45 protein-coding genes, 1 tRNA gene and 5 pseudogenes (1 of these 51 running past the window's edge) are annotated in these 57,671 nt (G+C 49.3%); 37 read left to right on the top strand and 14 right to left on the bottom strand.

What is annotated here, in order from left to right:
- A protein-coding gene (locus DYC63_RS07025; RefSeq protein WP_115218572.1) for an NADH:flavin oxidoreductase/NADH oxidase crosses the window boundary here: on the bottom strand, positions 1-525 show its beginning. 537 nt of this gene lie to the left of the window's left edge; 525 of the gene's 1,062 nt are visible here — the first part of the coding sequence; the start codon lies at positions 523-525; its stop codon lies beyond the left edge, outside the window.
- A gap of 145 nt (positions 526-670) precedes the next feature.
- Between DYC63_RS07025 and DYC63_RS07020 the strand changes: the two genes are divergently transcribed.
- The 7 genes and pseudogenes from DYC63_RS07020 (at position 671) to DYC63_RS06990 (ending at position 9,814) form a co-directional block, all read left to right on the top strand.
- On the top strand, positions 671-2,218 hold the full coding sequence (locus tag DYC63_RS07020) for a type I restriction-modification system subunit M (RefSeq protein WP_115218571.1): 1,548 nt from the start codon (positions 671-673) through the stop codon (positions 2,216-2,218).
- Between the two features lies 1 nt (position 2,219).
- Positions 2,220-3,233 (top strand): DNA-binding protein, encoded by a 1,014-nt coding sequence (locus tag DYC63_RS07015; protein WP_115218570.1) that lies wholly within the window; start codon positions 2,220-2,222, stop codon positions 3,231-3,233.
- The gene (locus tag DYC63_RS07010) at positions 3,233-3,688 is read left to right on the top strand and encodes a type II toxin-antitoxin system death-on-curing family toxin (protein ID WP_064625275.1); all 456 of its coding nucleotides are present in this window, start codon (positions 3,233-3,235) and stop codon (positions 3,686-3,688) included. Before DYC63_RS07015 ends, DYC63_RS07010 begins: the two co-directional genes overlap by 1 nt.
- A gap of 3 nt (positions 3,689-3,691) precedes the next feature.
- A pseudogene (locus DYC63_RS07005) lies at positions 3,692-4,908 on the top strand (restriction endonuclease subunit S).
- Positions 4,909-5,025: 117 nt separating this feature from the next.
- The gene (locus tag DYC63_RS07000) at positions 5,026-5,778 is read left to right on the top strand and encodes a hypothetical protein (RefSeq protein WP_115218569.1); all 753 of its coding nucleotides are present in this window, start codon (positions 5,026-5,028) and stop codon (positions 5,776-5,778) included.
- Positions 5,779-5,805: 27 nt separating this feature from the next.
- Complete coding sequence (locus tag DYC63_RS06995) at positions 5,806-8,907, top strand: type I restriction endonuclease subunit R (protein WP_115218568.1); 3,102 nt, start codon at positions 5,806-5,808, stop codon at positions 8,905-8,907.
- A 13-nt stretch (positions 8,908-8,920) separates the two neighbouring features.
- A complete protein-coding gene (locus DYC63_RS06990) occupies positions 8,921-9,814 on the top strand; it encodes a LysR family transcriptional regulator (protein WP_115218567.1) in 894 nt (297 codons plus the stop codon).
- 2 nt (positions 9,815-9,816) lie between these two features.
- Here the strand turns inward: DYC63_RS06990 and DYC63_RS06985 are convergent, their stop codons facing one another.
- On the bottom strand, positions 9,817-10,113 hold the full coding sequence (locus DYC63_RS06985) for an AzlC family ABC transporter permease (RefSeq protein WP_115218566.1): 297 nt from the start codon (positions 10,111-10,113) through the stop codon (positions 9,817-9,819).
- A 59-nt stretch (positions 10,114-10,172) separates the two neighbouring features.
- Between DYC63_RS06985 and lepA the strand changes: the two genes are divergently transcribed.
- From lepA to era, 4 genes are read left to right on the top strand one after another with little or no spacing between them, the layout of a single operon-like run.
- Positions 10,173-11,981: a translation elongation factor 4 gene (gene lepA, locus DYC63_RS06980; RefSeq protein ID WP_115218565.1), complete on the top strand. Its 1,809-nt coding sequence runs from the start codon at positions 10,173-10,175 to the stop codon at positions 11,979-11,981.
- A gap of 8 nt (positions 11,982-11,989) precedes the next feature.
- On the top strand, positions 11,990-13,003 hold the full coding sequence (lepB, locus tag DYC63_RS06975) for a signal peptidase I (protein ID WP_115218564.1): 1,014 nt from the start codon (positions 11,990-11,992) through the stop codon (positions 13,001-13,003).
- Positions 13,003-13,680, top strand: coding sequence for a ribonuclease III (gene rnc, locus DYC63_RS06970; protein ID WP_115218563.1), 678 nt, complete (start codon positions 13,003-13,005; stop codon positions 13,678-13,680). Before lepB ends, rnc begins: the two co-directional genes overlap by 1 nt.
- Positions 13,677-14,576, top strand: a complete 900-nt coding sequence (era, locus tag DYC63_RS06965) for a GTPase Era (protein WP_115218562.1) — start codon at positions 13,677-13,679, stop codon at positions 14,574-14,576. Before rnc ends, era begins: the two co-directional genes overlap by 4 nt.
- Positions 14,577-14,666: 90 nt before the next feature.
- Here the strand turns inward: era and rpiA are convergent, their stop codons facing one another.
- Positions 14,667-15,326: a ribose-5-phosphate isomerase RpiA gene (gene rpiA / locus DYC63_RS06960; protein ID WP_115218561.1), complete on the bottom strand. Its 660-nt coding sequence runs from the start codon at positions 15,324-15,326 to the stop codon at positions 14,667-14,669.
- A 90-nt stretch (positions 15,327-15,416) separates the two neighbouring features.
- Here rpiA and ilvA point away from each other — a divergent pair, with 90 nt between their 5' ends.
- A complete protein-coding gene (ilvA, locus tag DYC63_RS06955) occupies positions 15,417-16,934 on the top strand; it encodes a threonine ammonia-lyase, biosynthetic (protein ID WP_115218560.1) in 1,518 nt (505 codons plus the stop codon).
- Positions 16,935-16,946: 12 nt separating this feature from the next.
- Positions 16,947-18,176 (top strand): DUF819 family protein, encoded by a 1,230-nt coding sequence (locus tag DYC63_RS06950; RefSeq protein WP_115218559.1) that lies wholly within the window; start codon positions 16,947-16,949, stop codon positions 18,174-18,176.
- A 31-nt stretch (positions 18,177-18,207) separates the two neighbouring features.
- Here the strand turns inward: DYC63_RS06950 and DYC63_RS06945 are convergent, their stop codons facing one another.
- The 6 genes from DYC63_RS06945 to DYC63_RS06920 form a co-directional block, all read right to left on the bottom strand.
- Positions 18,208-18,747 (bottom strand): shikimate kinase, encoded by a 540-nt coding sequence (locus tag DYC63_RS06945; protein ID WP_245888074.1) that lies wholly within the window; start codon positions 18,745-18,747, stop codon positions 18,208-18,210.
- 40 nt (positions 18,748-18,787) lie between these two features.
- Positions 18,788-20,572 (bottom strand): choline/carnitine O-acyltransferase, encoded by a 1,785-nt coding sequence (locus DYC63_RS06940; RefSeq protein WP_115218558.1) that lies wholly within the window; start codon positions 20,570-20,572, stop codon positions 18,788-18,790.
- Between the two features lies 1 nt (position 20,573).
- Complete coding sequence (gene parC / locus DYC63_RS06935) at positions 20,574-22,826, bottom strand: DNA topoisomerase IV subunit A (protein ID WP_115218557.1); 2,253 nt, start codon at positions 22,824-22,826, stop codon at positions 20,574-20,576.
- Positions 22,826-24,721 (bottom strand): DNA topoisomerase IV subunit B, encoded by a 1,896-nt coding sequence (parE, locus tag DYC63_RS06930; protein WP_115218556.1) that lies wholly within the window; start codon positions 24,719-24,721, stop codon positions 22,826-22,828. The genes parC and parE overlap by 1 nt, the downstream gene beginning before the upstream one ends.
- Positions 24,722-24,723: 2 nt before the next feature.
- Complete coding sequence (locus tag DYC63_RS06925) at positions 24,724-25,950, bottom strand: PilT/PilU family type 4a pilus ATPase (protein ID WP_115218555.1); 1,227 nt, start codon at positions 25,948-25,950, stop codon at positions 24,724-24,726.
- 69 nt (positions 25,951-26,019) lie between these two features.
- A complete protein-coding gene (locus tag DYC63_RS06920) occupies positions 26,020-27,057 on the bottom strand; it encodes a type IV pilus twitching motility protein PilT (protein WP_172459513.1) in 1,038 nt (345 codons plus the stop codon).
- A gap of 128 nt (positions 27,058-27,185) precedes the next feature.
- Here DYC63_RS06920 and DYC63_RS06915 point away from each other — a divergent pair, with 128 nt between their 5' ends.
- The 14 genes from DYC63_RS06915 (at position 27,186) to DYC63_RS06845 (ending at position 47,300) form a co-directional block, all read left to right on the top strand.
- The gene (locus DYC63_RS06915) at positions 27,186-28,040 is read left to right on the top strand and encodes a pyrroline-5-carboxylate reductase family protein (protein WP_245888071.1); all 855 of its coding nucleotides are present in this window, start codon (positions 27,186-27,188) and stop codon (positions 28,038-28,040) included.
- A 1-nt stretch (position 28,041) separates the two neighbouring features.
- Entirely contained in the window at positions 28,042-28,596 is a 555-nt protein-coding gene (locus DYC63_RS06910; protein WP_115218552.1) for a YggT family protein, read from the top strand.
- Complete coding sequence (mnmG, locus tag DYC63_RS06905; protein WP_115218551.1) at positions 28,596-30,458, top strand: tRNA uridine-5-carboxymethylaminomethyl(34) synthesis enzyme MnmG; 1,863 nt, start codon at positions 28,596-28,598, stop codon at positions 30,456-30,458. The genes DYC63_RS06910 and mnmG overlap by 1 nt, the downstream gene beginning before the upstream one ends.
- Entirely contained in the window at positions 30,458-30,661 is a 204-nt protein-coding gene (locus DYC63_RS06900; protein WP_115218550.1) for a hypothetical protein, read from the top strand. The genes mnmG and DYC63_RS06900 overlap by 1 nt, the downstream gene beginning before the upstream one ends.
- A 9-nt stretch (positions 30,662-30,670) precedes the next feature.
- Positions 30,671-31,744 (top strand): 3-phosphoserine/phosphohydroxythreonine transaminase, encoded by a 1,074-nt coding sequence (serC, locus tag DYC63_RS06895; RefSeq protein WP_115218549.1) that lies wholly within the window; start codon positions 30,671-30,673, stop codon positions 31,742-31,744.
- A 9-nt stretch (positions 31,745-31,753) separates the two neighbouring features.
- Positions 31,754-32,761 carry a quinone-dependent dihydroorotate dehydrogenase gene (locus tag DYC63_RS06890; RefSeq protein ID WP_115218548.1) on the top strand — a complete coding sequence of 336 codons (1,008 nt, stop codon included), beginning with the start codon at positions 31,754-31,756 and terminating at the stop codon, positions 32,759-32,761.
- Positions 32,758-33,282 (top strand): phosphatidylglycerophosphatase A family protein, encoded by a 525-nt coding sequence (locus DYC63_RS06885; RefSeq protein ID WP_115218547.1) that lies wholly within the window; start codon positions 32,758-32,760, stop codon positions 33,280-33,282. Before DYC63_RS06890 ends, DYC63_RS06885 begins: the two co-directional genes overlap by 4 nt.
- 16 nt (positions 33,283-33,298) lie before the next feature.
- On the top strand, positions 33,299-34,684 hold the full coding sequence (gene purB / locus DYC63_RS06880; protein WP_115218546.1) for an adenylosuccinate lyase: 1,386 nt from the start codon (positions 33,299-33,301) through the stop codon (positions 34,682-34,684).
- Positions 34,681-35,091, top strand: coding sequence for a protein tyrosine phosphatase family protein (locus DYC63_RS06875; protein WP_115218545.1), 411 nt, complete (start codon positions 34,681-34,683; stop codon positions 35,089-35,091). The genes purB and DYC63_RS06875 overlap by 4 nt, the downstream gene beginning before the upstream one ends.
- 458 nt (positions 35,092-35,549) lie before the next feature.
- Entirely contained in the window at positions 35,550-39,788 is a 4,239-nt protein-coding gene (gene glgB / locus DYC63_RS13535) for a 1,4-alpha-glucan branching protein GlgB (protein ID WP_115218544.1), read from the top strand.
- The gene (gene glgX / locus DYC63_RS06865; protein WP_115218543.1) at positions 39,788-41,764 is read left to right on the top strand and encodes a glycogen debranching protein GlgX; all 1,977 of its coding nucleotides are present in this window, start codon (positions 39,788-39,790) and stop codon (positions 41,762-41,764) included. The genes glgB and glgX overlap by 1 nt, the downstream gene beginning before the upstream one ends.
- 27 nt (positions 41,765-41,791) lie before the next feature.
- Complete coding sequence (glgC, locus tag DYC63_RS06860; RefSeq protein WP_115218542.1) at positions 41,792-43,117, top strand: glucose-1-phosphate adenylyltransferase; 1,326 nt, start codon at positions 41,792-41,794, stop codon at positions 43,115-43,117.
- Positions 43,118-43,165: 48 nt separating this feature from the next.
- A complete protein-coding gene (gene glgA, locus DYC63_RS06855) occupies positions 43,166-44,596 on the top strand; it encodes a glycogen synthase GlgA (protein ID WP_115218541.1) in 1,431 nt (476 codons plus the stop codon).
- Positions 44,597-44,801: 205 nt separating this feature from the next.
- The gene (locus DYC63_RS06845; protein ID WP_115218540.1) at positions 44,802-47,300 is read left to right on the top strand and encodes a glycogen/starch/alpha-glucan phosphorylase; all 2,499 of its coding nucleotides are present in this window, start codon (positions 44,802-44,804) and stop codon (positions 47,298-47,300) included.
- A gap of 262 nt (positions 47,301-47,562) precedes the next feature.
- On the opposite strand, the pseudogene DYC63_RS06840 reads toward DYC63_RS06845, so the two are convergent.
- Positions 47,563-48,309: pseudogene (locus DYC63_RS06840) on the bottom strand (alpha-hydroxy acid oxidase); the annotation flags it as partial.
- Positions 48,310-48,413: 104 nt separating this feature from the next.
- Here DYC63_RS06840 and DYC63_RS06835 point away from each other — a divergent pair.
- From DYC63_RS06835 to DYC63_RS12385, 9 genes and pseudogenes are all read left to right on the top strand, one after another.
- Positions 48,414-48,498 (top strand) — tRNA-Leu (locus DYC63_RS06835).
- 60 nt (positions 48,499-48,558) lie between these two features.
- Positions 48,559-49,881, top strand: a complete 1,323-nt coding sequence (gene tig / locus DYC63_RS06830; RefSeq protein ID WP_115218539.1) for a trigger factor — start codon at positions 48,559-48,561, stop codon at positions 49,879-49,881.
- A gap of 198 nt (positions 49,882-50,079) precedes the next feature.
- Positions 50,080-50,697 (top strand): ATP-dependent Clp endopeptidase proteolytic subunit ClpP, encoded by a 618-nt coding sequence (gene clpP, locus DYC63_RS06825; RefSeq protein WP_115218538.1) that lies wholly within the window; start codon positions 50,080-50,082, stop codon positions 50,695-50,697.
- A 1-nt stretch (position 50,698) separates the two neighbouring features.
- Entirely contained in the window at positions 50,699-51,961 is a 1,263-nt protein-coding gene (gene clpX, locus DYC63_RS06820) for an ATP-dependent Clp protease ATP-binding subunit ClpX (protein ID WP_115218537.1), read from the top strand.
- 7 nt (positions 51,962-51,968) lie between these two features.
- Positions 51,969-52,235 (top strand): annotated as a pseudogene (locus tag DYC63_RS13160) (LON peptidase substrate-binding domain-containing protein); the annotation flags it as partial.
- Between the two features lie 74 nt (positions 52,236-52,309).
- Positions 52,310-54,286: an endopeptidase La gene (lon, locus tag DYC63_RS06815; RefSeq protein ID WP_245888068.1), complete on the top strand. Its 1,977-nt coding sequence runs from the start codon at positions 52,310-52,312 to the stop codon at positions 54,284-54,286.
- Between the two features lie 202 nt (positions 54,287-54,488).
- Positions 54,489-54,815, top strand: coding sequence for an HU family DNA-binding protein (locus DYC63_RS06810; protein ID WP_115218536.1), 327 nt, complete (start codon positions 54,489-54,491; stop codon positions 54,813-54,815).
- Between the two features lie 259 nt (positions 54,816-55,074).
- A pseudogene (locus DYC63_RS13785) lies at positions 55,075-55,149 on the top strand (IS1/IS1595 family N-terminal zinc-binding domain-containing protein); the annotation flags it as partial.
- A gap of 69 nt (positions 55,150-55,218) precedes the next feature.
- Positions 55,219-55,482, top strand: coding sequence for a hypothetical protein (locus DYC63_RS12385; RefSeq protein ID WP_147284941.1), 264 nt, complete (start codon positions 55,219-55,221; stop codon positions 55,480-55,482).
- A gap of 9 nt (positions 55,483-55,491) precedes the next feature.
- Here the strand turns inward: DYC63_RS12385 and DYC63_RS13780 are convergent, their stop codons facing one another.
- Together DYC63_RS13780 and DYC63_RS13775 are read right to left on the bottom strand one after the other, a co-directional pair.
- Positions 55,492-55,587, bottom strand: coding sequence for a hypothetical protein (locus DYC63_RS13780; RefSeq protein WP_425452132.1), 96 nt, complete (start codon positions 55,585-55,587; stop codon positions 55,492-55,494).
- Positions 55,588-55,840: 253 nt separating this feature from the next.
- Positions 55,841-56,116, bottom strand: coding sequence for a transposase (locus DYC63_RS13775; RefSeq protein WP_425452131.1), 276 nt, complete (start codon positions 56,114-56,116; stop codon positions 55,841-55,843).
- On the opposite strand from DYC63_RS13775, the pseudogene DYC63_RS13770 reads away from it, so the two are divergent.
- Positions 56,087-56,194: pseudogene (locus tag DYC63_RS13770) on the top strand (IS30 family transposase); the annotation flags it as partial. The gene DYC63_RS13775 and the pseudogene DYC63_RS13770 overlap by 30 nt on opposite strands.
- Positions 56,195-56,268: 74 nt before the next feature.
- On the opposite strand, the gene DYC63_RS06795 reads toward DYC63_RS13770, so the two are convergent.
- Positions 56,269-56,529, bottom strand: coding sequence for an IS630 transposase-related protein (locus tag DYC63_RS06795; RefSeq protein WP_218564573.1), 261 nt, complete (start codon positions 56,527-56,529; stop codon positions 56,269-56,271).
- A 93-nt stretch (positions 56,530-56,622) separates the two neighbouring features.
- Positions 56,623-57,498 (bottom strand): IS982 family transposase, encoded by an 876-nt coding sequence (locus DYC63_RS06790; RefSeq protein WP_115218534.1) that lies wholly within the window; start codon positions 57,496-57,498, stop codon positions 56,623-56,625.
- Between the last annotated feature and the right edge of the window lie 173 nt (positions 57,499-57,671).

Genomic DNA, 57,671 nt, shown 5'->3' with positions numbered 1-57,671 from the left:
ATAGCCGTGGGCGGCGTGAAGCTCAATTGCATCAAAGCCTGCATTCACCGCTCTTTTGACAGAGTCGGCAAATGCTTGTACCAATGCTTTTATCTCGTCAATGCTCAGCTGCCTTGGGGTGATGAGATTTTGCCCAGCATAGTCAAGCTCACCATAGTGAATGGCAGACGGGGCAACGGCATTTGGCTCATCTTGGGCTTTCCTACCTGCGTGGGCGATTTGAATGCCAATTTTCGCCCCTTGTGCATGCACGCTGTCCACCAATTTTTTAAACGCTTGTTCTTGCTCATCATTCCAAAGCCCCAAACAGTTCGCCGTAATGCGACCATTGGCAGCTACATTGGTCATCTCAACAATAATCAAGCCCACACCGCCCACCGCTCGGCTGGTGTAATGGAGCAAATGCCAGTCATTTGGCACACCGTCCGTGGCAGAATATTGGCACATTGGGGGCATGACAATGCGGTTTTTTAGTTCAAGGTTTTTTAGGCTGATGGGGTTTAAGATTTTGCGAAATATTGCCATGAGTTTTCTCGGTGTTTAAGATGATGATATTCTGGGGAATTTGTTTTATTATTTCAAATTGATTATTATGATATACCGATATTATATTTGACGATACCTGCGACCCATTTATCGCCCTGCCATACACCATTGACAAGGATACCCTATGACCAGCACTCAACAACGTGCCACCCTCCAACGCCAAATCTGGCAAATCGCCAACGAAGTCCGAGGCACTATTGATGGTTGGGACTTTAAACAATATGTTTTAGGCACGCTATTTTACCGCTTTATCAGCGAAAATTTCTCCGCTTATATTGAAGCAGGCGATGACAGCGTGGATTATGCCAGCTTTCCTGATGACAGCCCCATTTTAGAACAAATCAAAGAAGACACCATTAAGACCAAAGGCTATTTTATTTATCCTAGCCAATTATTTGAAAATGTCGCCAAAAATGCCAACGACAATCCCAATCTCAACACCGACCTAAAAGCCATTTTTAACGCCATTGAATCGTCCGCCAACGGCTATGATTCTGAACAAGACATCAAAGGCTTATTTGCTGATTTTGATACCACGTCCAGCCGACTGGGCAACACCGTTGCTGACAAAAACAAACGCCTAACAGACGTCCTAAAAGGCGTATCAGAGCTTGATTTTGGCAATTTTGAACACAATCAAATCGACCTGTTTGGCGATGCCTATGAATTTTTGATTTCAAAATATGCCGCCAACGCAGGCAAATCAGGCGGTGAGTTTTTCACCCCACAAAGCGTCTCCAAGCTAATCGCACAGCTTGCCATGCACGGACAAGACAGCATTAATAAAATCTACGACCCTGCCTGTGGCTCGGGCAGTTTGCTATTACAAGCCAAAAAGCATTTTGACGAACACATCATAGAAGACGGCTTTTTTGGGCAAGAGATTAACCACACCACCTACAACCTTGCCCGTATGAACATGTTTTTGCACAACATCAATTACGACAAATTTGAGATTGCACTGGGCGACACCTTGCTTGCCCCACAGTTTGGCGACAGCAAACCCTTTGATGCCATCGTCTCAAATCCGCCTTACTCCATCAAATGGATAGGCTCTGATGACCCTACTTTGATTAATGATGACCGCTTTGCCCCAGCTGGCGTGCTTGCCCCAAAATCCAAAGCCGATTTTGCTTTTATTTTGCACGCATTGAGCTACCTGTCCGCCAAAGGGCGTGCGGCGATTGTTACCTTTCCGGGGATTTTTTACCGTGCTGGGGCAGAAGCCAAAATACGCCAATATCTGATAGATAATAACTTTGTGGAATCTGTCATCGCTCTTGCCCCCAATTTATTTTTTGGGACATCAATTGCGGTCAATATTTTGGTACTTAGTAAAAGCAAACACGATAACAAAACCCAGTTTATTGATGCCAGTGATATTTTTAAAAAAGAAACCAACAACAACACACTGACCGATGAGCATATCAGCCAGATTTTAACGCTGTTCGCCAACAAGACCGATGTCCCCCATCAAGTGGCGATGGTGGATTATGACACCATCAAAGCGAGCGATTATAATTTGGCGGTCAGCAGCCATGTGGAGGCAAAAGACACCCGTGAGGTGATTGATATTGGCGTGCTAAATGATGAGATTAAAAGCACCGTTGCCAAGATTGATGAGCTGCGTGGTCAGATTGATGAGATAGTCGGGCAGATTGAGAGGGCGTAAGATGAGTGAATTAACGACTTCTTTGGTTGCTAGAAATAATATTTTAAACAATCAATATGCCATTAATGAACTTGAAACACATTTGCAATTGGGTGGGTTGTCATTTGAGGGTGAAACCGTTTTTACCAAAGCTCAAGTTGCTCAGATTTTGGAGATTGATGAGCGGACAGTTGACCGTTACATTGCATCAAATGGTGAAGAATTGACTAAAAATGGGTATCGTATTCTAAGAGGAAATGCCTTAAAAAATATGAAGTTACTATATGTCGACGACATCAATGTCGTCGACATCAGCAAGGCACCATCCTTAGGAGTTTTTAGCTTTCGGGCGGTGCTAAATCTTGCGATGCTGGTTACAGAGGGCGAGCGAGCTAAGTTTATCCGCTCAAAAATGCTAGATATCGTGATTGATGTCATCAATCAAAAAGCAGGCGGTTCAACCAAATACATTAACCAAAGAGATGAGAATTATTTATTATCCGCTTATACTGAAGAAAGTTATCGTAAATTATTTACTGATGCTCTAAGAGATTATCTAGATATGGGTAATCAGAAGTATGGCATTTATACAGATAAGATTTATCAAGCGGTATTTTGTGAAAAAGCAAAAGAATACAAAAAAGTACTTAATCTAAAAGAAAAAGACAAAGCTAGGGATACCATGTATACTGAAGTGTTGCAAATTATCGGTAGTTTTGAAAATGGCTTGGCAACCCAAATGAAAGAATTATCTGAAAAATTAGGTAGGAAATTGTATCCAAAAGAACTGGATGAATTGATTAAAAAAGCCGAGAACAGTCCTTTTATAAAACCTTATATTTTGGATGCTAGAATAAAAATGTCTAGCCGTGATTTATGTTTTAGAGATGCTTTACATTATAAATTAGAACAATATGTTCAAGTAGTGCCACAAGGTGATTTTGAGAAATTTTTGGGTGAAAAAAGTCGCTCGCTCCAAGAACAGCTATCCGACCCTGAAACTTTGGCGGTATTAAAACGCTTAAAGGATAGATGATGGAGCTTACGATATTTTATTTTGATGTAAATTACGCAATAGCTACTCATGACTGGATTATTGAGCAATCAGGCGGATTGTCAGGTGTATACCCTGATGGCTATGGTAAGATTGAAAGTGTGCTAGAACATATCCAAAACGATTTTTATTATCCCAGTTTTGAAGATAAATTAACGCATTTGGTGTATTCTATCAATAAACTTCATGCTTTTTGTGATGGTAATAAGCGTTCAAGTTTGGTTTTAGGTGCGTATTTTTTGGAATTAAATGGCTATGATTATTGTGTCAAAAAATTTACTTTGGAGATGGAAAATATTGTCGTTTGGCTGGCTGAAAGTAAAATATCCAAAGAATTATTATGTAAATTGATAGGCTCTATTATTAATTATGAAGATGAGTACTCTGAAGAATTAAAATACGAACTTATCTGCTCAATGCAAGGTTGGGAGAATTAAATCATGCACCCATTTTTACAACAATTATTACAAGGGCAAGCGGTAGAGTGGCGAGCGTTGGGGGAGATTGCTTTTTTCTATGGTGGATTAACAGGCAAAAGTAAGCATGATTTTGAGAATGGTAATGCCAAATATATCACTTACAAAAATATTTTTAGTAATCTTGAAATTCAACCAGATAATCTTGAAATGGTAAAAATTTCTGACAATGAAAGACAACACCAAGTAAAATATGGTGATATTTTATTTACAGGTTCGTCAGAAATCCCCGAAGAAGTGGCTATGTCATCAGCTGTAACAACCAAATTTGATGAACCTATTTATTTAAATAGCTTGTCATTTGGCATACGCTTTAATGATGATATTCAAATAACGCCAGAGTTTGCAAAATATTTATTTCGTTCAAATATAATCAGGCGTGAAATTATAAGAACGGCTAATGGCGTTACTCGTTTTAATGTATCAAAAGAACGCTTTAAAAAAATCCAAATCCCAATCCCGCCCCTATCCGTTCAAAGTCAAATCGTGCAGATTTTAGACACATTTACCGAGCTGACCGCCGAGCTTAGCATGAGACGAAAGCAATACCAGTATTATCGGGATTTTTTATTATCAGAACATGAATTGGCAAAGGTGGGGTTTGAGTGGAAGAGTTTAGGGGAGGTTGCCGCAAAGATTTCATCAGGCGGTACGCCAAAAACAGGAATGGATGAATATTATAATGGCGATATTCCTTGGCTTAGAACGCAAGAAGTGAACTTTGGAGAGATTTGGATACGGGTATTAAAATCACTGAAGCAGGCGTTAAAAATTCTAGTGCAAAATGGATACCTAAAAATTGTGTGATTTTAGCGATGTATGGAGCAACGGTTGGTAAAGTAGCAATCAATAAAATTCCAATGACGACAAATCAAGCTTGTGCAAATATTCAGGTAGATGAATCAATTTTAAGTTATCGTTACTTATTCCATTATTTAAGTAGCGAGTATGAATATATTAAATCACTAGGCACAGGTTCGCAAACCAATATTAATGCTCAGATTGTTAAAGGGTTGCAAATCCCAATCCCACCCCTTGATACCCAAGCTAAAATCGTTGCCATTTTGGATAAATTTGACCATTTGACGAGCTCTATCACGGACGGCTTACCAAAGGAAATTGAGCTAAGACGCAAGCAATATGAGCATTATCGGGAGCTGCTTTTGGGGTTTGATAACTAAAGATAGTGAATAAAAATATCTACACACTACAGCTTTGAGTGATTAATGAATTTAGTGTGAGTGTGATGTTGTGAAAGTATTGTTGAGTATATCAATTAAATCTAAGGTAAATAAGATATGAATAAGACACCAAAAACTTTTGAGGAATGTTATTTTTTGACATCAAGATCTAACATTTCTGTTAAGAAAATAGAGTATGATATCTCTGAAAACAGAGAAAATATCTCAAAATATCAAGAAAATATTTTTTGCCCTGAATGCCAGCACGCAAGATTGAGTTTTGTTTCTAAAACATCAAAAAGAAAGGCTCATTTAAGGGCAATTAATAAATATGAGCATCAAAACTGTTCTTATTTTTATGAATATGCCACAAGAGAACAAATAATTAAATATCTTAATGAGCTTACTGATGAGCAAATTAAAGATAAAATGAATGCTATAATGAATATGCTATGTAAAAGAGATATGGTATCTTCATTGGATAAGCCACAAGAAATTAGCAATGACACAAATCCAATGCTTATAAAATCTGCCGATAATAATAGTAATTATTTATACAAAGCAATAAGAAGAAAAAGTCTACAAGGCTGGCTAGAAGTTGATAGCGACCAGTTATATATTTTTTATGGAAAGGTAAAATTAAATACCAAAAAAATAATGGGTAAAAATGGTGAATTTTATGTAATGAATATTTGTGTGGAGAATAGACATGGTTCTTGGAATAAAAAAGTGAGCATCTCAAGTAATGAGGATTTTTCTAACATTGATGAAAGTAAAATCTATCGAATGGTTGTTATTGGAAAATTAGATACCCAGTATATGAAAATCAACCTTTACAGAAAAAATTCATTTAAGTATGAGATGATTTAAATATAGCCATACTAAACGGAAAAAACCATGCCAACCCAAACCACCCCCATCGCCGAAACCAATCACTTTATCGTTTTAGACAAATACGAAAAAATCATTCAAAACGGTGCAAGCTACCAAACCGAAGCCGATTTGGAAAAAGAGCTGATTGAAGATTTAATCCGCCAAGGCTACGAACATCGCCCCGATTTAAACAGCCAAGCCAAACTCATGGCAAATGTGCGTGAGCAATTACAAAAGCTCAATCATATGGCATTTTCGGATAAAGAGTGGGAGCGGTTTTTGGTGGAATATTTGGACGTGCCGTCTGACAACATCACCGAAAAAACCCGCAAAATTCATGATAATCATATTTATGATTTTGTGTTTGATGACGGGCATATCCAGAACATTTATTTGCTGGACAAAAAGAACATCTCACGCAATCATCTACAAATCATCAGCCAGTTTGAACAAACAGGCACGCACGCCAACCGCTATGATGTTACGATTTTGGTCAATGGTTTGCCACTCATTCACATTGAGCTAAAAAAGCGTGGTATTGCCATTCGTGAAGCCTTCAACCAAGTACATCGTTATAGCAAAGAAAGCTTTAACGCTGAGCATTCTTTATTTAAATATTTGCAGATTTTTGTGATTAGCAACGGCACAGATACCCGCTATTTTGCCAATACCACCAAACGTGATAAAAACAGCTTTGATTTTACGATGAATTGGGCAAGGTCTGACAATAACCCCATTAAGGATTTAAAGGATTTTACCGCCACATTTTTCCAAAAAGATACTGTGCTTCGTGTACTGCTTCATTATTCGGTTTTTGATGTCAGCAACACACTACTGATTATGCGACCTTATCAGATTGCGGCGGCGGAGCGGATTTTGTGGAAAATCAAAAGCTCAGCACAAAACAAAAATTGGAGCAATACCGAGAGCGGTGGATTTATTTGGCACACCACAGGTAGTGGCAAAACCTTAACCAGTTTTAAGGCTGCACGCCTTGCCACCGAACTTGACTTCATTGATAAAGTCTTTTTTGTGGTGGATAGAAAAGACTTGGACTATCAAACGATGAAAGAATATCAGCGTTTTTCGCCTGATAGTGTCAATGGTTCAGAAAGCACCGCAGGGCTAAAACGCAATTTAGAAAAAGACGACAACAAAATCATCGTAACCACCATTCAAAAACTCAATAATTTGATGAAAGCAGAAGACAATCTGCCGATTTATCAAAAACAAGTGGTGTTTATTTTTGATGAATGCCACCGCTCGCAATTTGGCGAAGCCCAAAAGAATTTAAACAAAAAATTCAAAAAATTCTGCCAATTTGGTTTTACTGGGACACCGATTTTTAGCCAAAACGCACTTGGAGCAGAAACGACCGCTTCGGTGTTTGGGCGAGAATTGCATTCTTATGTCATTACCGATGCGATTCGTGATGAAAAGGTGCTTAAATTCAAAGTGGATTATAACGATGTCCGCCCACAATTTAAAACCCTAGAAAAAGAGCAGGATTTGGACAAATTATCCGCTTTTGAGACCAAACAAGCCCTTTTGCACCCTGAGCGAATCCGTGAAATCACACAGTATATTTTGGATAATTTCAAACACAAAACCCACCGCCTAAGTGCAGGCGGTAAGGGCTTTAATGCCATGTTTGCGGTCAGTAGCGTGGACGCTGCCAAAGCTTATTATGAAGCGTTTAAAGAATTGCAAAAAGGGCGTGAAAAACCGCTCAAAGTGGCGACCATTTTCTCATTTAGTACCAATGAAGCACAAGATGCCATTGGTGAGATTGAAGATGAGAGCTTTGAGCCGACAGCCATGCAAAGCAGTGCCAAAGAGTTTTTGGACATGGCGATGGCTGATTACAATAAGCTTTTTGAAAGCAATTACAGCACCGACAGCCGAGAATTTCAAAATTATTATCGGGATTTAGCCAAACGGGTCAAAAATCAGGAAGTGGATTTATTGATTGTGGTCGGTATGTTTTTGACGGGGTTTGACGCTCCCAGATTGAACACCTTATTCGTGGATAAAAACTTGCGTTATCATGGCTTGATGCAAGCATTTTCACGCACCAATCGCATTTATGATGCCACCAAATCCTTTGGCAACATTGTAACTTTCCGTGATTTGGAGCAGGCAACCATCGATGCCATTACCCTATTTGGCGACAAAAACACCAAAAATGTGGTGCTAGAAAAAAGCTATGATGAGTACATGGACGGCTACACCGACCAGCAGACAGGCGAGGCACAGCGTGGTTATGTGGAAGTGGTGCAAGAGTTAAACAAGCGTTTCCCTGTCCCTGATAACGTCGTTACCGAAACGGATAAAAAAGAATTTGCCAAGCTGTTTGGCGAATATCTGCGTGTGGAGAACATCTTACAAAACTACGATGAATTTACCGCATTAAAACAACTACAAACGGTCAATCTTGATGATGAAACGGCAGTAGCCGAGTTTAAAGAAAAGTTTCATTTGAGCGATGAGGATTTTGTCGCCATACAAAACACACCAATACTGCCTGAAAGAATGGTGCAGGATTACCGTTCTACTTACAACGACATTCGTGATTGGCGACGTCAGCAAAAAGAGTCTGAGCAACAAAACCAAAGCCAAATTGATTGGGACGATGTGGTTTTTGAAGTGGATTTATTAAAATCACAAGAGATTAATTTGGATTATATTTTGGAGCTGATTTTTGAACACAACAAAAAAATCAAAGACAAAAACGCACTGGTAGAAGAGATTCGCCGTACCATTCGGGCGAGCATCAGCAACCGTGCCAAAGAAGGCTTGGTGGTTGATTTTATCAACAAAACCGATTTGGACACCATTCATGATAAGCCCAGTATTTTAGAAGAATTTTATCAATTCGCCCAAAAAGAGCAATTACAGGAAGCTAAAAGCCTAATCGCCGAAAACAAGTTAAATGCCGATGCTACCAAACGCTATCTCATGACATCACTAAAACGTGAATACGCCAGCGAAAACGGCACTGATTTGAATGCAATATTGCCAAAAATGAGTCCGCTCAACCCCAATTATCTGACCGCCAAACAAAACATCTTCCAAAAAATCGCCGATTTTGTGGAAAAATTTAAGGGCATTGGCGGAAAATTATAATTGAGCAATAAAAATGACCGATATCCGAACCCTAGACCTAAACCTATTAAAAGCCTTTGTTATCTTGCTGGACGAATGCAACGTCAGCCGTTCAGCACAGCGACTGTCCATCACCCAACCTGCAATGAGCGGTATTTTAAATCGCCTGCGAGAGAGTTTTAATGACCCGTTATTTGTGCGGGTTCAGCACGGCATGCAGCCCACAGATAGGGCGATTGAGCTTGGGCATGTCGCTCGGCGTGTCTTAGAAGAGATAAGCGGCATGCTTGCCCCGCCCAAACTAGAACCTGCCAATTTGTCCATGACCTTACGCATTGGGGCGATGGATTATGTGCAGCAAATCATCGCTTTGCCCTTGATTTTAAGGCTAAGACGGCTTGCTCCGAATGTCAAAGTTGCCTTATTGCCTGTGCAAGGGCAAAATATCAAGACTTTGTTTGATAAAAACGCCATTGATTTGGCACTGGTTGGGCAGCATCACATCAGTGATGACATGCCTCAAATGCGATTATATGAAGAGCATTATGTTTGTGTGATGAGCAAAATGCACCCCATGGCAAACACCGCTTTAACGCTTGATGAGTTTTGCAAATTGCCCTTTGCCATGCTCTCTTATAATGGTGGTGAGTTTCGTGGAGCTACTGATATTGCCTTACAAAAGTTGGGGCGAAAACGCAAAGTGATGGTGTCGGTAGACCATATCTCGCTACTGCCACAGCTGTTGAATGATTCAGATTTGGTGGCGGTATTGCCCAAGCACCTTGCCCAAAGATTGCCAAATGTACGCCTACAAAATCCACCCATCGCCATTGATGGTTTTACCATCATGATGACATGGCACGAACGCACCGAACACGACATGGCTCATCGCTGGCTGAGAAATATTGTGTTGGAAGTGCTGAAATAAATTCAAGTTTGGGAATAAATATGAGAAATCTGCATGACGATGAAATATAGTCGGAGAAGTGAAAAAGTAGTACAAGGCGGCGAGCCGCAGACAGTACAGATAGTACGACAAGGCGAGCCAGGTCCGTAATACTTTTTCAATTCTTCGACTATATGCCGCAAATTCACCGCCACCGTCACCAGTAGCACAGCGCCCAAATCCACGCCCGCCGCCAGCAGCCCGACCAATAAAAACTGCATAGAACCCGCGTATAAAAAAACACCGACAGGCACAGACATCCGCCGACGGAAAATTGGCATGGCTTTTCAGAGCCGGATTAGTATAATGCGCGTCTTTTAGCATTGATTTTCGGACACCTATGCAGAGCCATATTCGCAATTTCTCTATCATTGCCCATATTGACCACGGCAAATCGACTTTATCAGATCGTTTCATCCAACATTGCGGCGGACTTTCCGATCGTGAAATGGCAGCACAAGTACTTGATTCAATGGATATTGAACGTGAGCGCGGCATCACGATTAAAGCCCAGTCGGTATCTTTGAACTACACCGCGCAAAACGGCGAAACCTATCAACTCAATTTCATCGACACCCCCGGACATGTGGACTTTTCCTATGAAGTCTCGCGTTCTTTATATGCCTGCGAAGGCGCTTTATTGGTAGTGGATGCCGCACAGGGCGTGGAAGCGCAGTCGGTAGCGAACTGCTATACCGCCATTGAGCAAAATTTGGAAGTCTTGCCGGTGCTGAACAAAATCGACCTGCCTTCCGCCGACCCTGAACGCGTCAAGCAGGAAATCGAAGACATCATCGGCTTGGATACCAGCGAAACCCTGAACGTTTCCGCCAAAACCGGCGTCGGCGTACCGGAATTATTAGAGCAAATCGTGGCGCAAATCCCTGCCCCCACAGGCGACCCGAATGCCCCGACCAAAGCCTTGATTATCGATTCTTGGTTTGATGCCTATGTGGGCGTGGTTACGCTGGTGCGCGTATTTGACGGCGAATTGCGCGTCAAACAGAAAATGCGCGTGATGAGCACCGGCGACGACCATCTGATTACCAAACTCGGCATTTTCACGCCCAAACCGGTAGATAGAGAAGTGCTGCGCGCAGGCGAAGTCGGCTTTGTGATTTCCTCGATTAAAGATATTAACGGCGCGCCGGTCGGCGATACCCTCACCGATGCGGGCAATCCCACCGCCGAACCGCTTTCCGGCTTTAAACAGGTGCAGCCGCGCGTATTTGCCGGACTATTCCCGATTGAATCCGATGATTACGAAGACCTGCGTGACGCCCTCGCCAAACTCTCGCTCAATGATGCCTCTTTGTTTTACGAACCTGAAACCTCGCAAGCCTTAGGCTTCGGTTTCCGCTGCGGATTCTTGGGCATGCTGCACATGGAAATCATCCAAGAGCGGTTGGAACGCGAATATGATTTGGATTTGATTACCACCGCCCCGACGGTAATTTACGAAGTGCAAACCACCGACGGCAACACCCTGCACATCGACAATCCGAGCAAACTGCCGCCCACCAATATGATTGAAGAAATCCGCGAACCGATTATTCTCGCCAATATTTTATTGCCGCAGGAATATGTGGGCGCGGTCATGGGGCTGTGCATCGAAAAACGCGGCGTGCAGCGCGATATGCACTATGCCGGCACGCAGGTGCAATTGCGCTTTGAACTGCCGATGAGCGAAGTGGTGCTGGATTTCTTCGACCGCCTCAAATCGGTCTCGCGCGGATTTGCCTCTTTTGACTATGAATTTCTGCGTTTTGACGCTGCCAATCTTGTCCGCCTCGACGTCTTGATTAACGGCGACAAAGTCGATTCCCTATCTATCATCGTGCATCGCGAACAAGCGCAATATCGCGGACGCGAACTGGTCGAACGCATGAAAGACCTTATTCCGCGCCAAATGTTTGAAGTCGCCATTCAAGCGGCAATCGGCTCCAGCATCATCGCACGCTCCACCGTCAAAGCCCTGCGCAAAAACGTATTGGCAAAATGCTATGGCGGCGACGTATCGCGCAAACGCAAACTATTGGAAAAACAAAAAGCCGGTAAAAAACGCATGAAGCAAGTCGGCAGCGTGGAAATTCCGCAGGAAGCCTTCCTTGCCGTACTCAAAAGCGATGCCGGCAGTAATAAGGACTAGGATTGATTATGCAGAAAATCATGGAAAATTTCGAACTGCTGCTTACCTTAGCAGTTCTCATCTGTTTTATCTTTTACCTTATTGACAGCAAAGGCTATTTAAAAGAACGCCGCTATCTGCTCAAAACCTTCAAAGGCGGCGCGGAAACCGATGCCGACCGCAACCGCTATGCCATGCGCCTCACTCAAGCCATGCAAAACGGCGGTATCAGCAGAAAACTGCGCCCCGCCTATGATGCCGCACAGGCGCACATCAATAATCGTCAGCCGCTAAGCGGACAAGAGCTGCATTGGGCGACCCACCCCGTTTATCCCAAAGAAAAATTCATCGAATTTTTCAGCGGCATGTTTTGGATATTATTCATTATTTGGCTGGTGCGTTCATTTTTATGGGAACCCTTCCAAATCCCCTCCGCCTCTATGGAACCCACCCTGCAAAACGGCGATTTTATCCTGACCAGCAAATACAGCTACGGACTGCGCCTGCCGGTAACGCACCATAAAATCCTGCCTATCGGTGACGTCAAACGCGGCGACGTGGTCGTCTTCCGCTATCCGCCGAATCCGAAAATCAATTACATCAAGCGTATCGTTGCCGTAGGCGGCGATAAAATCGTCTTCAGCAACGGACAAATTGCCGTTAACGGCGAATTAGTACCGCTTGCCGATGCCGATATCAGCCGCTTCGGGCATGACAACGGGCAGCGTTATATCGTCGCCAATGAAACGCTCAACGGCAAAAGCCATCAAATCCAATTCAACCAAAACCCGATGTTTCGCATGAATGCCGCCCGCCAAGCGCATTCCAGCCAGCCCTTTATGTTCCAAGACAGCAGCGAAATCACCGTGCCCGAAGGACATTATTTCGCCATGGGCGATAACCGCGACGATTCCGTTGACAGCCGTTTTTGGGGCTTTGTTCCCGAAGCCAATATCGTCGGCAAAGCCCTCTTTATTTGGCTGAACAGCGACTGCATCATGGGCAAAGGACATTGCAACCGCATCGGCAAGAGCATTCCCTGATGAGAAAAACCGATTGGGCGGCGCTGGAGCGCAAAATTGGCTACCGCTTTACCCGTCCCGCCCTGCTCAAGCAAGCCCTAACCCACCGCAGCCATAGCGCGCAGCACAACGAACGCCTAGAATTTCTAGGCGACGCCCTGCTGGAAACCATTATCAGCAACTACCTCTACCACAAACACCCCAAAGCGCCGGAAGGCGACCTGACGCGCATGCGCGCCGCCTTAGTCAAAGGCAGCAAACTGGCAAGCATCGCCAAATCATTGCACTTCGGCGACTATTTGCAACTGGGCAGCGGAGAATTAAAAAGCGGCGGCACAAGACGCGAAGGCATCCTAGCCGATGCCGTCGAAGCCCTGATTGCCGCCGTCTATTTAGACAGCGACTTCAGCCGCTGCGAAAGCTTCACCCTCGCCCTCTTTAGCGAAGCCCTCGCCTCTTTGCCCGACATCGACGCCCTCAAAGACCCTAAAACCCGTCTGCAAGAATATTTGCAAGGGCATAATTTTCCGCTGCCCATTTACCGCCCAATCAGCGAAAGCGGCCCCGACCATGCGCGCATCTTTACCATTGAAGCGCAAACGCATGACCGCCACACGACCGCCAGCGCCTCTAGCCTTAAAAAAGCCGAACAAGCCGCCGCGGAAATTCTTCTCTCTCATTATTTGGATAAAGCATGAGCAAATCAGGATACATCGCCATAGTGGGGCGCCCTAACGTCGGCAAATCCACCCTTATCAACCACATTCTCGGGCAAAAAATCGCCATCACCAGCCGCAAACCGCAGACCACGCGCCACGCGCTGATGGGCATATACACCGAAGGGGCAAACCAAATCGTCTTTATCGACACCCCCGGCATTCACAGCGACGGCAAAAAAGCCATCAACCGCCATATGAACCGCGCCGCATGGCAGGCAATGGACTTCGTCAATGCCGTAGTACAAGTATCGGAAGTCGGACAATGGACAGCGGACGACCAAAAAGTCGCCGAAGGCATCGCCAAACTCCCGCTACCGAAAATCCATGTGCTAAATAAAATCGACCGCCTCAAAGACAAAAGCGCCCTGTTTGCCGAACTCGAGCAACGCCAGCAATTGGCAGAATGGACGGCAATCGTGCCGGTTTCTGCCAGCCGCGCACAGAATTTAGACGAACTCGTCAAAGTGCTGTGCGCACAACTTCCCGAACAAGAATGGATCTTCCCCGAAGAGCAAATCACCACCGCCGGCATGCGCTTTATGGCGGCAGAAACCATTCGTGAAAAACTCTTTCGCTATCTGCACCAAGAAATTCCCTACGAACTCGGCGTGATTATCGAACGCTACCAAGAAGAGAAAGGCGTAGTGCATATCGATGCCACCATTATGGTCGAACGCGACAGCCAAAAAGGCATCGTCATCGGCAAAGGCGGACAAACCCTAAAAGCGGTGGGCAAAGCCGCGCGCGAAGACTTGGAACGTATGCTGGAACAAAAAGTCATGCTGCGCAACTTCGTAAAAGTCAAAGAAAACTGGCGCGACAACAACGCCATCATCGACAGCATGGGCTTAGGCAACGGCACGGATATCGGCTAAATCCCACAGCAATATAAAACTGTAGATAAGTTCTACAAGAAAAACAAAGGACGCTATGCCTTAACATAGCGTCCTTTATCACAAGACAGATTAATCAAAAACCGCGATTTTGCCGTCGGCTTGGCTAGTCAGCACGATATGGGCTTTTTCTTTGGCAAAGATGCCGTTAGTTACCACGCCGGCGATATTGTTGATTTTTTGCTCCAAGACGGCAGGTTCGCGGATATCCAGATAATGCACGTCTAAAATCCAATTGCCGTTATCGGTTACCACGCCTTCGCGCCAGCGCGGTTCGCCGCCTAATTTAACCAATTCTCTCGCCACATAGCTGCGCGCCATCGGAATAACTTCCACAGGCAGAGGGAATTTACCTAATACGGGCACCATTTTCGAGACATCGACAATACAGATAAACTGTTTCGCGCAAGCCGCGACGATTTTTTCGCGCGTCAGCGCCGCACCGCCGCCTTTAATAAGGCATTTGTTCGGATCGACCTCATCCGCGCCGTCAATATACACGTCGATAGGGTCGCAGGCATTCAAATCGCTGACATAATAACCGGCGGCTTTTAAGGCGGCGGCGGAAGATTCGGATGCGGCGGCAATTTGCTTGAATTGCATGCCCGAACGTGCCAATGCCTCGATAAAGCATAAGACGGTCGAGCCGCTGCCGACGCCTAAAACGATACCTTCTTCGATATATTCTAATGCCTTAGCGGCAACTTGCTGTTTGAGCGCTTGCTGATTCATTCTTTTATCCGTCTAAAATTAATTTTATGACTTGACCACACCTGTGAGGTATCGCAAAATTGCGGCAAATCTTACATCAATATGAAAAATATGTCAGCTTACCTCGAAAAAATCCTCACCGCTCCGGTTTATGACGTGGCTATCGAATCGCCTTTGGACAATATGCCGCGTCTTTCGGCGCGTTTAGGGCATCAAATTCATTGCAAACGCGAAGATTTGCAGCCGGTTTTTTCTTTCAAATGCCGTGGCGCCTATAACAAAATGTATCATCTCACGCCGGCGGAAAAGCAAAACGGCGTAATTTGCTCTTCGGCGGGCAATCATGCGCAAGGCGTGGCTTTGGCGGCGCAGCGTTTAGAGATTAAAGCGGTGATTGTGATGCCGCAAACTACGCCGGCGATTAAGGTCGATGCGGTGCGCCGCTTGGGCAGCACATGGGTGGAAATCGTTCTGCACGGCGATTTTTACGACGAGGCTTCGCAAAAAGCGCATGAATTGATGCACCGACACGGCTACACCTATATCCATCCTTTTGATGATGAATACACCATTGCCGGTCAGGGCACCATCGGTTTGGAAATTCTGCGCCAATATCCACGCAAAATCGATGCGGTATTTGCGCCGATCGGCGGCGGCGGTTTGTTCGCCGGTATTGCCGTTTTGATTAAATCCCTGCGTCCCGACATCAAATTAATCGGCGTCGAGCCTGAAGACGCGGCTTCGATGACCAATGCCATCCGCCGCGGCGAACGGCAAATATTAGAGCATGTCGGTATTTTTGCCGACGGTGTGGCGGTCAAACAACCGGGCGAGCTGACCTATTCCCTCATCCGCCAATATGCCGATGATTTCATTACGGTCAGCACCGACGAAATCTGCGCGGCAATGAAAGATATTTTTGACGACACGCGCGCGGTGGCAGAGCCCAGCGGCGCGGTGGCAACTGCGGGACTAAAAAAATGGGCGACGCAGCAGCAGGTACAGGGACTGACGCTTATCAGCATCATCAGCGGCGCGAATATGAATTTCGACCGCCTGCGCTTTGTGGCGGAACGCGCGGAAATCGGCGAACGTCGCGAAGGACTGCTTGCCATTACCATTCCCGAACGCCCCGGCGCTTACCGCGCCTTTTGCGCCTTATTGGGTCGCGACGCCATGATTACCGAGTTCAACTACCGCTACCAAGACCACAACCTTGCCAAACTTTTTGTCGGCTTACAACTGCACAGCGGTGCCAAACAATTGGCGCAATTTGTCAGCACCTTGCAAGAGGCGGGCTATACCACCGAAGACCTCAGCGACAACGAGCTTGCCAAAGAACATTTGCGCTATATGATTGGCGGCAGCGCCAATATCGACAACGAATACCTCTTCGCCTTCGGCTTCCCTGAGCGTCCGGGCGCATTGATGCACTTTCTCGACACCTTGGGCGCGGATTTCAACATCAGCCTCTTCCATTACCGCAACCACGGCTCGGATTACGGACGCGTGCTATGCGGCATACAGGCACGAGACTATGCTTCGTTGATTCAGCATCTTGACCGCATCGGCTTCGACTACCACGAAGAAACCCACAACCCCGCCTACCGTCATTTTCTCGCCCCTTAAGGAATAATTTACATGATCATCTCTAGCCTACCGAGTGCATTCGGACTGATTATGGGCATCGTCGCCCTGATTTTTTACACCGCTAAACTCGAGCATCCTTTTTGGCGGCGTTTTTACGCCATCTTCCCCGCCATCGTGCTCTGCTGCTTTATTCCTGCGACTTTCAACACCTTAGGCACATTCGGCGAAGGCGTCGGCAGACAAATCTACGGCTTTGCCGCCACCTATCTCTTGCCGGCGGCATTATTCCTCATGACGCTGTCCATGGACGTACCCAAACTCTTGGGACTGGGCTGGAAAGTGCTTGCCATGTTTTTTGCCGCCACGCTGGCGATTATGCTCTGCGGGCCTTTGAGTCTGTGGCTCTACTCCCTCGTCAATCCCGAAGCCTTTCAAGACGATACCCTATGGCGCAGCTTTTCCGCCGTTGCCGCCAGCTGGATCGGCGGCGCAGCAAACCAAGCCGCCATGAAAGAAGTCTTTGCCGTTGACGACACCATGTTCGGCATCATGATTTTAGTCGATACCAGCAATGCCTCATTATGGCTGCTCGCCATTTTCATTCTCGCCAAACATCAGGCTAAAATCGACCGCTGGCTGAATGCCGACACTACCGCCATCAACCGTCTGATTAGCGCCGTCGAATCCTATGAAAAAGAGCATGCCCGCATCACCAGCCTCAATGATTTGCTGATAATCATTGGGCTGACCTTTGCCGCCGTCGGCATCTCGCATCCCTTGGGCAAAAGCATCGCCCAATACTTCGGGCAATTCGCGTGGACAAAAGACTACAGCCTCGATAATACTTTCTTCTGGTCGGTCATCAGTATTACCGTCATGGGCATCAGCCTCTCCTTTACCCCTGCCCGCACGCTCGACCATGCCGGCGCGGGCAAAATCGGCACCGCCTTTATCTTCATCCTCATCGCCGCCATCGGCATGCAGATTGATTTACGCGGCGTGATTGCCCATTGGCAACTGCTGTTAGTCGGCACCTTATGGATTAGCCTGCACGTCGGCATTATCTTCCTGATTGCCAAATGGATACGCGCACCGCTGTTTTATCTCTGCGTGGCATCCAATGCCAATACGGGCGGCGCTTCTTCCGCACCCATAGTCGCCACCGCCTTCCACCCCGCCCTTGCCCCTGTCGGCGTCTTGCTCGGTATTTTAGGCTATGTGGTCGGCACCGTCGGCGGCTACCTTTCTACTCTGATGATGCGCTTTGTGGTCGGCAATTAGCTTAAAAAAGCCGGCTTTACGCCGGCTCTGTTCACTGAGCAAGACTGTCCTGCTGCAGAAAATCTTTTACGCCGCAATAAAGGCGGTTAAAAGAAAGATTGAAATTATTACTGTCGGTATCGATGCGCATATCGGCAATGCCTTCGTATAAACCTAGGCGCTCATCGCGCAAATGCTGCAAACGCTCGCGTTTATCCGGTGCATGAATCAGGGGTCGGTTTTTATCCAAGCCGATGCGTTCCAATTGCCGTTCCACCGAAACGTCCAAGAAAACCACCAAAGGCTGAGTCATAATCAGGCTGCGGTTCTCAGGCGTGATCACAATGCCGCCGCCGCAGGCAATCACTGCATCCATCGGCGCTTCCAAGACCTCTTTCAAAGCCGCATGTTCGCGGCGGCGAAAACCCGCCTCGCCTTCGCGCTCGAAAATCAGCGGAATATCGGCGCCCGAATTTTTAATCACCACATGATCGGTATCAAAAAACTGCCATTTCAAGCGGCTTGCCAAGCGCTTGCCCAATGAGGTCTTCCCTGCCCCCATCGGTCCAACCAATACAATTTTGCGAAACACGGTTTTTCCCAGAAAATCAAAGCGCCTATTATAGCGGCAATTATTGCTGCTCGCGTAAAAGCAGGAGAATCTGTTTCAATCCGCTGCCGATGGCACGGGTAAATTTTTCCACCTCATTGATTTTGCTTCTTTTATGTGTAATCACGAAATCACAATAATTACGACTGGCATTGTAGCTGACCGCCAAACCGTTTTCCTGCGGCGGCGCAAAGACCAATTTGCCTTCGCTGTGATGATTGCTGGATTCAATCGTCGCCACAAAAGGATTGAGCAAAGTCAGCAAACCTTCGTCTTGCAACAAATCAATCTGCACGCCCTGCACTTCGCCCATATAACGCATCGCCAACCAGAAGCCGTTAATACCGCCGCCGTTTTGGCTCAATTTGACGCGTTTTTCATGAATCTGCACTGCTTGCTGCAATTGTTTGACGCTAAGGCGGTGCTCCGCCAAAGCATATACGGCTTCTAAAGAATCTTTGGTCACGGTAGCAATGGTGTCGCTGCGTCCGTGGTAAAAATGACGCATATCCAAAGACTGACTGGTATGGCGCACCTCGCCGTAGGTAATAAATTGGGCATATTGCAGCAGCAATTGAATCACGCCCGATAAGGAATAATTCCTTAATAAGCGTTTTTCCTCATCGGTCATGAAAACGTCATACATGCTGACCATCAAAGTTTCGCTTTGGCGGCGAAATAGCGTTAAGGCTTCATAAAGCATCCCGTAAGTGCCGTCGCTGCCCTCGCCCTTGCTGCCGTTTTCCGCGCTGTTGCGGCGTCCGTCAATCATCCAATTCAAGGGCGTCAGCGATAAATTATCCGCCAATTTATTTTTGCGCGGATATTGCGCGCTTTTATCCAATAAACGCTGCCCTAATGCCAGCATATCCACCGCCGCCGCCGCATCGAGAAAACTATGGTCGAAATGCAGGAAAAAACGGTCGTCTTTCAAATAACAGACATAATTGAGCGGTTTATGCGCCCAATAATCGTCGCCCTGTCCGAAGGCGGCATTAAAAAAGGCTTCGCTTTCGTCCAGATAATGCACATTGTCTAAGGTCAGCACAAACCAAGCGCGACTCAAAGCCTGCATGATTTTGGCATTTTCATCGCGACACAGCAGCTGAGCGCGCACTTCAAGAGCAATCTCGGCAGGCAGAAGCGAAGGCGTGGTAAAGGGCACGGTTTTCTCCACCTGCGTTTCCTGCAAGATTTCATATAAGACGTTTTCCAATTGCGCCGCATTCGCCAAATCGCCCTTGCCGTCCATTATTTGCACTTTCCAAGCATGTCCCTGATATATCAGCACGATATGGGCAGGCTCATCTGCTTTCGGCTCGTACACCACCACCTCGTCTTTCTGGGCATTGGGACGACGCACCGCGCCTTTAAGCACTTCCCATTGCGCCAAGCAATATTGCTCGCTACCCAATCCCAATTCCGCCAATTCCTCCTGCAATTTTTCCGGCTCGCGCAAATACAATTGATGCACCCGCGCCATGGCAATCGCAAAATGCGCCACGCGTTTCAAACCCGTTTGCGGCGCTTTCCAATCGATTTTGAGAGTTAAATTATTATTGCTGAAGGGCAAACTCTCGCGATTGAGCAAAAACTGACGCTGCCATAATGCCATCAACCATGATTCGGGCGCTTTGGCCTGCGCTTGCACCAAGAGCGCCGTATACAGATGCTCGCCGTCGCGTTTGGCAAACACATCTACCGCTTCCTGCGTTTTGGCGTAAACCGCCTCGTCCACCAAGGGCGCAAGCCAATGTTTGAGCCGCTCGATCGCAGTCGACAAATCCGGCAAAGGTAGGGTTTGCATGTTAATCCGCCTCTTCGTTTTCCAAGTCTAAGCGCTCAATTTGCTGATAGCCTTTGGGCAGCAAAACGCCTTTGCTGCCGCGTTCGCCGCGATACTGCCCGCGTTCCTCGGCGCGGATGCGCATTTTTTGCTTGGCGGCAAAGAGCAGAACATTTGCCTGCGCCGGCAACAGCACAATATGATTCATGCGCAAGCCTTCGGCAAATTGTTTTTTACTGATGCCGATAATTTGATTACCCTTGCCTTTAGCCAATTGCGGCAATTCTCTCGCAGGCAGAATCAGAGCGCGTCCTGCATTATTAAGCGCTAAGATCTCATCTTCATCGCTGTCCAATGCCTGCAAACTCAATGCCTTTGCCTCGCCTGTGTTAATTAAAGCCTTGCCGGTTTTGGTTTTGCTGAACAAATCCGCGCCGCTCACAATAAATCCGCAGCCGTTATCCGCCGCCACCACATATTGCCCCGCTTCCTGCCACAGACAGGCGGCAATGATTTTGCTCCCTGCCTCAAGGCTCAGCATACTGCTCAAAGGTTCGCCGTTGCCGCGTGCGGAAGGCAGATTCGCCATCGCCAAGGTATAGCAGCGACCGTTATCGGCTAATAAGCACAGGCTTTGATTGCTTTTCACCGCCAATTGCAGCAAAAAGCCGTCGCCGCTTTTATAGCTTAAAGCCGCCCCGTCAATCTGATGCCCTTTCGCCGCGCGCACCCAGCCCATCTCGGATAAGACAAAAGTCAAAGCCTCACTGGGCAATAATTCGCTTTCGTCCAAGGCTTGCGCCGCCTCGCGTTCCACCAATAAGGTGCGCCGCGCATCGCCGTAAGCCTCCGCATCGGCGGCCAATTCTTCGCTCATCAAGGCATGGCGCGCCGCCTGATTGCCGATTAGGGCTTCTAATTGCGCTTTTTCGCCTAACAGCGCTTCCTGCTCCTCGCGGATTTTCATTTCTTCCAGTTTCGCCAAATGGCGCAGACGCGTGTTTAAGATCGCCTCCGCCTGCCCCTCGCTTAAGGCAAAGGTCTGCATCAAGACCGCTTTAGGCGCCTCTTCTTCGCGCACGATGCGAATCACTTCGTCCAAATTCAAAAAAGCAATCAGCAAAGCCGCCAAGACATGCAGACGCTCTTCCACCGCCTGCAAACGGTGATGCAGACGACGCAGCACGGTTTGCTCGCGAAAGACCAGCCATTCCTGCAAAATCTGCTTCAAGCCTTTCACCTGCGGCTTGCCGTCCAAACCGATCATATTGAACTGAACGCGGTAGTTTTTTTCCAAATCGGTGGTGGCAAACAAATGCTGCATCAAACGCTCGCTATCCACGCGCTGCGAACGCGGCACCAGTACCAAACGCGTCGGCTGCTCATGGTCGGATTCGTCGCGCACATCTTCTAGCCACGGCAGCTTCTTCTCCTGCATTTGCTTGGCAATTTGCTCCTGCACCCGCGCGCCCGAGACTTGATAAGGCAATTGCTCAATCACGATATTGCCTTCTTCCAGCACATAGCGCGCCCGCAATTTCACCGAACCGCCGCCGCTTTCATACAAACTGCGCAAGTCCTGCGCAGAACTGATTAACTCGCCGCCGGTGGGATAATCCGGCGCCGGCACATATTGCATCAAGGCCTGCGTATCCAAATCGGGATTGGTCAACAAAGCGCGGCAAGCCGCCGCTACCTCGCGCAGATTATGCGGCGCAATATCGGTACTCATACCCACGGCGATGCCGCTGCCGCCGTTAAGCAAAATATTGGGCAAACGTGCCGGCAACTGCGCCGGTTCCTGCAAGGTGCCGTCAAAATTCGCTGTCCATTGCACCGTTCCCTCGCCTAATTCCTGCAACAAGGATTTGGCATAAGAGCTTAAACGCGACTCGGTATAACGCATGGCGGCAAAGGATTTGGGATCATCAGGACTGCCCCAGTTGCCCTGCCCGTCCACCAAAGGATAACGATAAGAAAAAGGTTGCGCCATCAAGACCATCGCCTCATAGCAGGCCGTATCACCGTGAGGGTGATACTTACCCAAGACATCGCCCACCGTACGCGCCGATTTCTTATATTTCGCCGTCGCACTCAAGCCCAATTCGCTCATCGCATAGACCAAACGCCGCTGCACCGGCTTCAAACCGTCCGCCAGACTCGGCAAAGCGCGGTCTAAAATCACATACATGGCGTAATTCAAATAAGCCTGCTCGCTAAAGTGCTGCAAAGACTGCTGCTCATCGCCCGGCAGCATAAGAGAAGTATCAGACATCACAAAGTATCCAAATTATCGGCAATATCGCCGTTGCTTTCCAACCAGTCGCGGCGGTCGCCGCTGCGTTTTTTCGACAAGAGCATATCCAGCAATTCCACATTTTCCGCGCTGTCGTATTGCAGTTGCACCAAGCGGCGCGTATCGGGATTCATCGTCGTCTCGCGCAATTGCGGCGGATTCATTTCACCCAAGCCCTTAAAGCGCGTCACATTGATTTTGCCTTGAAAACCGTCGCGCTGAATCTGACGAATCAGCGCTTCTTTTTCGCTGTCGTCCAGCGCATATTCCACACGTTTACCCGCATCAAGGCGGTATAAAGGCGGCATAGCGACATATAAATGCCCGGCGGCAACCAAAGCTGGGAAATGCTTGACCATAAGCGCGCAGATTAAAGTAGCGATATGCAGACCGTCCGAATCGGCATCCGCCAAAATGCAGATTTTGCCGTAACGCAAGCCCGATAAATCTTCACTGGCAGGATCCAAGCCGATTGCCACCGCAATATCGTGCACGGATTGGCTTGCCATGACTTCATCGGAATCTACTTCCCAAGTATTGAGAATTTTGCCGCGCAAAGGCAGGATAGCCTGCGTATGCCGGTCGCGTGCTTGTTTGGCAGAACCGCCCGCCGAATCGCCTTCGACTAAAAACAGCTCCGTCATGTTTAAATCTTGGCTGACACAATCCGCCAATTTTCCCGGCAAAGCAGGTCCCTGCGTGATTTTTTTCCGCACTACTTTTTTGCCTTCACGCATTCTTTGCTGAGCATGGCTGATGGCCAATTGCGCTAAGGCTTCACCGAATTCGCTGTGCTGATTGAGATACAAGCCAAATTGATCGGTAATGACTGCCGCCAGCCAAGCGGCACATTGCCGCGAACTCAAGCGTTCTTTGGTTTGACTGGAGAATTGCGGTTCGGAAATTTTGACCGATAAGACGAATTGACAGCCGTCCCAAACATCTTCAGGCGAGAGCTTGACTCCGCGCGGCAGCAATTGGCGGAACTCGCAGAATTCGCGCAAGGCTTCCACCAATCCCGTACGCAGACCGTTGACATGCGTGCCGCCGCCGGTGGTGGGAATCAGATTAGCATAGCTTTCATAAATGCCCTCTGCGCCCATACCCGGCACCCAGCAGAGCGCCACATCGATTTCGCCCTGCTCTTCGTCTTGATAGCTCAGGGTATAGGGCTCGGCAGGCAGGCATTCTTGCCCTTGCAGGGCTTCGCTCAAATAAGCAAATAAACCATCTTCATAATGCCATTGCTGCTCGCTACCGTCATATTCATTAAAGAAACTCACTTGCAAACCGCGGCATAACACGGCTTTGGCTTTGAGGGTATGCAAGAGGCGCGGCAGAGAGAAATTCACGCTGTCAAAATAGCGCGCTTCCGGCCAGAAACGCACCGTCGTACCGCGGCGGCGTTTGCCAATCGCTTCCACTGCCTGCAAAGGCTCGACCACTTCGCCGTGCTCACAAGCCAATTGATAGCGAAAACCCTCACGCTCAATGCTGACTTCCAAACGCGAAGACAAGGCATTAACAACAGAAACACCGACGCCATGCAAACCGCCTGAAAAGGCATAATTTTTGCGCGAAAATTTACCGCCGGCATGCAGACGCGTCAAAATCAGCTCCACGCCCGAGACTTTTTCTTCAGGATGCTCGTCAACCGGCATACCGCGTCCGTCATCACTGACCGACAAAGAGCCGTCGCGATGCAAAACGACGCGTATGCTTTTGGCATAGCCTGCCAATGCCTCGTCAACACTATTGTCAATGACTTCCTGCGCCAAATGATTCGGCCGGGTTGTATCGGTGTACATGCCCGGCCGCACTTTAACAGGATCCAGCCCTTTGAGCAGCTCCAGATCCGCTGCGTGATATGCCATGCTTAGCCGCCGGTAGATATGCGCGAAGCCTTGCGATCTTGGCGTTGTTTGAGCAGCAATTCATGCTCGAGTTTGTCATCGCTTTGTACGGAGAAGACATCGCCGCTGGCTTGCAGCTCATCAGGCAGACGACGTTTAGACTGCGTACGCACGCGAATACGGAAATCGTTTTCAGAATGCACATATTTCAGGGCTTCATGATATTCGATTTCATCTTTTTCATATAAATCAAAGATAGAGCGGTCAAAACTAAAAACGCCGCGCTCCGCTTCGCCGCGCTCCAAGACTTCGTGAATCTTACCTACCTGCCCTTCTAAAATCAGCTGAGCGATATAAGGCGTGTTCATCATCATCTCCATTGCCACCACACGACCGCCGCCTTTGCGCGGCAAGAGGCGCTGAGTCACCAAGCAACGCAGGTTTTCCGATAAGTCGAGCTGCAATTTTTCGCGCTGATCCAGCGGGAAGAAGTTATAAATCCGCTCCAAGGCTTGTACGGAATTCGTGGCATGCAGGGTCGCCATACACAAATGCCCCGTTTCGGCGAATTGCAAGGCATAGCCCATGGTTTCCACATCACGAATCTCACCAATAAGAATCACATCCGGCGCTTCACGCAAAGAGTTTTTCAACGCTGCGCCATAGCTTTTGGTATCTACGCCTACTTCACGCTGAATGACCACGCTTTTCTTACTCTTGTGCATAAACTCGATCGGATCTTCCACCGTGATGATGTGATGTTGAGAGTTTTGATTGCGATGATCAACCATTGCCGCCAAGGTCGTGGATTTACCGTTACCGGTCGCCCCCACCATAATCACCAAACCGCGTTTGGCCATCGACAATTCGCGCAGCACATCAGGCTGCGGCAAATCCAAATCGTCCAATTCCGGAATAATCGCCGGAATCAAACGCAGCACCAAACCGGGCATATTGCGCTGCATATATACGTTAACCCGCAAATAGGTCACATCCGGCACTTCCACCATGATGTTTAATTCGTGATTATCGATAAATTCTTGATACGCCTCCGGGCGCGCAATGGTTTCAATCAGATTATAGACATCTTCCTGATCCATCATGGCTTTGGGCAAATAGTTCAATTGCCCGTCTAATTTCATGGCTACCGGCAAATTGGTATTGATAAAAATATCCGAGGCTTTCTTTTCGGCTGCGAAGGTAATCAATTTATTAAACCAAGAACGCATTTCCGCTTTTTCAATATTCATGCTGTCTCACTTATCAAATCAGAAGGATACATTAAGCCGGCACATTGTTTGATGAATGCGCCGATACGCTTACATAAAGTTGTTTTTATCATGCGCTTTAGATGCTGCCGTGGTGCGATCAATCGTGCCGCTGCGCACCAAAACCTGCAGAGCTTGGTCGAGGGTTTGCATGCCGTATTGCGCACCGGTTTGAATCATGGAATAAATCTGGGCGACTTTGTCTTCGCGAATCAGGTTTTTCACCGCCGAAGTCCCGACTAAGACCTCATGCGCCGCCACACGTCCGCCGCCGATTTTCTTCAACAGCGTTTGCGCCACTACCGCACGCAAAGACTCGGATAACATCGAACGCACCAATTGCTTTTCCTCGCCCGGGAATACGTCGATGATACGGTCAATCGTTTTTGCCGCGGAGCTGGTATGCAAAGTACCGAAGACCAAGTGTCCCGTTTCTGCCGCCGAGAGTGCCAAGCGAATGGTTTCCAAGTCACGCAGCTCGCCCACGAGAATAATATCGGGGTCTTCACGCAGCGCCGCACGCAGGGCATTTGAGAAGCTTTGCGTATCGCGATGTACCTCACGTTGGTTGACCAAGCATTTTTTCGACTCATGCACGAATTCGATCGGATCTTCAATCGTCAGAATATGCTCATGTTTATTTTCATTGATATGGTTGAGCATCGCCGCCAAAGTGGTGGACTTACCCGAACCCGTCGGACCGGTAACCAATACCAAGCCACGCGGCACATCGATAATATCTACAAATTTTTCAGGCGCTTTCAAATCCGCCAAACTCAATACCTTACTGGGGATGGTACGAAAAACCACGGCAATACCGCGGTTTTGGTTAAATACGTTGACACGAAAGCGCGCCACGCCGCGAATCTCGGTTGAAAAGTCCGCCTCCCAAGTCTGCTCGAAGCCCTTCATCTGCGCATCGGTCATAATCGCAAAAATCATATTGCGCAAATCCTGATTTTCCAAAGGCGGTAAATTCAAGCGTTTGACATCGCCGTCCACACGAATCATCGGCGGCAAACCCGAGCTCAAATGCAAATCCGAAGCACCTTGTTTTTGTGCAAAACGCAGCAAATCGTCTAGTTTAATGTCCGATTTAACCTCTGACATGAATAAATCCTTTTTCTTAAAACAACATATCACGGCTTCTGCCGTTTACGGCAAAACATGATACCATTAGGCGGGTATTTTCGCACCACAACAATTACGAGGATTCTATGGCACATACTCACCCGCTCCCCATGATCGGCTTTATCGGCGCAGGACATTTAAACGGCGCTATTATCAAAGGTATTTTAGACAATGAAGACAGCATCTTCGGCGCCGAACAATTGTTGGTTTCCTGCAAAGACCCCGCCAAAGCCAAAGTCCGCAGCGAAGCATTCGCCCTACCGGTACACACGGACAACCGTCATGTAATTGAAAAAGCGGATTATCTCGTTCTCGGCGTTAAGCCCGCACAAATGCAGATCTTATTGCAAGAACTCGCCGAATACGATTTATCCGAGAAAATCATCATCACGGTAGCTGCGGCGATTGACATTGCTTCCTACCGCAAAATTCTCGGCGATGAAGTCTGCATCATCCGCGCCATGCCGAATATGGCGGCGGCGGTGCAAGCCTCGCTGACCGGCATTTACAGCGATCAAGAACTCGACGAAGACTGCGAACACATCATTGAAGATTTATTTGCCGGTGTCGGTTCCATCGCATGGCTGGACGATGAAACCCAAATCGACGGCATCATTGCCTTATCCGCCAGCGGCATCGCCTTTTATTTCCGCTTTATGCAGGCGATGCGCGAAGCCGGCGAACGTTACGGCTTTGAAGGCGAAGAATTATTCGACATCATCAGCCTCAGCAGCCTAGGCGCCAGCACCCTGATGGTCGATAATCCCGAGGGCGGCAAATTCAGCGATTGGATTGAGAAAATCGCGCTCAAAGGCGGTACGACCGAAGCAGGACTCAAGCAAATGGATAATTCGGATTTCGACCGCATCATTGCCGATGCCATGCAAGCCACCGTTGAGCGCAGCCGCGCCATCGGCGAAGAGCTGACAAAGGATTGGTAAGATGCTCGTCAGTCTGCTTCAAACGATTATTAGCCTGGTGATTGCGGCATTTATTATCCGTTATCACTGCGAAATCCATCACATCATCCATTTCAACCCGCTGGCACGCCGCTTAAAAGACATCACCGAACCGGTGGTGCTGCCTGTGCGCGACATCGTGAAAAAAACCCTGTTAAAAACCCAATTCCGTCCTAAAAACGATCCTTCTCCGCTGATTGTGGCATGGCTCCTAAGCCTGATAACGGGGCTTGCTTTCACGCGTGCCAACCTTTCGGCGGGCTTTAGCATCGGCACCTTTTGGTTTTTCTGCGGCACATGGATCAGCGTGATGATTTATTCGCTATTTTTGAGCGTCATCGCCTCATGGCTGCAAACGCCTCGCCAACAGCCGGTGTTGCAGATTGCTGAAACCTGTCACGAATTTTTCATGCGTCCGCTGCGCAAACTCATCCCGCCTTTATTAAACATCATCGACATTACGCCTATCATTGCTTTCATTGTGCTTTATATGATTAAAAATCAATTCTTAGCGGCATTAGCCTTCGGTGCTTCCTAATGAAATATCCGATTGAATACGCCGTGATAGTGGTCGGCGGCGGACATGCGGGCGTAGAAGCCGCCTGCGCAGCAGCCCGCATGGGACAAAAAACTCTATTACTCACGCACAATATTGAAACCATTGGACAAATGAGCTGCAATCCCGCCATCGGCGGCATCGGCAAAGGGCATCTGGTCAAAGAAATCGACGCACTGGGCGGCATTATGGCGCGTGCGGCGGATCTCGCCGGCATCCAATGGCGGATTCTCAACAGTCGTAAAGGTCCGGCAGTACGCGCCACCCGCGCCCAAGCCGACCGCATCTTATACAAAGCCGCCGTGCGCCACTTCGTTGAAACGCAGGAAAATCTTGATATTTTTCAAACCCCTGCCACCAGTTTAATCCTTGAACAAGACCGCGTTATCGGCGTCAGCACCCAGCATAAAATCGATTTTTACGCCCAAACCGTCATTTTAACCGCCGGTACCTTCCTTGCCGGCAAAATCCATGTCGGACTCAATCATTTTGCCGGCGGTCGCGCCGGTGATCCGCCGGCATTAGAACTTGCCGCCGCCATGCGTGATTTACCTTTTGATACCCGACGCATGAAAACCGGCACGCCGCCGCGCATCGATGCGCGTAGCGTAGATTTTTCAGTCATGACCGAACAACGCGGTGATGATCCCCTGCCCGTCTTTTCCTATCTCGGCAGACGCGAACAACACCCGCGCCAAGTCTCCTGCTATATCACGCACACCAATGAAGGCACTCACGACATCATCCGCCGCTATATCGACCAAGCACCGATGTATGCCGGCGTGATTGTCGATGCCTTCGGGCCGCGCTACTGTCCTTCCATTGAAGACAAAGTGATGCGCTTTGTCGACAAAGACAGCCATCAAGTCTTTATTGAACCGGAAAGCCTGAGCACGAACGAACTCTACCCTAACGGCGTCTCCACCAGTCTGCCCTTTGAAGCGCAAATCCAATACATCCAATCCATTCGCGGCATGGAGCGAGCTGTTATCACGCGTCCCGGCTATGCGATTGAATACGACTTTTTCAATCCGCAGGGGCTGCATCACAGCTTGGAAACCAAAGCCATTGCCAACCTCTTTTTCGCCGGACAAATCAACGGTACCACCGGCTATGAAGAAGCCGCCGCACAAGGCATTTTGGCAGGCATCAATGCCGCCTTGCGCGCCCAAGACAAAGACAGCTGGCATCCCGAACGCGAGCAAGCCTATATCGGCGTCTTGGTGGACGATTTAATTACCCAAGGCACGCGCGAACCCTACCGCATGTTTACCAGTCGCGCCGAACACCGTCTTTTGCTGCGCGAAGACAATGCCGATCAACGCCTAACCGCCATCGGCTTTGAACTGGGCTGCGTGGATGAGGCGCGGATGCGTGTCTTCGAGCACAAAATGCAAGCCATCGAGCGCGAGCAAAGCCGTCTTGAAAACATCATGATCCGACCGCAGCAATACCCCGATTTACCGCAAAATACCCGCGCCGCCGAATTGCTGAAACGTCCTGAGATGGATTACCGCCGCCTGATGCACATTGCCGGCGAAGACGAAAACACTTGGGCAGATGACGACATCATCGAACAAATCGACATTCGCGCCAAATACGCAGGCTATATCAGCCGCCAATACGCTGAAGTCGAAAAACTACAAAAAAGCCGCGAGCAAGCATTGCCCCAGTCCTTCGATTACAGCCAAGTGCGCGGACTCTCCGCCGAAGTCGCGGAAAAACTGCAACGCGTCCAACCTGCCGACATCGCGCAGGCAGGACGCATCCCCGGCATTACCCCCGCCGCACTCTCCCTACTCCTGATTTATCTGAAAAAATATCCTCAAGGAAAAACCCAATAATGTCTCTTTTAGATAGTTTTCTCTCCAAAGCCCCCAAACTTGAATGGCAACGCCTGAAAAACAATGACAAAAACCTGCCGCCGCTTTATCGCAGCGCCGTCTTCGGCGGCTGGCTGATCAGCAACGGCTACGAAGGCGGACTGACCTTCATTCCCGACCCCAAACACCAATGGGACGGACACTCCTATCCGATTATCGACTAAGGCATTGCCATGACGCACCGCATCCACAACTTCTGCGCAGGCCCTTGCACCCTACCGCTCTCCGTCCTAGAAACCGCGCAAGCCGAAATACTGGATTTTCAAGGCAGCGGTATGTCGGTGATGGAAATCAGCCACCGCAGCAAACGCTTCGAGCCGCTTCATGAAGAAACGCTCACCCTTGCCGCGCAACTGCTCGACATGCCCGAAGACTTCTTCTGCCTGCTCCTGCCCGGCGGCGCACATCAGCAATTCTGCATGATACCGCTGAACTTGCTTGCCGATGGCGGACGCGCCGCCTATATCGACAGCGGCGTATGGGCAAAAAAAGCGGCGGAAGAAGCCGCGCGCATTGCCGAAACAGACATCATTTGGAGCGGTAAAGATCAGCAATACCGCCATCTGCCCGATACCATTGAACTGCAAGGCGATTACCGCTACCTCTATCTATGCAGCAATGAAACCGTCAACGGCATCCAATTCCGCGAATTTCCGCAAGCTGCGGCACCGCTGGTCATTGATGTCTCTTCCGATTTCTACACCCGTCCGATTCCTTGGCAGGACTGCGATATCGTCTATGGCGGCGTACAAAAAAATCTCGCCCCCTCGGGCTTGGCATTAGTCTTTGTGCGCAAAAGCCTCCTGCAAGAACATCCGCAGATAAACAAATTCTTCAGCTACAAAGCGCATGCGGACAATAATTCCCTATACAACACCCCGCCCACATGGCAAATTTACATCTTAAATCTGGTCTTGAAATGGATGCAGGCACAGGGCGGCGTCGCACATTTTGCCGCCCAAGCCGCCGCCAAATCGAGCAAACTCTATGCCGCGATTGATCAAAGCGATTTCTACCACAACGACATCGCCGCCCAATACCGCTCGCAAACCAATATCGTCTTCCGTACCCCAAACGAAGCGCTCGACACCCTGTTCTGGAAAAATGCCGAAGCGGCGGGACTCAGCGGCTTAAAAGGACACCGCATTGTCGGCGGACTGCGCGCCAGCCTCTATAACGCCCTCGACATGCGCAGCGTCGATGCCCTGATCGACTATATGCAAGACTTCGCACAGCAACAGACCTAGGACATCATGATGGCTCTTTATTCCGCCCTGCGCCCCCTGCTCTTTCGGCTCGACCCCGAACAAGCGCATGAAATGACGCTCGCCCTATTAAGCCGTTTCCCCTGTCTGATTGCGCGCCAAGAAGTGCGCCAGCCTATCAAACTGATGGGATTGAAATTTCCCAACCGCTTGGGCTTGGCGGCAGGGCTGGATAAAAACGGAATTGCGATTGCCGCCTTTGACCGCATGGGCTTCGGCTTTATCGAAGTCGGCACCGTTACGCCGCGTCCGCAAAAAGGCAATGAAAAGCCGCGCCTTTTCCGCCTGCCCGAACATCAAGCCATTATCAACCGCATGGGCTTTAACAATGCCGGCGTTACCGCCCTAGTCGAAAAAGTCGCGGCGGTCAAAGCAAACAGCCGCGCCCTCATCGGCATCAATCTCGGCAAAAATAAAGACACGCCGAATGAAAACGCCCTTGACGACTACCGCATCGGCATGGAAGCCGCCTATGCACAAGCCGATTATCTGTGCATCAACATCTCCAGCCCCAATACCGCCGGGCTGCGCGATTTACAGCACGGCGAAGCGCTCAAGCAGCTATTAAACGGCATCAAAGAAGCGCAAAGCCGATGCCAAACGCAGCATCAGCGCTATGTGCCGATTGTAGTTAAAATCGCCCCTGATAATGACGACGCCGCGCTGCAGAGCATCTGCCGCAGCATCGCCGATGCCGGCATTGACGGCATCATCGCCAGCAATACCACCATCGACAAAAGCGCCGTACAAACACACCGCCACGGCAATCAACAGGGCGGACTCTCCGGCGCGCCGCTGACCCGCCGCAGCACCCAAATGCTGCAACTCATTCGTGCCGAACTGCCGCACATTCCCCTCATTGCCGCCGGCGGCGTGATGAGCGGCGCAGACTTTGCCGCCAAACTCGCCGCAGGCGCCGACCTCGTGCAGATTTACACCGGACTGATTTACCGCGGCCCAAGCCTGATTCGCGAATGTTTACAGCAAACCGCCCCATGAAAAAAAGCACCCTCATTTATCCCAGCCTACAAGCGCTGCTGAAAAAGCCCATACATTTCCTTGCCTTCGGACTCGGCAGCGGATTGATCCGCCCCGCTCCCGGCACATGGGGCAGCCTGCTCGGCGTCTTATTACTCCTGCCTTTTTTATCGCAAGTCTTTGATAAAACTCTATTCAACCTGCTTTTTATCGCCGCCACCTTCGCCCTCGGCTGCCACTTCTGCGGCAAAACCTCGAAAGACCTCGGCGTGCATGATCACAGCGGCATCGTCTGGGACGAATTTGTCGGACAATGGGCGGTCATGCTCTTTGCGCCGCCCTTTCTCTACGCCCATTTCGGTTTTATCGCCGTCAGCATCGCCAGCCTGCTTGCCTTTCGCCTCTTCGACATCTGGAAACCGCAGCCCATCGGCTGGCTCGATCGCAACACCGCAGGCGGCTTCGGCATCATGATTGACGACCTTCTCGCCGCCCTATATGCCCTGCTGCTGCTCTGGAGCAGCTACTTTTTTTACGCCTAATCTTTAAGGACAAGCCATGACCCTAGCCCTTGACACCCTCACCGCCGTTTCGCCGCTCGACGGACGCTATGCCGACAAAACCGCCGCCCTGCGCGACATCTTCAGCGAATACGGACTGATTAAATACCGCTACCGCGTCGAACTGCGCTGGCTACAAACCCTTGCCAACGAACAAGGCATCGGCGAACTGCAAAGCCTCAGCGCCGACGAACAAAACTTTATCGACCGCCTTTATGCAGACTTCTCGCCGGCGACCGCACAAGCGATTAAAGTCATCGAAAAAACCACCAATCACGACGTCAAAGCGGTGGAATACCAACTGAAAAAAGACCTTGCCGCCCATCCCGAACTGGCGGAGAAAATCGAATTCGTCCACTTCGCCTGCACCTCGGAAGACATCAACAATCTCTCCTACGCCCTCATGCTCAAAGACGGCCGCGACTGGCTCGGCGACCGCCTAAACAACATCGCCGAAAAACTGGCGCAACTCGCCCATGCCGAAGCCGCCACCGCCATACTCTCGCGCACCCACGGACAAGCCGCCTCGCCGACCACCTTAGGCAAAGAAATCGCCAACGTTCATTACCGCCTGAGCCGCCAAATCCGCCAACTCGAGACGCAGGAAATGCTCGGCAAAATCAACGGCGCAGTCGGCAACTTCAACGCCCACCACATCAGCTATCCGAACATCGACTGGCCGCAACTGGCGCAGCGCTTCGTTGAAAACACCCTCGGACTGAGCTACAACCCCCTGACCACGCAAATCGAACCGCATGACTACATCGCCGAACTCATGCACAACCTCCTGCGCGCCAACACCATCCTGCTCGATTTATGCCGCGACATCTGGACCTACATCAGCCAGCACTACTTCAAACAAAAAATGATTGCCGGCGAAGTCGGTTCCTCCACCATGCCGCACAAAATCAATCCCATCGACTTTGAAAACGCCGAAGGCAATTTCGGACTGGCCAATGCCTTGGCGGAACACCTCGCCGCCAAACTGCCCGTTTCGCGTCTGCAACGCGATTTAAGCGACTCCACCGTCCTGCGCAGCCTAGGCAGCGTCTTCGCCTATACCGCCATCGCCCTCGCCTCGCTAGAAAAAGGACTGAGCAAACTGGAAGTCAATCGCGAACGCATCGCCGCCGACCTTGCCGCCAATCCGGAAGTCTTGGGTGAAGCCATTCAAACCGTCATGCGTCGCTACGGCATCGAAGAACCCTATGAAAAACTCAAAGCCCTGACGCGCGGACAAGACATTACCCCCGAAACCCTTGCCGTTTTCGTGCAAAACCTTGAACTGCCGGAAGCGGTAAAAGCCGAACTCAGCCGCTTAAGCCCCGCCGACTATATCGGCATCGCACCCCAATTAGCCCGCAGCGCCAAGGAAACGCTATGAACGATTTACAATTCAGCCCGCAAATCCAGCCGGAACACCTCGCCGATCTTGCCGAACAAGGCATACAGCAGATCATCTGCCACCGCCCCGACGGAGAAGAAATCGGACAACCGAGCTTTGCCGACATCGCCGAAGCCGCCGCAGACTGCGGCATCGACTGCCACCATTTGCCGGTGCGCGGCGGCGAATTTCCCGAAGACATGATTGCCGCCACCAAAAAGCTGCTCGAAAACGGCAAAAACACCTTTATGTACTGCCGCAGCGGCACACGCAGCTGCATCATCTGGGCGGCAATCGCGGCGGAAAACGGCGATAATATTGACGACATCATCAACCAAGCCGCCGAACTCGGTTACGGCATCGGGCAATTGCGCGATTATCTCGCCGCAAGGCAAAAAACTGCCTAAACAACAGCGCCGCAAATAGCGGCGCTTAGATAATGAAAAGCCGATATAGGATATTCAATCTATATGTTTCAACACACAGAGCGACACATAAAGCGTCGCTCTATGTATTGCCCTGAATTGGAAGAGGTTACACCTCTCCCACAAGATTATCCTTCCTAAAGAGAGGGGTTTCAACCAGTAAGGAAATTTTGATGAAATCATCATAATTGCATATCGTCGAAGAATTGAAAAAATATTACGGTGTTGGCGCGCCTTGCCGTGCGCTCTTGTACTGTTTGCGGCTCGCCGTCTTGTACTACTTTTTCACTTCTCCGACAATAGCATCCGCCAATTTTAGAAATGCAATAACATCCCCTGAAAAAATAAAAAAATTTTTTAGCAAATCGCTTTCAAAACTCAGCGAAATCTACTACCATCAGTCTATTGCAGCCATCTGAAAAATCAAGAAAGGGGGAGAGATGACTACAAGCGTCGAACAGCTTCAACAAGCACAAGCTCTTGGTATTGCGCCGTCATTTTCAGCATTTACCGGAGAGCGGCAAACCGTCGATACTGAGGTGCTTGAACAATTCATCACCCTGCTGTCTTTACCTCCTGCCCAAGCAGAAGATTTTTGCGATGTATTCGTGATTCCGGCAGAGCAAAGCTATTGCCTCAAGCAAACCGCGCTGAATGCAAATTTAATTGACGAAGCCGGCAATCGGCAATCGTTATCCCTTAACGAAGACGGTATTTCCCTTCCGCCGCTGGCAATCGGCTATTACGAATTGCAAACCGACAGCGGTAAATTCTTTATTATCAGCGCACCATCGCATTGCTATGAAGCACCGGCACTTTCTCAAGATAATAAGCTCACAGGGCTGAATGTGCAGCTATACAGCCTGCGTTCTGAAAACAATTGGGGCATCGGCGATTTCGGCGATATTCAAGCCCTCGCCAAACATTTTTCCGGCAAAGGCATAGATTTTATCGGGCTGAATCCCCTGCACGCGCTTTTCAGCAGCCATCCCGAATGGGCAAGCCCTTATAGCCCCACTTCCAAAAGCCGCTTGAATGCGATTTATCTTGACGTCAATGCGGTGCCTGAATTTCAAGCTTGCCCGAATGCGCGGCAGTGGTGGAAAAGCACGGACACGCAGGCGCGATTAAATGCTTTGCGCGCAGCCGAATATGTGGATTACGTCGGCGTCTTTGCTTTAAAGCAGCAAGCTCTTGAGCTGGCTTTTGCTTATTTTCAAAACTGCCAAGATGCTCAAACGCAGGCGCGGCGCGAAGCTTTTGCCGCTTTTGTACAAGAAGGCGGCAAAGATTTGTACGGTCATGCCGTGTTTGAGGTCTTAGACCGGCATTTCCAGTCGCATAGCGCGCAGACGCAGCAAGCGCCGCAGCGTGAAGAGGATATGGGTTGGCTGGCTTGGGCGGATGATTATCAGCATATAGATAGCCCTGCGGTGCAAGCCTTTATCGGCGAACATCAGGCGGAAATCGATTATTGCCTGTGGCTGCAATGGCTGACTGAAGAACAATTGGCGCAAACGCAGATCCTTTGCCAAGCAGCGGGTATGTCTATCGGACTGTACGGCGATTTAGCGGTAGGCGTGGCGCGCGGCGGTTCGGACACATGGACGCAAAGAGAAGCTTTTTGCTTGAACGCCAGCGTAGGCGCGCCGCCCGATCCGCTGGGTCCGCAGGGACAAAATTGGCAATTGCCGCCTTTGCATCCGCAATTATTGCGCCGCCATGCTTACGGCATTTTTATCGACATGCTGCGTGCCAATATGCGCTATTACGGCATGTTGCGCATCGATCATGTGATGGCTTTCGAGCGCCTGTGGTGGATTTTGCAAGATCAAGGCGCCGATAAGGGCGCTTATGTGCATTATCCCTTAGAAGAAATGATGGCGATTTTGGCGGTGGAAAGTCAGCGCGCGCAATGCGTGGTCGTCGGCGAAGATTTGGGTATTGTCAGCAACGAAATGCGCGCCGCTTTGCGCCGATACGGCGTCTATTCCTTTGCCGTGCTGTATTTTATGAAATCAGACGGAGAATACATTGCACCCGCCGATTGGACGCCAAAAGCGATTGCGGTCGTCAGTACGCACGATTTGGCTCCGCTCGCCGCTTATTGGCAGGGCGAAGATATTGATTTACTGCGCGATTTATCCGTACTCAAGACCGAAGAGCAATATCTCTCGCTGGTACGCGAACGCACGCAGGATAAACGCAGCCTCAGCCAGCAATTAGGTTACGGCAAAGTGCAGGAATACAGCGCCGATTTGGTCAAGCAGCTGCATGTCCATACCGCTGCGGCGGCAGCACAACTCTTCGCTTTTCAATTAGAAAACCTTCTGCCTTGTCATGCACCTTTCAATGTGCCGGGCATTAGCCGAGACTATCCGAATTGGCGCGTCAAACTACCTTTTACTTTGGAGGATTTGCTCGCAAATTCAGCATTTAGCACGCAAATTACCGCCATTGTCGAAGCACGCCGTCACGACGCAACAGCCGCTCAAGCGCTCAATCCGCGTCTATCCGCCGACAGTCAAGAACAGCAAATCATCGATGCCCTGTGCGAAGCGCGCCTTGCCGATCCTTTTGCCTATTTGGGCGCGCATGCGCACTCGCAAGGCATCATCGTGCGGACTTATCAGCCTGAAGCCGGCAAAGTCGAGCTGTGCATCGGCGAAGAAAGCTATTTGATGCAATGTATCGATAAGCGCGGCGTGTTCGTCCGCTATCTTGCCGACTATGCGCCTTTTACCCATTATCAACTGCGCGTCCATCACGACAAGCGCCACCGCCTGATTGAAGATCCCTACCGTTTCGGCGCCGCTTTGGGCGAATTAGACAATTGGCTTTTGGCGCAAGGACGGCATCTGCGACCTTATGAGCAATTGGGCGCGCATCTGTGCTGTCTTGACGGTGTAGAAGGAACGCGTTTCGGCATATGGGCGCCCAATGCCCTGCGCGTATCCGTGATTGGCGATTTTAACCAATGGGACGGCCGCCGCCATCCTATGCGCTTACATCCCGGCAGCGGTGTATGGGAATTGTTTATTCCACATATCGGACGCGGCGAGCTCTATAAATTCGAGATATTAGATGTCCATCATCATTGCCATATCAAAGCCGATCCCTATGCTTTTGCCGCAGAATTGCGCCCCGCCACCGCTTCCAAAATCAGCGGACTGCCCGAAAAAATTGCGCCTAATCCGCAGCAACAAGCCCGCCTGCAAAGCAATCGGCCGATTAGTATTTACGAAGTCCATCTCGGTTCTTGGCGGCGCAATACCGAGAATAATTTCTGGCTGAATTACCGGCAAATTGCCGATGAACTGATTCCTTATGTCAAATCAATGGGCTTTACCCATATTGAATTGATGCCCATAGCGGAATTTCCCTTCGACGGCTCTTGGGGCTACCAAGCCACCGGACTTTACGCGCCCACCAGCCGCTTCGGCGATCCTGAAGGTCTGCGTTTCTTGATTGAGCGTGCTCATGAGGCGGGAATCGGCGTCTTACTCGATTGGGTTGTGGGACATTTCCCCGATGATGCCCACGGCTTGGCGCATTTTGACGGCACCGCCCTATACGAACATGCCGATCCGCGCGAAGGCTATCATCAAGATTGGAATACCCTGATTTTCAATTACGGCCGCCATGAAGTGCGCAATTTCCTTTCCGGCAATGCCCTGTATTGGATCGAGCGCTTCGGCATTGACGGTTTGCGCGTTGATGCCGTGGCGTCGATGATTTACCGAGATTACTCGCGCGCCGAAGGGCAATGGATTCCCAACCGCTACGGCGGACGTGAAAATTTAGAAGCCATCGACTTTTTAAGAGAAACCAATCAAATGCTGCGCGCGCAAACAGGCGCCAGCAGCATTGCCGAAGAATCCACTTCCTTTATGGGCGTGACTCATCAAGACGGGCTTGCTTTTGATTATAAATGGAATATGGGCTGGATGAATGACACTCTGCGCTATATGCAGCAAGACCCCATCCACCGCAAACATCACCATCAGCTCATAACCTTCGGCATGATGTACCAATACAGCGAGCAATTCATGCTGCCGCTCTCGCATGATGAAGTCGTGCACGGCAAAGGTTCTTTACTGGACAAAATGCCGGGCGACTGCTGGCAGAAATTCGCCAATCTGCGCGCCTATTACGGCTATATGTGGGGCTATCCCGGCAAAAAACTGCTCTTTATGGGTAATGAATTCGCCCAAGGACGGGAATGGAATTATCAGGAAAGTTTGGATTGGTATTTGCTCGACGAAGCCCACGGCGGCTGGCATAGCGGTATGCAGGCATGGGTGCGCGATTTAAATCATTTCTATCAAGCTCAAGCCGCCTTATTCGAGCAAGACTATCAGCCGCAAGGCTTTGAATGGCGCGTCGTCGATGATGCCGAGCAATCCGTCTTCGCCTTTGAACGCATTGCCGCTAATGGCGCGCGCATTTTAGTAGTAAGCAATTTTACGCCCGTACCGCGTCATGATTACCGCATCGGCGTGCCGCTGTCAGGCTATTACCGCGAAACCCTGAATTCCGATGCCGCCTGCTATCAGGGCAGCGGCATGGGCAATCAGGGCGGCGTTGCCAGCGAAGTCATTGCCGCGCATCAGCAGCCGCATTCTATCAAGCTTACCTTGCCGCCGCTGTCCACCTTATTTTTTGCCTTGGAAGCATAATGAAATATTTTGCCGGACAGCCGCAACCCTTAGGCAGCCGCATTTGCCGCCACGACGGTCTGGAAGGCGTTAATTTCGCCGTCTTCAGCCAACATGCGCGGCGTATGGAACTATGCCTTTTCACCGCCGCAGGGGAAAAACGCTATTCCATGCAGCGCAGCGGCAATATCTGGCATTGCTTTATCAGCGATATTGGCGCCGGTATGCACTACGGCTACCGCGCCAACGGCGTCAGCAATCCGCGACAAGGACATTATTTCAATCCGCATAAGCTCCTGCTTGACCCTTATGCCAAGCAAATCAGCTATGCACCCGATTTTTCCAGCGCCGATAAACTGGCAATTTTTCGGATAGACACATGGCATGACAGCGCCGCAGTCGCGCCCAAAGCGATTGTGAGTGCTGAAAGCGCTTTTGACTGGCAGGGCATTTCCCGCCCCGCCATTCCTTGGGCAGAAACCATTATTTATGAGGCGCATGTAAAAGGGCTGACGCAGCAGCATCCCGATATTCCCCGCGATATTGCCGGCACTTACGCCGCCCTCGCCCACCCTGCCCTGATTGCGCATTTGCAGCGTCTGGGCATCAGCACATTAGAGCTGCTGCCGATCAGTTTTGCCGCCGACGAACCGCATCTGCAAGCCATCGGATTGCGCAATTACTGGGGCTATAACGTCTTAGGGCATCAGACCCTCAATCCGCGCTATGCCGCCACCGAGCACCCGATAGAAGAATTGCAAACTGCGATTCGCAGCTTGCATGCCGCCAATATCGAAGTTATTTTAGACGTCGTCTTCAATCACAGCGCCGAAGGCGATCAGCGCGGCGCAACCCTGTCATGGCGCGGATTGGACAATGCTAATTACTACTGGCTGACGCCCGCCGGCGAATACGAAAACTGGTCCGGCTGCGGCAACAGTTTCAATGCCAACCAAGGCGATTGCTTGACATGGATTATCGACAGCCTACGCTATTGGGCGGATACCTTCCAAATCGACGGCTTCCGCTTCGATTTGGGCAGTATATTAGGGCGCAATCCCGCCTTTAGTCCGCAGGCAGCCTTTTTTGCCGCCATTGCCTCCGACCCTGTGCTTTCCCAACTCAAAATGATTGCCGAACCTTGGGACATCGGCTTAGGCGGCTATTGTTTGGGGCAATTCCCGCCGCCCTTTGCCGAATGGAACGGCAGCTACCGCGACACCATGCGCGGCTTTTTCCTGCGCCATTCCGGCTATCTTGCCGAATTTGCCGAACATTTCGCCGGCAGCCAAGCCAAATTCGGACATAATCAACGCCCCTTAAGCGCCAGTATCAATTTCATCACCGCCCACGACGGCTTTACCTTACGCGATTTGCTCAGCTATGAACAGCGGCATAATTATGCTAACGGCGAAGACAATCGCGACGGCCATCAGCACAATCTCAGCTGCCACCACGGAATCGAAGGCGAAACGAAAGACCGCGACATACTTGCCGCCCGCGCCAAAAGTAGCCGCAATCTGCTGGCAACTTTACTCCTTTCCGGCGGCACGCCCATGCTCTTGGCAGGTGACGAATTCGGCAATTCGCAGCAAGGCAATAACAATGCCTATTGCCAGGACAATCCCATCGCTTGGCTGGATTGGGCGAGAGCCGATCAATCTCTTATCGACAGCACCGCCGCCCTCATCGCCCTGCGCAAAGAAATTCCGCTCCTGCGCCACGGCGAAGACTGGAGCAGCGCCAATATCCAATGGCTGAACAGCGCGGGCGTGCCCATGCAACATCAAGATTGGTATGACAATGACAATCCCGCTCTTGCCATTCTCATGCACCGCCGTTGGCTCGTGTTAATCAATCCGCAGCCGCAAGCGCAGCGCTTTGTACTGCCGCAAGGACAATGGCAGCTGGTTTTTGCCGGCAGCGATATCAGCGATTTTACTTACACACAATCCGTCGAACTCACGCCAATGGAGGTACGCGTGCTCAGGCAATAGTTTTTTCATTTTTTTAGAGGAGAATCCATGAATACCAACACCAACACCAGTGCCCCCTATTCGGCGCAAGACCTCGCTAATGATACTCTCGTGCTGATTCTCGCCGGCGGACGCGGCTCGCGTTTATACGAACTCACCGACAAACGTGCCAAACCGGCGGTTTATTTCGGCGGCAGCCGCCGCATTATCGATTTCGCCTTATCCAACTGCATCAATTCCAATCTGCTGAAAATCGGCGTAATCACCCAATATGCCGCTCATTCCCTGCTCCGCCATTTGCAGCGCGGCTGGTCCTTTCTGCCCTATGAGCGCAATCAATACATCGATATGCTGCCCGCCCGCCAGCAATTGGACGACCAGACTTGGTATCGCGGCACTGCCGACGCCGTTTATCAAAACATGGCGATGATGAAATCGCATTACCGCCCCAAATACGTGCTAATTTTAGCCGGCGATCACATCTACAAAATGGACTACATGCAAATGCTGATAGATCATCTCGACAGCGGCGCGCGCTGCACCGTGGGCTGCATCGAAGTCTCGCGCGATAAGGCGCATGAATTCGGCGTCATGTCCGTCAATGAAAAACTCAAAGTCCAAGCCTTTGTGGAAAAACCCGATGATCCGCCCGCCATGCCCGACCGCCCCAATTCCTCTCTTGCCTCGATGGGCATCTATGTTTTTGACGCCGACTATCTTTATGACATTCTCGACCGCGAAGTCGTCAATCCGCAGACTTCGCATGATTTCGGCATAGACATCATTCCCAAAGCCGTGGAAGAAGGCACGCTTTACGCCCATCCCTTCGAGCGTTCCTGCAAAGGGCGCAACACCACCGGCAGCATCTACTGGCGCGATGTCGGCACGATTGACAGCTATTGGTCGGCGCATATGGACTTGGTCAGCGAAAAACCGCAGCTGGATTTATACGACGACACTTGGCCCATTCACGGTCGCCCGCAGCAAACCGCACCGGCACGCTTTTTCTACCGCAAACCGCGCGAACGCACCCTCGACAATTCCCTGATTAGCGGCGGCTGCGTGGTTACCGACGCGGAAATTAGCAATTCCGTATTATTTTCGCGCTGCACCGTGCAGGAAGACAGCATTATCGAATACAGCGTTTTACTGCCACAAATCACCGTCGGCAAAAATTGCATACTGCGCCGCTGCGTCATCGATCGCCACTGCGTGATTCCGAACGGCATGCAAATCGGCGTGGATGCCGAAGAAGATGCACGCCGCTTCCGAGTCAGTAAAGAAGGCATCATTTTAGTTACGCGCAAAATGCTGGACAAACTCAAGCCGGAAAACGAACGCGATGTGGACATCGGTCTGCAACATACCATTTAACCCTAAGAAAAGGCCGGTACTCCGGTCTTTTATGCGCAAGGAAACCCTATGAAAATCTTACATATCTGCTCGGAAATGTATCCGCTGATGAAAACTGGCGGACTCGCAGACGTACTCGGTGCCCTGCCCTTCAGCCAGCAAGCACAGGGAGAAGACGTCCGCGTTTTGCTGCCCTATTATCCGCAAGTCGCCGCGCAATTGGGCGAAACAGTGGAAGTCGCCAGACGCGAGACCTTTGCCGGCACTGCCGCCATCCGCTTTGTCTACTATCAAGGCTTGGGCATTTATGTGCTGGATGCGCCGCAATGCTTTGCTCGCGGCGGCAATCCCTATCATGACGAACATTATCAAGACTACCCCGATAATTACCGCCGCTTTGCCCTGCTCTCTTATCTTGGCGCGCAATTGGCGGAAGGATTAGACCAGTGGTGGGGACGCGCCGACGTACTGCATGCCCATGATTGGCAGGCGGGACTGGCCTGCGCCTATTTACACCATTGGCACAGCCCCGTAAAAAGCGTTTTCACCATTCACAACATCGCCTATGTAGGACGCTTTGCCGCCCATCATCTACCCGAATTAGAACTGCCTTGGCAGGCATTCTCTATGCACGGCTTGGAATTTTACGGCGAACTGTCCTACCTCAAAGCCGGTTTATTCTATGCCGACCTCATCACCACCGTCAGTCCCACTTACGCGCGCGAAATCACCGAATCGATTGCCGGTGCGGGTTTTCATCAACTCTTGGCGGAGCGTGCCGCCGAAGGTCATCTCGTCGGCATACTGAACGGCGTCGATGAAAACATTTGGCAGCCCGCCCACGATCCGCTCATCGACAAAACCTATAGCGCCGCCACACTTGCCGATAAAGCCGTCAATAAAAGCGCCCTGCAAAAATATTTCCACCTGCCTCAGGATAAGAAAACCCTGCTCATCGGCATGGTCGCCCGTCTGACCGAGCAAAAAGGCGCGGATATTGTGTTGGACGCATTGCCAGAACTGCTCAAAGAAAAAGTGCAAATGATTGTCTTGGGCAGCGGTGCGCCGCATCTGCAAGAACGCTTCCAAACCCTCGCCGCCCAATATCCGCAGCACATCGGCTTACACCTCGGCTATGACGAAGCCCTTGCGCACCGTATTTTTGCCGGCAGCGATATGATACTGGTGCCCAGCCGCTTCGAACCCTGCGGACTGACACAACTCTACGCCCTTAAATACGGCGCGCTGCCCTTAGTCCGCCGTACCGGCGGCTTGGCGGATACGGTAATCGACAGCGATACCGGCGGCACACAAGCCACCGGTTTCAGCTTTGGCGAAGCAAACTCTGTCGATTTTCTCGCCGTTTGCCGCCGCGTTCTCAAGCTCTGGCAGCAGCAGCCGCAATGGCAGCATCTCTGCCGCAATGCCATGGCGCAAGCATTTACCTGGACGCAGGCAGCCCAAGAATATCGGCAAATTTATCGACGTTTAATCAGTTGAAATAATTTACTAATATTTGATAGACAAGAAAAAAACGACTGCTACAATAGCAGCCGTTTTTATTTAGGGAAATTTCTATGTTTCAACACACAAAGCGACACATAAAGCGTCGCTCTACGTGTTACCCTGAATTGGAAGAGGTTACACCTCTCCCACAAGATTATCCTCCCTAAAGGGAGGGGTTTCAACCAGTAAGGAAATTTTGATGAATGCCACGAATCCGCAACATGTCGAGCGCGTTAAAAACGCGATCATCCATAAACTCATCTTCGCCTTGGGTTGCGATCCCAAAGAAGCCACCACACTAAACTGGCTGCATGCCGCCATGCGCGTGGTCAGAGACATCAGCACCGAAGGACGACTCGAAACCCGCCGCCTCACTTTAGAAAAAGGCAGCCGGCAAGTCTATTATTTATCCATGGAATTTCTCATGGGCCGCACCTTCAGCAATGCCCTCATCGCCGAGGAAATGTACGACGTCATTAAAGCCGCTCTTGAAGCGCTCGGACAAAATGTTGATGACATCATCAATGCCGAACCGGATCCGGGACTCGGCAACGGCGGTCTGGGTCGTCTTGCCGCCTGCTTCCTAGACAGCACCGCCACCATGAGAATCCCCGCCATGGGCTATGGCATCCGCTATGAATACGGCATGTTCCGTCAAGAAATCAATGCGCAAGGCGAACAAGTCGAAATGCCGGACAACTGGACAAGTCATGAAATCGCTTGGCCTTATGTACGCCCGAGCAAACGCTATAAAATCCAATTCGGCGGCTATGTGCAGGAAGAAGGCAATCGCACCCTATGGCATAGCGCCGATGAAATCACCGCCTTAGCCCATGACTATCTGGTGCCAGGCTATGACGTCAATCTCGCCAATAATCTGCGTTTATGGACGGCTCAGGCCGGCAGCAAAGTCTTCAGCTTGGCGGATTTTAACCGCGGCGATTATTTTGCCGCCATGGAAAAGCAAAACGCTTCGGAAAACGTCTCGCGCGTCCTCTATCCTGACGATTCCACCACTAAGGGACGCGAACTGCGTCTACGCCAAGAATACTTTCTCTGCTCCGCTTCCCTGCAAGACATCGTACGCCGCCATGAAGCCCAATACGGCAGCTGCGACAATCTTGCCGATAAAATCGCCATTCATCTCAATGACACCCACCCCAGCCTTGCCATTCCCGAACTTATGCGCATCCTCATCGATGAAAAAGGCTATGACTGGCAGCAGGCTTGGACAATGACCCAAAGCATCTTCTCCTACACCAACCACACCCTCATGAGCGAAGCCTTAGAAACATGGCCGGTGGACATGTTGGGCATGATTTTGCCGCGCCATTTGAAACTCATTTTGGAAATCAACGAAGTCTTCCTCAAACAGGTCCAAGAACGCTATCCGCACGATCATGACTTAATCCGCCGCGTATCCATCATTGACGAAGAAGGCGAACGCAAAGTGCGCATGGCTTGGCTCTCCGTCATCGGTTCGCATAAAATCAACGGCGTCGCGAAATTCCATTCGCAATTAATGGTGAAATCCATTTTTGCCGATTTTGCCAAACTCTTCCCCGAACGCTTTACCAACGTCACCAACGGCGTTACGCCCCGGCGTTGGATCGGCATTGCCAATCCGCAACTCGCCACACTAATCGACGATAAAATCGGCGGCACATGGCGCAAAGACCTCACCCGACTCAGCCAGCTGAATACATTTGCCGATGACGAAGCCTTCTTGCAGCAATTGGCGCATATCAAGCGCAACAATAAACAAGCGCTCGCCGACTATGTTAAAAAACAATTGAACATCACGCTCAATCCCGATGCCATTTTCGACGTGCAAATCAAGCGCATTCATGAATATAAGCGCCAAAGCATGAACGTCCTGCATATTTTGGATCTCTACTACCGCATACTGGAAAATCCGGACGCCGATTGGCAGCCGCGCGTATTCATCTTTGCCGGCAAAGCCGCCAGTGCCTACTATATGGCGAAAAAAATCATTCATCTTATCAATGATGTGGCAAACATCATCAATCACGATGCCCGCATCCGCGATTTGATCAAAATCGTCTTTATTCCCAATTACGGCGTCAGCTTGGCACAAATGATTATTCCCGCCGCCGATATCTCCGAACAAATTTCTTTAGCCGGCACAGAAGCCTCCGGCACCTCCAATATGAAATTCGCGCTCAACGGCGCCCTAACCGTCGGCACGCTTGACGGCGCAAACGTAGAAATCTTAGATGCCGTGGGCAAAGACAATATCTTCATCTTCGGCAACACCATTGAAGAAGTCGAACAACTGCGCCGCGAAGGCTACTCGCCGATGCGCTACATCGAGCAAGATGCCGCCTTAAGCCATATCGTGCAGCAAGTCAGCAATGGCGCATTTTCCCCTGATGATCCCACGCGTTATCAAGACTTATTCAGCCCCTTCGGAGATTACTATCAATCCTTTGCCGATTTCCACGCCTATGTTGAAGCGCAAAACCGCATCAGCGAATTCTACCGCGATCCGATAGCATGGCAGCGTGCCGCATTGGCGAACATCGCCAATATGGGCTATTTTTCTTCCGATCGCTCGATTATGGATTATGCGCGCAACATCTGGAAAATCGATCCCTTGGACGACATTCCCTTGGATAGCGAAGCGCTGGTGGAAAGAATCAATAAACCCTCAGCAGCAAAGCCGTATAAAACATAGCGTTAATTCAAAACAAATACTTGAAACTTTTGGCTCTATACCGCTCAAAGCGATACGCAAAAATCTTGTGTTGTATAGTCGATTGAAATAAAAATAAGGCAAGGCGGCGAGCCGCAGACAGCACAAGAGCGTACGGCAAGGCAAGCCGACGCCGTATCATTGCAATTTGAATCGGCTATATTTTTTGAATTGGCTATAAATAAGAGGACTGCCTGCAGTCCTCTTACTCTTAAATTTGAGCGAATGAAACTAAGGCAAAGCCTTAATTTGACGGCTGGGCAAGCGGGCAAGTATGGGCAACGAGAATATCTTTCCCAACATGGCGAAGCTGTGTATGTCCGCAAAAAGCCATCGAAACATCCAATTCCTTATGAATAATCTCCAAAGACCTTTTCACCCCTGCCTGACCATAAGCACCCAGACCGTAAATATAAGCGCGCCCAATCAAGGTACCTTTTGCGCCTAATGCCCAAGCACGCAACACATCCTGACCGCCGCGAATCCCGCCGTCAAACCACACCTCCATACGATCGCCCACCGCATCCACAATCGCAGGCAATGCCTCAATGCTGGCAAGCGCCCCGTCTAATTGCCGGTCGCCATGATTAGACACCACAATCGCGTCAGCGCCGTATTCAAGCGCCAATAAGGCATCTTCAACTTCCATAATTCCTTTTAAAATCAGCTTACCCTGCCAATAATCGCGAATTTGCTTAATCAAATCCCAATTCAGGCCTAAATCAAATTGCTCCGCCGTCCATGACGATAAAGAGCGAATATCCTTCACATCCGCCACATGTCCTACAATATTGCCGAAAGTACGATGCTTGCTGCGTGACATATGCCAACACCATGTGAGTTTCGTAGCAAGATTCAGCTAATTCTTCAAACTGGGTTTCGGCGATGTGGACAAGCCGTTTTTAATATCCTTGTGTCGCTGTCCCAAAACCTGCAAATCCAAAGTTACCACTAAAGCCGAACAACCTGCCGCTTTCGCACGATCGATCAATTATGTATTTTCTACCTCAGCCTAATGGAATTCAAACATAAAATTCTTAGCAGCGAGTATTGACTATCATCCATTGCTCCGTATAATGCGCGCTTTCACACATTGCGAGAGTGGCGGAATTGGTAGACGCACTGGATTTAGGTTCCAGCGGGGTAGCCCGTGAGAGTTCGAGTCTCTCCTTTCGCACCAGAATACTGCGCCTTGTGGCGCATTTTTTTTACCTATTTTTTGTAAAGATTTGAGGATACTATGCAATCATCTGTCGAGAAATTAGAAGGTCTGGCCCATAAATTCACCATTGAAGTGCCAGCTGAGCAAATCGACCGCGCTACTACTGAGCGTTTAAAAGCCATTCGCGGTCGCGTGCGCGTGGACGGATTCCGCCCGGGTAAAGTTCCTCCGCAAATCATGAAGCAACGCTACGGCGACAGCGCGCGCCGCGATGTTTTAGGCGATGAAATCGATACCGCTTTCCGCGAAGCCGTTTCACAAACCGATTTACAGCCGGTGGCGCCGCCGCAAATCAACCTCATCAGCGGTGTCAAAGAAGGCGAAGCGCTGAAATTTGAAGCCGTGATTGAAGTCATGCCCGAAGTAGAAGTCAAAGGCTTGGATAATTTGTCGGTTACCCTGCCGAAAAGCGAAATCAATGACAAAGACATTGAAGAAATGGTGCAGACTTTGCGCCGCCAACAAGCTACTTTCAGCGAAAATGCGGAAAAAACCAGTGCGGAAAATGACCGCGTTACCGTGGATTTTGTCGGCCGTATCAACGGAGAAGCCTTTGAGGACGGCAGCGGCGAAGGCATTGCCGTATTAATCGGCAGCGGCCAAATGTTGCCGGATTTTGAAGACGGCTTAAAAGGCATGACCTTGAATCAAGAAAAAACCTTCGACGTGCGTTTCCCGGATAATTACCCAAGCGAAGATTTGGCGGGCAAAACCGCGCAATTCACCGCAACAGTGAAAAAAATCGAAGAAATGCATTTACCTGAATTGGACGAAGGCTTTATCAAACGTTTCGGCATTGAAGCCGGCGACGAAGCGGCATTTAAAAAAGCCATTCGCGAAAACATGGAACGCGAGCTGGAAAACGCTTTGCGCCGCATCCGCCGCGAAAGAATGTTCGACGCTTTATTGGAGCATAACGGCGATCAAATCGTGCCGCATGCCAGCCTTGACCAAGAAATGCACCGTATGGGCGAAGAAATTCAATTGTCTAAGCAAATTCCTGATGCCGAGCAACGCCATCAATTATTGCATCAATTGTTCGAGCCGCAAGCCAAACGCCGTCTGCAACTCGGTTTTTTATTAGGCAAATTGTTTGATGAGCGTAACATCGAATTGGATCAAAGCCGTGTAGAAGCGCGTTTGGACAGCATCGCTTCTACTTATGAAGACCCGAGCGAAGTGAAGAATTGGTATAAAAATGACCAACAAGCCCGCATGGCTTTGGAATCTTCCATTCTAGAAGAGCAATTGATTGATCAATTGTACGAAAAAGCCACGCAAAGCTTCGAAGACAAAACCTTCCAAGAAGTGATGGCAATCAACAGCCAAATCCGCAACTAAACCGAATCAATATTGAGCGGCTTGTCTGAAATTTTGCTTTGAATTTCAGGCAAGCTAAAGCAATCTTCATTTGATTTGAGAAGAAGTTAAGCGAATAAACGCGGCAAAGGGCGGTATAATACCGCCCTTTTCTTTGCCGAACTTGCATTTGCCCAAACAATCCCCATAAGGGCAATAGTCAAATATGAAGGAGTTATGATGGACAGTATTTCCAATATGCTTATCCCGATGGTGGTTGAGCAAACAGGGCGCGGCGAACGCTCTTATGATATTTATTCGCGCCTGCTGAAAGAGCGCGTGGTATTTTTAGTCGGCGAAGTCAATGATGCCAGCGCCAATTTAGTCGTGGCGCAAATGCTCTTCTTGGAAGCGGAAAATCCCGAGCAAGACATTCACTTTTACATCAACTCCCCCGGCGGCTCCGTAACCGCCGGCATGTCGATTTACGATACCATGCAATTCATCAAACCTGACGTCAGCACCATGGTGCTCGGACAAGCCGCCAGCATGGGCGCCTTTTTGCTCAATGCCGGCGCGGCAGGCAAACGCTATGCCCTGCCCAATTCGCGTGTGATGATTCATCAGCCTTTGGGTGGTTTCCGCGGTCAAGCAAGCGACATCGATATTCATGCCCGCGAAATTCTCTTTATCCGCGAGCGCCTGAATGAATTGCTCGCTAAACACAGCGGTCAAGATATTGAAACCGTCGCCCGCGATACCGAGCGCGATAATTTCATGAGTGCGGAACGCGCCAAAGCCTACGGATTGGTTGATGAAATTGTCGTCAGCCGTAAGAATTTGAAAGTTGGAAATTAAGATGAGCGAACAGCATTGTTCTTTTTGCGGTAAAAAAGAATCCGAAGTCCGGCGTTTGATTGCCGGTCCTGACGGCATTGCCATTTGCGATACCTGCATTCATTTGTGCAGCGATCTCTTGGATGATGATGCCGAGCAAGGCGCCGCCGACACATTGCAGGCGGATGCGCCTTCCGATCCGGTGCTGGCGGATAAATTGCCAACCCCGCACGAAATCAAAGATTTCCTGGACGAATACATTATCGGGCAAGATGCGGCGAAAAAAGCCCTCTGCGTAGCCGTTTATAATCATTACAAACGCTTGCGTATGAACGAAACCAAAGATCAAGATGCCGCGGAAATCGCCAAAAGCAATATTTTGATGATCGGCTCGACCGGTTCGGGCAAAACCTTGCTCGCGCAGACTTTGGCAAAATTCCTCAATGTGCCTTTTGCAATTGCCGACGCCACCGCCTTAACCGAGGCCGGCTATGTGGGCGAAGACGTGGAAACCGTCTTGCAAAAACTGCTGATGAATTGCAATTTCGACGTGGCGCGTGCGCAACGCGGCATTGTTTATATTGACGAAATCGATAAAATTGCCCGCAAAGGCGAAAATATGTCGATTACGCGCGATGTCTCGGGCGAAGGCGTGCAGCAGGCATTGCTCAAATTGATTGAAGGCACGGTAGCATCAGTGCCGCCGCAAGGGGGACGCAAGCATCCGCAGCAGGAATTGACCCAAATCGATACCGGCAATATTCTCTTTATTTGTGCAGGCGCTTTTGCTGGCTTGGAACGCATTATTGCCCAGCGCACCGACCAAGGCGGCATCGGTTTCGGCGCGACTGTGCGCAGCAAAACCATGACCGGCGAAGCGGATCGCGCCTTGTTCCAGCAAGTCGAGCCTGAAGATTTGGTCAAATTCGGTCTCATCCCCGAATTTGTCGGACGTCTGCCGATTGTAACGATTTTAGATACGCTTGATGAAGCCGCCTTGGTCAAAATCCTGACCGAACCTAAAAACGCGATTGTGCGCCAATTCCAACACATTTTCGGCTATGAAGACACGGAACTGGAATTCACGCCTGCCGCTCTGGAAGCGATTGCCAAAAAAGCGATTGCGCGCAAAACAGGCGCGCGCGGTCTGCGTTCTATCGTGGAGCAATTATTGCTAGACACCATGTTCGATTTGCCCAGCGTGCCGCACAGCGGCAAAATCGTCATCGATAAAGACGATGTGGAAAACGGACTGCCGCCTTTAGCGGACAAAGCCAAAGCCTAAGGAAAAAATGAACGATACAACAAAACTCTATCCGATTCTTTCACTGCGCGATATTGCCGTCTACCCGCAAGTCATCGTGCCGCTCTTTGTAGGGCGCCCGAAATCGATTAGCGCTCTGGACAAAGCTATGGATAATTCACAGGAATTATTGCTGGTACCGCAGAAAGACCCGAATATTACCGACCCTGAGCCGGATGCCCTGCATGAAATTGCGACCTTTGGACGCATCGTGCAATTGGCGAAAATGTCCGACGGCACGGTCAAAGTCTTAGTAGAAGGCATTGCGCGGGTTAAAATCGCGCATATCGAAGATAATGGCGAATGTTTGGTCGGCGGTTTTACGGGGACGTGGGCGATGATGCTGTTCAGCCGCGCTATTGGAAGCATGACGGCGCGGAAACGCGCCATTGGGACGGCGGACGCATTGCCGACACCATTGCCGCGCATATGGATATTCCCGTCGAAGCGCGCATCAATATCCTAGGCACGCTCAATATCCAGCAGCGTTTGGAACAAGTCCTGATTTTGCTGGAAGAGGAAAAAGACAAAGCCAAACTCGAGCAGCGGATTAAAAAACGCGTGAAAGAGCAAATGGATAAAAATCAGCGCGAATACTATCTCAATGAAAAAATCAAAGCCATTCAAAAAGAACTGAATGACCTTGACGAAAACCAATTGAGCGAAACCGAACAGCTCGAAGCGCAAATCAAAGAAGCCAAAATGCCGGCGGCGGCAGAGAAAAAAGCCGTCGGTGAGTTAAACAAACTCAAGCAAATGTCGCCCATGTCGGCAGAAGCCACCGTGATTCGCAATTATTTAGAATGGATGATTGATTATCCTTGGTCGAAGCGCAAACGCAGCCAATACGACCTTGAAAAAGCCGAAGCCATTTTCGACCGCGACCATTACGGCTTGGCGGATGTGAAAGAGCGGATTATCGAATATCTCGCCGTACAAAAACGCAATAAAAACAACAAAAGCCCGATTATCTGCCTTGTCGGTCCGCCGGGAGTAGGCAAAACCTCTTTAGGCAAATCGGTTGCCGAAGCCACAGGACGCGATTTCGACCGCATTTCCCTAGGCGGCGTGCATGATGAGGCGGAAATCCGCGGACACCGCCGCACCTATATCGGCGCTTTGCCGGGCAAAATCGTGCAGAAAATGTGCAAACTAGGCAGCAACAATCCTGTGATTTTATTGGATGAAATCGACAAAATCGGCAGCGACCACCGCGGCGACCCTGCTTCTGCGCTGTTGGAAGTCTTAGACCCTGCGCAAAACAGCAGCTTCAGCGACCATTATTTGGAAACCGATATCGATTTGTCCAAAGTGCTGTTCATCGCTACCGCCAACACCCTGAATATCCCTGCTCCCCTATTAGACCGCATGGAAGTCATCCGCATTCCCGGCTATACCACGCGCGAAAAACTGCACATCGCCGAGCGTTACATCGTGCCGCGTCAGCGTAAAGAAAACGCCCTGTCGGAAAAAGAATTCGTGCTGCAAAAAGGCGTCTTAAACCAAGTGGTGGAAGATTACACGCGCGAAGCTGGCGTACGCAATTTGGAACGCGAAATCGGCAAATTGGCACGCAAAGCGGTGCGCAAATTGCACGATAAAAGCGTTAAAAGCGTCAAAATCACGCGCGATAATCTGGAAGACTATCTCGGCGTGGCGAAATACCGCCGCAGCGACGAAGACCTTGCGCCTAAAATCGGCAGCGTTACGGGCTTGGCATGGACCTCCGTAGGCGGCGAACTGCTTCAGATTGAAACCGCCGCCTTCAGCGGCAAAGGCAAATTGACCCATACGGGGCAATTAGGCGATGTGATGAAAGAATCGATTCAAGCGGCATTAACCGTTGTGCGCCACTATTTGGAAGCGCATGACAGTGATTTCCGCTTCGCCGATTACGACCTTCACATGCACCTGCCGGAAGGCGCGACGCCCAAAGACGGCCCAAGCGCGGGTATTGCAATGGCAACCGCCCTACTTTCCGCATTCACGCGTAGCAAAGTACGCGGCGATATCGCCATGACGGGGGAAATTACCCTGCACGGGCGCGTGCTGGCCATCGGCGGTTTAAAAGAGAAATTGCTGGCGGCGCAGCGCGGAGAAATTCGCACCGTCTTAATCCCTAGCGACAACGTCAAAGACCTGCGCGACGTGCCTGAAGACGTGAAAAAAGACCTTGAAATTATCGCCGTCAGCCACGTCAGCGAAGTCTTTGCCCGCGTTTTTGCCGAAGAAAGCACGCCCAGCAAAGCCTTTATCCCTGTGCAAAGCCTGCAAAACGACGGTAATATGAGCAAACATGCACATTGAAAAATAAACTCTACCTTTCAATAAGATAAGTTTATTTTCAAATATCTTTAATGCCTAGAAAGCGATTTCTAGGCATTTTTTTGTGCATTTTCAACCTATAAGAAATTAAAAAAGTTTGACACTTACCTGCATAATCTGCAAAAATCAGCACCGCTGGTGCTTGCACCACATCTTAATCAACCCTCATAAAGGTACATGGAATATGAACAAGACGGAATTAGTTGATGCCATTGCAGCCGCGGCTGACATCACCAAAGCGGAAGCAAGCAAAGCCATTGATGCTTTCTGCGACAGCATCACTGAAGCCTTGGTTAAAGGCGATAAAGTAACCCTCATCGGCTTCGGCACATTTGAGACTCGCGAACGTGCCGCACGCACCGGTCGCAACCCGCAAACCGGCAAGGCATTAGAAATTGCCGCTAGCACCACGCCCGCTTTCAAAGCAGGTAAAAAATTAAAAGATGCGGTCAATCAAAAAAATGAAAAACCGGCTAAAAAAGAAGCGGCTCCTAAAAAAGCTAAAAAATAAGCTTCTTTTGCAAAAGGCGGCTTAAGCCGTCTTTTTATTTACTATCTAAAACCTGTGATGAGTTTGACCACTTAAATTGATTAAATATTAATTAAAATTAAAATATTACACAAGAACACTCCTAGTTTTCTGAATAGTTTATGAGATTGACACAAATTTTTGGGCAAAGGGACATTTTAGATGCTAAAAAGTTTGAAAAGCCTTATTCTGTAAAGCTTTTAGCGAGGTCAAAAGCTTTGAACACAAAAAATGCTTTTTCTGCGGCTCAAAACAGGTCAAAAAAGACGGCAGACAAAATCATCAGCAACGATACAAATGCCGGCAATGCGGTAAGCGTTTTAGCAGCAAAAAGCGTCTTAACCCTCAAGAGTTGTGGACACTTTATAGTAGCGGCAAACAAAGCATGCAAGAGCTCGCCCAACGTTTTTCCTGCAACCGTAAAACCATTGCTAGATATCTCAAACAAGCCCAACTTAGAGAGCCTGAACAACGGCATTATTCATCAGTCAATATCATCATGGATACTACCTACTTTGGACGTAAATTTGGTGTGATGGTGCTGTATAACAGCATCAGCCGACAAGCCTTATCGGTCAGCGAAGTTAAATCAAAAAGCAATACGCTGTATCGACAAGCCATACGAGAGCTACAAGAAAAAGGAATATAGTCAAGGAAATCAAAAAGAGTAACAAATCCACAGGAAGTAAAAGAATAGTTTATCGATGCAATCTAAGCGCCAATCCTTACGTTTACGTTTAAGCCAAGCCCACATTTTCTCGATTGGGTTCAGATCTGGACTGTATGGCGGCAGCCATAAAATATAGTACCTTAACTTCAAAATGAGACTTAGAGATACACATTTTGTCAGGAGAAGCGCTTAGAATAATCTCATTTTGAAGTTAAGAGACTATATGATGTCCCGCATCTGCGATAAGCTCTTGGGTATCCTGTCTTTTGTGAAAGCTGGCATTGTCCATAATAATGACGCTGTTTTCAGGCAATTGTGTTAACAGCAATTCTTCTACCTAACAATGAAATACATCACTATTAATACTGCAATCATAAAGCTCTACCGCAAACAACTTGTTCTTATGTATTGCCCCCATAGCATTGCTTTGATTCTTGAGTTGCCAGTTGTACTTTCCTAAACAAGGACGGCCTTTGTGGGAATAGCCGTAAGCTCTGTTATCATGAGATTTAAAGCCGCTTTCATCTAAGTAAATCAGTGTTCTGCCTTCAGCTTCAAATGCCGCTAACTGCTTAAGAAATAATATAGTCGGAGAAGTGAAAAAGTAGTACAAGGCGGCGAGCCGTAGACAGTACAAGAGCGTACGGCAAGGCGAGCCAACGCCGTAATACTTTTTCAATTCTTTGACTATAGGCGCTGTTGTTTGTCTGCTTTCGGATGTGAATTAAGGTCTTTTTTTTCGAGTAATGCCGACACGTTTTAATGCTATGGCAATAGCTCTGTCGCTACAGTTAAAGCGTCTTGCCCGTTCATAGCAATTTCATCAGGATAAGCTTGGACGTCAGCCATTAAAGCTTCATTATCGATTTTTGCCGGTTTGCGTTCGTACTTCTTGCGTTCTATGCTTTTCTTCCAACGTTGAATAGTTGTTGCGCTGAGTCGATATTCTTCAACAAGCTTTCTGTAGCTATGACCTGATGCCAGCTTGTCTAATATCATTTGTCTGTAATCTTTTGAGTATGCCATAAGTTTTAGTGTAACCTTTTTTGGATTCCTTGACTATAGCTCCCTCTCTCATCTCGTAGTGCTATAATAACCTGAGTTCGGGATAAGCCACCTCTATTTAGCAGCCGCCAAAGCATTCTTCCCAAACATCTGCGGCTTATACGCAAACAAGCAATATGCCGTTAATCCAGAAATCAGATTCAACAAAAATCCCTTCTCTGAACGATGGCGAGTATGTTCAATTTGGCATAGATTCTTTAACTGATCAAAAATCGTTTCAACAACACATCTTTGTTTTAACAACCTTTTTTGTTCAGGACTTTGGGGCGGGGATTCCATATTCTTTTTCTTGCCTGTCAGTAAAGTGATGTTGTATCTCTTTTCTAAGCAATCGCTTAACTCTTTGCTGATATAGCCTCTATCCCCAACCAACAATCCAAACAGTTTGTTTGCCATTTGTCGTAAGCCTTTACGGTCATCAACATTGCCTGCCGTTAGGCAGAAATTGACTAGCTCTCCTACATGATTAAACACTGCATGAAGTTTGAATCCATAGAACCAACCCATGCTGCTTTTGCCACGTTGAGCAATGTTTTTAAACACTTTATGCCTATGAATTCGACGATTGTGGCAAACAGATAAGATGGTGGAATCCACGATACTGATGCCTGTACATTTCCCCATTTGAGTACTGAGAAAAACCAACATAGCAAGTAATGCACGTTGTGCTAATTCGATAAATCGATTGTAGCTTGGCATGGTGGGGAATGCTGTTTTCCAAATGGTTTTAATTTGCCATAGATAGTAGCTTTTGAAATCACGTATGCGGATATGGTGGAAATAGATCCATACGGTAATGATTTCGGAAGTACTGATAGAGGCTTTTCGGTTTCTGCTGTTGGGTTTGCTGATGAGTGTGCGGTTAAAGTCTGCTTCAAATGTTTTACAAAAATCATCTACTTGGCAGAAAAGTGTTGTAAGATATTCCATGTTAAAGGGCTTTTGTGATGGTTTGTTTTGTCAAAACAGTAGATTATCACAATTGCTCTTTATTTTTTAGTGGGGTGCTTATCCCGAACTCAGGTTATGGTATAATTGATACCTTCAATTGATACCTTCAATTGATACCTTCAATTGATACCTTCAATTGATACCTTCAATTG

Source organism: Suttonella indologenes, assembly GCF_900460215.1.
Taxonomy (GTDB): Bacteria; Pseudomonadota; Gammaproteobacteria; order Cardiobacteriales; family Cardiobacteriaceae; genus Suttonella; species Suttonella indologenes.
The sequence above is the reverse complement of the archived record's forward strand: the minus strand, read 5'-3'. Positions and strand labels throughout refer to the sequence as shown.

Excerpts from the sequence above, each read along its gene's own strand:
- DYC63_RS06900 (WP_115218550.1), top strand. The coding sequence starts at position 30,458 with ATGTCTCTTTTAGATAGTTTTCTCTCCAAAGCCCCCAAACTTGAATGG.
- clpP (WP_115218538.1), top strand. The coding sequence starts at position 50,080 with ATGGACAGTATTTCCAATATGCTTATCCCGATGGTGGTTGAGCAAACA.
- DYC63_RS06845 (WP_115218540.1), top strand. The coding sequence starts at position 44,802 with ATGAATGCCACGAATCCGCAACATGTCGAGCGCGTTAAAAACGCGATC.
- clpX (WP_115218537.1), top strand. The coding sequence starts at position 50,699 with ATGAGCGAACAGCATTGTTCTTTTTGCGGTAAAAAAGAATCCGAAGTC.
- DYC63_RS12385 (WP_147284941.1), top strand. The coding sequence starts at position 55,219 with ATGCAAGAGCTCGCCCAACGTTTTTCCTGCAACCGTAAAACCATTGCT.
- mnmG (WP_115218551.1), top strand. The coding sequence starts at position 28,596 with ATGAAATATCCGATTGAATACGCCGTGATAGTGGTCGGCGGCGGACAT.
- glgC (WP_115218542.1), top strand. The coding sequence starts at position 41,792 with ATGAATACCAACACCAACACCAGTGCCCCCTATTCGGCGCAAGACCTC.
- serC (WP_115218549.1), top strand. The coding sequence starts at position 30,671 with ATGACGCACCGCATCCACAACTTCTGCGCAGGCCCTTGCACCCTACCG.
- rnc (WP_115218563.1), top strand. The coding sequence starts at position 13,003 with ATGAGAAAAACCGATTGGGCGGCGCTGGAGCGCAAAATTGGCTACCGC.
- glgB (WP_115218544.1), top strand. The coding sequence starts at position 35,550 with ATGACTACAAGCGTCGAACAGCTTCAACAAGCACAAGCTCTTGGTATT.
- era (WP_115218562.1), top strand. The coding sequence starts at position 13,677 with ATGAGCAAATCAGGATACATCGCCATAGTGGGGCGCCCTAACGTCGGC.
- DYC63_RS06950 (WP_115218559.1), top strand. The coding sequence starts at position 16,947 with ATGATCATCTCTAGCCTACCGAGTGCATTCGGACTGATTATGGGCATC.
- DYC63_RS06810 (WP_115218536.1), top strand. The coding sequence starts at position 54,489 with ATGAACAAGACGGAATTAGTTGATGCCATTGCAGCCGCGGCTGACATC.
- DYC63_RS06875 (WP_115218545.1), top strand. The coding sequence starts at position 34,681 with ATGAACGATTTACAATTCAGCCCGCAAATCCAGCCGGAACACCTCGCC.
- lepA (WP_115218565.1), top strand. The coding sequence starts at position 10,173 with ATGCAGAGCCATATTCGCAATTTCTCTATCATTGCCCATATTGACCAC.
- glgA (WP_115218541.1), top strand. The coding sequence starts at position 43,166 with ATGAAAATCTTACATATCTGCTCGGAAATGTATCCGCTGATGAAAACT.
- DYC63_RS06915 (WP_245888071.1), top strand. The coding sequence starts at position 27,186 with ATGGCACATACTCACCCGCTCCCCATGATCGGCTTTATCGGCGCAGGA.
- DYC63_RS06790 (WP_115218534.1), bottom strand. The coding sequence starts at position 57,498 with ATGGAATATCTTACAACACTTTTCTGCCAAGTAGATGATTTTTGTAAA.
- lepB (WP_115218564.1), top strand. The coding sequence starts at position 11,990 with ATGCAGAAAATCATGGAAAATTTCGAACTGCTGCTTACCTTAGCAGTT.
- rpiA (WP_115218561.1), bottom strand. The coding sequence starts at position 15,326 with ATGAATCAGCAAGCGCTCAAACAGCAAGTTGCCGCTAAGGCATTAGAA.
- DYC63_RS07010 (WP_064625275.1), top strand. The coding sequence starts at position 3,233 with ATGGAGCTTACGATATTTTATTTTGATGTAAATTACGCAATAGCTACT.
- DYC63_RS07020 (WP_115218571.1), top strand. The coding sequence starts at position 671 with ATGACCAGCACTCAACAACGTGCCACCCTCCAACGCCAAATCTGGCAA.
- DYC63_RS06995 (WP_115218568.1), top strand. The coding sequence starts at position 5,806 with ATGCCAACCCAAACCACCCCCATCGCCGAAACCAATCACTTTATCGTT.
- DYC63_RS06910 (WP_115218552.1), top strand. The coding sequence starts at position 28,042 with ATGCTCGTCAGTCTGCTTCAAACGATTATTAGCCTGGTGATTGCGGCA.
- DYC63_RS06985 (WP_115218566.1), bottom strand. The coding sequence starts at position 10,113 with ATGCCAATTTTCCGTCGGCGGATGTCTGTGCCTGTCGGTGTTTTTTTA.
- glgX (WP_115218543.1), top strand. The coding sequence starts at position 39,788 with ATGAAATATTTTGCCGGACAGCCGCAACCCTTAGGCAGCCGCATTTGC.
- DYC63_RS06795 (WP_218564573.1), bottom strand. The coding sequence starts at position 56,529 with ATGGCATACTCAAAAGATTACAGACAAATGATATTAGACAAGCTGGCA.
- DYC63_RS06885 (WP_115218547.1), top strand. The coding sequence starts at position 32,758 with ATGAAAAAAAGCACCCTCATTTATCCCAGCCTACAAGCGCTGCTGAAA.
- ilvA (WP_115218560.1), top strand. The coding sequence starts at position 15,417 with ATGTCAGCTTACCTCGAAAAAATCCTCACCGCTCCGGTTTATGACGTG.
- DYC63_RS07015 (WP_115218570.1), top strand. The coding sequence starts at position 2,220 with ATGAGTGAATTAACGACTTCTTTGGTTGCTAGAAATAATATTTTAAAC.
- tig (WP_115218539.1), top strand. The coding sequence starts at position 48,559 with ATGCAATCATCTGTCGAGAAATTAGAAGGTCTGGCCCATAAATTCACC.
- purB (WP_115218546.1), top strand. The coding sequence starts at position 33,299 with ATGACCCTAGCCCTTGACACCCTCACCGCCGTTTCGCCGCTCGACGGA.
- DYC63_RS06890 (WP_115218548.1), top strand. The coding sequence starts at position 31,754 with ATGGCTCTTTATTCCGCCCTGCGCCCCCTGCTCTTTCGGCTCGACCCC.
- DYC63_RS06925 (WP_115218555.1), bottom strand. The coding sequence starts at position 25,950 with ATGAATATTGAAAAAGCGGAAATGCGTTCTTGGTTTAATAAATTGATT.
- parC (WP_115218557.1), bottom strand. The coding sequence starts at position 22,826 with ATGTCTGATACTTCTCTTATGCTGCCGGGCGATGAGCAGCAGTCTTTG.
- DYC63_RS06990 (WP_115218567.1), top strand. The coding sequence starts at position 8,921 with ATGACCGATATCCGAACCCTAGACCTAAACCTATTAAAAGCCTTTGTT.
- DYC63_RS07000 (WP_115218569.1), top strand. The coding sequence starts at position 5,026 with ATGAATAAGACACCAAAAACTTTTGAGGAATGTTATTTTTTGACATCA.
- DYC63_RS13780 (WP_425452132.1), bottom strand. The coding sequence starts at position 55,587 with ATGTGGGCTTGGCTTAAACGTAAACGTAAGGATTGGCGCTTAGATTGC.
- parE (WP_115218556.1), bottom strand. The coding sequence starts at position 24,721 with ATGGCATATCACGCAGCGGATCTGGAGCTGCTCAAAGGGCTGGATCCT.
- DYC63_RS06940 (WP_115218558.1), bottom strand. The coding sequence starts at position 20,572 with ATGCAAACCCTACCTTTGCCGGATTTGTCGACTGCGATCGAGCGGCTC.